Source organism: Paenarthrobacter sp. NPDC090517 (genome assembly GCF_044769165.1).
Taxonomy (GTDB): domain Bacteria; phylum Actinomycetota; class Actinomycetes; order Actinomycetales; family Micrococcaceae; genus Arthrobacter.
This window is the reverse complement of the sequence record NZ_JBIVXN010000001.1, coordinates 864764-919246: the sequence shown is the minus strand read 5'-3', so window position 1 is coordinate 919246 and position 54483 is coordinate 864764. Positions and strand designations below refer to the sequence as shown.

The 54483-nt window shown below is 62.7% G+C and carries 57 protein-coding genes and 1 riboswitch (2 of these 58 only partly in view); of the genes, 34 read left to right on the top strand and 23 right to left on the bottom strand.

Translation table 11 applies throughout. From position 1 onward, the window contains the following. From typA to ACIQTW_RS04200, 5 genes are all read left to right on the top strand, one after another. Positions 1–1893: the 3' portion of a translational GTPase TypA gene (gene typA, locus ACIQTW_RS04220; RefSeq protein ID WP_089595701.1), read on the top strand. It extends 24 nt beyond the left edge of the window; only the last 1893 of its 1917 coding nucleotides appear in the window; its start codon lies beyond the left edge, outside the window; the stop codon is at positions 1891–1893. Positions 1894–1927: 34 nt separating this feature from the next. Beyond that, entirely contained in the window at positions 1928–2359 is a 432-nt protein-coding gene (locus tag ACIQTW_RS04215; RefSeq protein ID WP_402934041.1) for a hypothetical protein, read from the top strand. 319 nt (positions 2360–2678) lie between these two features. After that, positions 2679–3005, top strand: a complete 327-nt coding sequence (fdxA, locus tag ACIQTW_RS04210) for a ferredoxin (protein ID WP_017200392.1) — start codon at positions 2679–2681, stop codon at positions 3003–3005. A 12-nt stretch (positions 3006–3017) separates the two neighbouring features. Next, positions 3018–4166: a succinyldiaminopimelate transaminase gene (dapC, locus tag ACIQTW_RS04205; RefSeq protein WP_402934039.1), complete on the top strand. Its 1149-nt coding sequence runs from the start codon at positions 3018–3020 to the stop codon at positions 4164–4166. Between the two features lie 232 nt (positions 4167–4398). Beyond that, positions 4399–5682: a citrate synthase gene (locus ACIQTW_RS04200; protein WP_026005754.1), complete on the top strand. Its 1284-nt coding sequence runs from the start codon at positions 4399–4401 to the stop codon at positions 5680–5682. Positions 5683–5769: 87 nt separating this feature from the next. On the opposite strand, the gene galE is transcribed toward ACIQTW_RS04200, so the two are convergent. After that, positions 5770–6810 (bottom strand): UDP-glucose 4-epimerase GalE, encoded by a 1041-nt coding sequence (gene galE / locus ACIQTW_RS04195; protein WP_026005471.1) that lies wholly within the window; start codon positions 6808–6810, stop codon positions 5770–5772. Between the two features lie 80 nt (positions 6811–6890). Between galE and ACIQTW_RS04190 the strand changes: the two genes are divergently transcribed. Together ACIQTW_RS04190 and ACIQTW_RS04185 are read left to right on the top strand one after the other, a co-directional pair. Further along, positions 6891–7526, top strand: a complete 636-nt coding sequence (locus ACIQTW_RS04190; RefSeq protein WP_402934034.1) for a TetR/AcrR family transcriptional regulator — start codon at positions 6891–6893, stop codon at positions 7524–7526. A gap of 98 nt (positions 7527–7624) precedes the next feature. After that, entirely contained in the window at positions 7625–8236 is a 612-nt protein-coding gene (locus ACIQTW_RS04185; protein ID WP_402934032.1) for a hypothetical protein, read from the top strand. Between the two features lie 17 nt (positions 8237–8253). Here the strand turns inward: ACIQTW_RS04185 and ACIQTW_RS04180 are convergent, their stop codons facing one another. Together ACIQTW_RS04180 and dapD are read right to left on the bottom strand one after the other, a co-directional pair. After that, positions 8254–9096, bottom strand: a complete 843-nt coding sequence (locus ACIQTW_RS04180; RefSeq protein WP_402934029.1) for a hypothetical protein — start codon at positions 9094–9096, stop codon at positions 8254–8256. A gap of 13 nt (positions 9097–9109) precedes the next feature. Further along, positions 9110–10135 carry a 2,3,4,5-tetrahydropyridine-2,6-dicarboxylate N-succinyltransferase gene (gene dapD / locus ACIQTW_RS04175; RefSeq protein ID WP_402934027.1) on the bottom strand — a complete coding sequence of 342 codons (1026 nt, stop codon included), beginning with the start codon at positions 10133–10135 and terminating at the stop codon, positions 9110–9112. Positions 10136–10220: 85 nt separating this feature from the next. Between dapD and dapE the strand changes: the two genes are divergently transcribed. Then, positions 10221–11345 (top strand): succinyl-diaminopimelate desuccinylase, encoded by a 1125-nt coding sequence (gene dapE / locus ACIQTW_RS04170; RefSeq protein WP_402934024.1) that lies wholly within the window; start codon positions 10221–10223, stop codon positions 11343–11345. 90 nt (positions 11346–11435) lie between these two features. Here dapE and ACIQTW_RS04165 read toward each other — a convergent pair whose 3' ends face one another. From ACIQTW_RS04165 to ACIQTW_RS04150, 4 genes are all read right to left on the bottom strand, one after another. Continuing rightward, complete coding sequence (locus ACIQTW_RS04165; RefSeq protein ID WP_178997006.1) at positions 11436–12302, bottom strand: amino acid ABC transporter permease; 867 nt, start codon at positions 12300–12302, stop codon at positions 11436–11438. After that, on the bottom strand, positions 12299–12949 hold the full coding sequence (locus ACIQTW_RS04160) for an amino acid ABC transporter permease (protein WP_402934019.1): 651 nt from the start codon (positions 12947–12949) through the stop codon (positions 12299–12301). The genes ACIQTW_RS04165 and ACIQTW_RS04160 overlap by 4 nt, the downstream gene beginning before the upstream one ends. Before the next feature lie 92 nt (positions 12950–13041). Continuing rightward, entirely contained in the window at positions 13042–13920 is an 879-nt protein-coding gene (locus ACIQTW_RS04155; RefSeq protein ID WP_402934016.1) for a glutamate ABC transporter substrate-binding protein, read from the bottom strand. A 55-nt stretch (positions 13921–13975) separates the two neighbouring features. Further along, the gene (locus tag ACIQTW_RS04150) at positions 13976–14731 is read right to left on the bottom strand and encodes an amino acid ABC transporter ATP-binding protein (RefSeq protein WP_011775438.1); all 756 of its coding nucleotides are present in this window, start codon (positions 14729–14731) and stop codon (positions 13976–13978) included. Positions 14732–14894: 163 nt separating this feature from the next. Here ACIQTW_RS04150 and ACIQTW_RS04145 point away from each other — a divergent pair, with 163 nt between their 5' ends. From ACIQTW_RS04145 to ACIQTW_RS04130, 4 genes are all read left to right on the top strand, one after another. Then, entirely contained in the window at positions 14895–15734 is an 840-nt protein-coding gene (locus ACIQTW_RS04145) for a TIGR00730 family Rossman fold protein (RefSeq protein WP_402934012.1), read from the top strand. Positions 15735–15752: 18 nt separating this feature from the next. Continuing rightward, positions 15753–16094 (top strand): DivIVA domain-containing protein, encoded by a 342-nt coding sequence (locus ACIQTW_RS04140; protein ID WP_402934009.1) that lies wholly within the window; start codon positions 15753–15755, stop codon positions 16092–16094. Between the two features lie 104 nt (positions 16095–16198). Beyond that, complete coding sequence (locus ACIQTW_RS04135; RefSeq protein ID WP_402936224.1) at positions 16199–17404, top strand: hypothetical protein; 1206 nt, start codon at positions 16199–16201, stop codon at positions 17402–17404. A gap of 226 nt (positions 17405–17630) precedes the next feature. Beyond that, a complete protein-coding gene (locus ACIQTW_RS04130) occupies positions 17631–17798 on the top strand; it encodes a DUF3117 domain-containing protein (protein ID WP_009357720.1) in 168 nt (55 codons plus the stop codon). A 105-nt stretch (positions 17799–17903) separates the two neighbouring features. Here ACIQTW_RS04130 and ACIQTW_RS04125 read toward each other — a convergent pair whose 3' ends face one another. Continuing rightward, the gene (locus ACIQTW_RS04125; protein WP_402934006.1) at positions 17904–18536 is read right to left on the bottom strand and encodes an O-methyltransferase; all 633 of its coding nucleotides are present in this window, start codon (positions 18534–18536) and stop codon (positions 17904–17906) included. Between the two features lie 237 nt (positions 18537–18773). On the opposite strand from ACIQTW_RS04125, the gene sigE reads away from it, so the two are divergent. Genes sigE through ACIQTW_RS04110 form a run of 3 tightly spaced genes read left to right on the top strand, consistent with a single transcriptional unit; the run spans position 18774 to position 20737 of the window. Then, a complete protein-coding gene (sigE, locus tag ACIQTW_RS04120) occupies positions 18774–19397 on the top strand; it encodes an RNA polymerase sigma factor SigE (protein WP_017198611.1) in 624 nt (207 codons plus the stop codon). A gap of 7 nt (positions 19398–19404) precedes the next feature. After that, a complete protein-coding gene (locus tag ACIQTW_RS04115) occupies positions 19405–20319 on the top strand; it encodes a hypothetical protein (RefSeq protein ID WP_402934002.1) in 915 nt (304 codons plus the stop codon). Between the two features lie 31 nt (positions 20320–20350). Further along, the gene (locus ACIQTW_RS04110; protein ID WP_402933999.1) at positions 20351–20737 is read left to right on the top strand and encodes a Sec-independent protein translocase TatB; all 387 of its coding nucleotides are present in this window, start codon (positions 20351–20353) and stop codon (positions 20735–20737) included. 53 nt (positions 20738–20790) lie between these two features. Here the strand turns inward: ACIQTW_RS04110 and ACIQTW_RS04105 are convergent, their stop codons facing one another. From ACIQTW_RS04105 to ACIQTW_RS04095, 3 genes are read right to left on the bottom strand one after another with little or no spacing between them, the layout of a single operon-like run. After that, a complete protein-coding gene (locus tag ACIQTW_RS04105; RefSeq protein ID WP_402933996.1) occupies positions 20791–21918 on the bottom strand; it encodes an Mrp/NBP35 family ATP-binding protein in 1128 nt (375 codons plus the stop codon). A 4-nt stretch (positions 21919–21922) separates the two neighbouring features. Beyond that, on the bottom strand, positions 21923–22654 hold the full coding sequence (locus ACIQTW_RS04100; protein WP_402933993.1) for a DUF1003 domain-containing protein: 732 nt from the start codon (positions 22652–22654) through the stop codon (positions 21923–21925). Beyond that, entirely contained in the window at positions 22635–23918 is a 1284-nt protein-coding gene (locus ACIQTW_RS04095) for a magnesium transporter MgtE N-terminal domain-containing protein (RefSeq protein ID WP_011775428.1), read from the bottom strand. Before ACIQTW_RS04095 ends, ACIQTW_RS04100 begins: the two co-directional genes overlap by 20 nt. Before the next feature lie 76 nt (positions 23919–23994). On the opposite strand from ACIQTW_RS04095, the gene ACIQTW_RS04090 reads away from it, so the two are divergent. Beyond that, positions 23995–24822 (top strand): general stress protein, encoded by an 828-nt coding sequence (locus ACIQTW_RS04090; protein ID WP_402933989.1) that lies wholly within the window; start codon positions 23995–23997, stop codon positions 24820–24822. A gap of 111 nt (positions 24823–24933) precedes the next feature. Here the strand turns inward: ACIQTW_RS04090 and ACIQTW_RS04085 are convergent, their stop codons facing one another. After that, entirely contained in the window at positions 24934–26508 is a 1575-nt protein-coding gene (locus tag ACIQTW_RS04085) for an aminopeptidase P family protein (RefSeq protein WP_402933986.1), read from the bottom strand. Positions 26509–26588: 80 nt separating this feature from the next. On the opposite strand from ACIQTW_RS04085, the gene ACIQTW_RS04080 reads away from it, so the two are divergent. Continuing rightward, the gene (locus ACIQTW_RS04080; protein ID WP_402933983.1) at positions 26589–27434 is read left to right on the top strand and encodes a PHP domain-containing protein; all 846 of its coding nucleotides are present in this window, start codon (positions 26589–26591) and stop codon (positions 27432–27434) included. Continuing rightward, positions 27434–28042 carry a MarC family protein gene (locus ACIQTW_RS04075; protein WP_011775424.1) on the top strand — a complete coding sequence of 203 codons (609 nt, stop codon included), beginning with the start codon at positions 27434–27436 and terminating at the stop codon, positions 28040–28042. The genes ACIQTW_RS04080 and ACIQTW_RS04075 overlap by 1 nt, the downstream gene beginning before the upstream one ends. Here the strand turns inward: ACIQTW_RS04075 and ACIQTW_RS04070 are convergent. The 3 genes from ACIQTW_RS04070 to ACIQTW_RS04060 all read right to left on the bottom strand — a co-directional run bounded on the left by ACIQTW_RS04070 (position 28015) and on the right by ACIQTW_RS04060 (position 32400). Further along, positions 28015–28929, bottom strand: a complete 915-nt coding sequence (locus tag ACIQTW_RS04070) for a DNA-methyltransferase (RefSeq protein WP_402933981.1) — start codon at positions 28927–28929, stop codon at positions 28015–28017. The genes ACIQTW_RS04075 and ACIQTW_RS04070 overlap by 28 nt on opposite strands. Positions 28930–28937: 8 nt before the next feature. Further along, positions 28938–30638 (bottom strand): DEAD/DEAH box helicase, encoded by a 1701-nt coding sequence (locus tag ACIQTW_RS04065; protein WP_402933978.1) that lies wholly within the window; start codon positions 30636–30638, stop codon positions 28938–28940. A gap of 277 nt (positions 30639–30915) precedes the next feature. Continuing rightward, positions 30916–32400: an RNB domain-containing ribonuclease gene (locus ACIQTW_RS04060; protein WP_402933975.1), complete on the bottom strand. Its 1485-nt coding sequence runs from the start codon at positions 32398–32400 to the stop codon at positions 30916–30918. Between the two features lie 41 nt (positions 32401–32441). On the opposite strand from ACIQTW_RS04060, the gene ACIQTW_RS04055 reads away from it, so the two are divergent. Further along, entirely contained in the window at positions 32442–33110 is a 669-nt protein-coding gene (locus ACIQTW_RS04055; protein WP_402933972.1) for a ferritin-like fold-containing protein, read from the top strand. A 30-nt stretch (positions 33111–33140) separates the two neighbouring features. Here ACIQTW_RS04055 and thiE read toward each other — a convergent pair whose 3' ends face one another. Next, positions 33141–33812: a thiamine phosphate synthase gene (gene thiE, locus ACIQTW_RS04050; RefSeq protein WP_402933969.1), complete on the bottom strand. Its 672-nt coding sequence runs from the start codon at positions 33810–33812 to the stop codon at positions 33141–33143. Between the two features lie 27 nt (positions 33813–33839). Continuing rightward, positions 33840–33958, top strand: a riboswitch (TPP riboswitch). On the opposite strand from thiE, the gene thiO reads away from it, so the two are divergent. The 4 genes from thiO (at position 33951) to ACIQTW_RS04030 (ending at position 36604) form a co-directional block, all read left to right on the top strand. Continuing rightward, entirely contained in the window at positions 33951–35222 is a 1272-nt protein-coding gene (gene thiO / locus ACIQTW_RS04045; RefSeq protein WP_402933966.1) for a glycine oxidase ThiO, read from the top strand. Its footprint overlaps the riboswitch before it by 8 nt. Beyond that, positions 35219–35455 carry a sulfur carrier protein ThiS gene (gene thiS / locus ACIQTW_RS04040; RefSeq protein WP_402933963.1) on the top strand — a complete coding sequence of 79 codons (237 nt, stop codon included), beginning with the start codon at positions 35219–35221 and terminating at the stop codon, positions 35453–35455. The genes thiO and thiS overlap by 4 nt, the downstream gene beginning before the upstream one ends. 2 nt (positions 35456–35457) lie before the next feature. After that, on the top strand, positions 35458–36255 hold the full coding sequence (locus ACIQTW_RS04035) for a thiazole synthase (RefSeq protein ID WP_402933960.1): 798 nt from the start codon (positions 35458–35460) through the stop codon (positions 36253–36255). A gap of 13 nt (positions 36256–36268) precedes the next feature. Continuing rightward, positions 36269–36604 carry a 4a-hydroxytetrahydrobiopterin dehydratase gene (locus tag ACIQTW_RS04030; protein ID WP_402933957.1) on the top strand — a complete coding sequence of 112 codons (336 nt, stop codon included), beginning with the start codon at positions 36269–36271 and terminating at the stop codon, positions 36602–36604. Positions 36605–36678: 74 nt separating this feature from the next. Here the strand turns inward: ACIQTW_RS04030 and ACIQTW_RS04025 are convergent, their stop codons facing one another. From ACIQTW_RS04025 to ACIQTW_RS04015, 3 genes are read right to left on the bottom strand one after another with little or no spacing between them, the layout of a single operon-like run. Continuing rightward, complete coding sequence (locus ACIQTW_RS04025; protein ID WP_402933954.1) at positions 36679–36981, bottom strand: hypothetical protein; 303 nt, start codon at positions 36979–36981, stop codon at positions 36679–36681. Positions 36982–37019: 38 nt separating this feature from the next. Then, complete coding sequence (locus tag ACIQTW_RS04020) at positions 37020–37244, bottom strand: DUF3107 domain-containing protein (RefSeq protein ID WP_011775412.1); 225 nt, start codon at positions 37242–37244, stop codon at positions 37020–37022. A 50-nt stretch (positions 37245–37294) separates the two neighbouring features. After that, on the bottom strand, positions 37295–38029 hold the full coding sequence (locus tag ACIQTW_RS04015; protein WP_017198592.1) for a TetR/AcrR family transcriptional regulator: 735 nt from the start codon (positions 38027–38029) through the stop codon (positions 37295–37297). A 6-nt stretch (positions 38030–38035) separates the two neighbouring features. On the opposite strand from ACIQTW_RS04015, the gene moeB reads away from it, so the two are divergent. Continuing rightward, positions 38036–39238 carry a molybdopterin-synthase adenylyltransferase MoeB gene (moeB, locus tag ACIQTW_RS04010; RefSeq protein ID WP_402933951.1) on the top strand — a complete coding sequence of 401 codons (1203 nt, stop codon included), beginning with the start codon at positions 38036–38038 and terminating at the stop codon, positions 39236–39238. A gap of 60 nt (positions 39239–39298) precedes the next feature. Here the strand turns inward: moeB and ACIQTW_RS04005 are convergent, their stop codons facing one another. Then, on the bottom strand, positions 39299–40621 hold the full coding sequence (locus ACIQTW_RS04005; RefSeq protein WP_402933948.1) for a glutamyl-tRNA reductase: 1323 nt from the start codon (positions 40619–40621) through the stop codon (positions 39299–39301). 158 nt (positions 40622–40779) lie between these two features. On the opposite strand from ACIQTW_RS04005, the gene hemE reads away from it, so the two are divergent. The 10 genes from hemE (at position 40780) to ACIQTW_RS03955 (ending at position 52068) form a co-directional block, all read left to right on the top strand. Continuing rightward, a complete protein-coding gene (gene hemE / locus ACIQTW_RS04000) occupies positions 40780–41895 on the top strand; it encodes a uroporphyrinogen decarboxylase (protein ID WP_402933945.1) in 1116 nt (371 codons plus the stop codon). A 5-nt stretch (positions 41896–41900) separates the two neighbouring features. After that, a complete protein-coding gene (gene hemG, locus ACIQTW_RS03995; RefSeq protein WP_402933942.1) occupies positions 41901–43397 on the top strand; it encodes a protoporphyrinogen oxidase in 1497 nt (498 codons plus the stop codon). Positions 43398–43469: 72 nt separating this feature from the next. Then, positions 43470–44171, top strand: a complete 702-nt coding sequence (gene hemQ / locus ACIQTW_RS03990) for a hydrogen peroxide-dependent heme synthase (protein WP_402933939.1) — start codon at positions 43470–43472, stop codon at positions 44169–44171. Then, positions 44168–45391 carry a ferrochelatase gene (locus ACIQTW_RS03985; RefSeq protein WP_402933936.1) on the top strand — a complete coding sequence of 408 codons (1224 nt, stop codon included), beginning with the start codon at positions 44168–44170 and terminating at the stop codon, positions 45389–45391. The genes hemQ and ACIQTW_RS03985 overlap by 4 nt, the downstream gene beginning before the upstream one ends. After that, the gene (hemC, locus tag ACIQTW_RS03980) at positions 45388–46386 is read left to right on the top strand and encodes a hydroxymethylbilane synthase (RefSeq protein ID WP_402933933.1); all 999 of its coding nucleotides are present in this window, start codon (positions 45388–45390) and stop codon (positions 46384–46386) included. Before ACIQTW_RS03985 ends, hemC begins: the two co-directional genes overlap by 4 nt. Positions 46387–46396: 10 nt before the next feature. Then, a complete protein-coding gene (locus tag ACIQTW_RS03975; protein WP_402933930.1) occupies positions 46397–47251 on the top strand; it encodes a uroporphyrinogen-III synthase in 855 nt (284 codons plus the stop codon). Next, positions 47248–48228 carry a porphobilinogen synthase gene (hemB, locus tag ACIQTW_RS03970; protein WP_402933927.1) on the top strand — a complete coding sequence of 327 codons (981 nt, stop codon included), beginning with the start codon at positions 47248–47250 and terminating at the stop codon, positions 48226–48228. The genes ACIQTW_RS03975 and hemB overlap by 4 nt, the downstream gene beginning before the upstream one ends. Then, entirely contained in the window at positions 48228–49307 is a 1080-nt protein-coding gene (locus ACIQTW_RS03965) for an LLM class flavin-dependent oxidoreductase (RefSeq protein WP_402933924.1), read from the top strand. The genes hemB and ACIQTW_RS03965 overlap by 1 nt, the downstream gene beginning before the upstream one ends. Before the next feature lie 43 nt (positions 49308–49350). Continuing rightward, positions 49351–50670 carry a glutamate-1-semialdehyde 2,1-aminomutase gene (gene hemL, locus ACIQTW_RS03960; protein WP_402933921.1) on the top strand — a complete coding sequence of 440 codons (1320 nt, stop codon included), beginning with the start codon at positions 49351–49353 and terminating at the stop codon, positions 50668–50670. A gap of 111 nt (positions 50671–50781) precedes the next feature. Next, the gene (locus ACIQTW_RS03955) at positions 50782–52068 is read left to right on the top strand and encodes a glycoside hydrolase family 3 N-terminal domain-containing protein (protein WP_402933918.1); all 1287 of its coding nucleotides are present in this window, start codon (positions 50782–50784) and stop codon (positions 52066–52068) included. 91 nt (positions 52069–52159) lie between these two features. Here ACIQTW_RS03955 and ACIQTW_RS03950 read toward each other — a convergent pair whose 3' ends face one another. The 3 genes in view from ACIQTW_RS03950 to ACIQTW_RS03940 are tightly spaced (at most 12 nt apart) and all read right to left on the bottom strand, a layout consistent with a single transcriptional unit that may run on beyond the window. Next, complete coding sequence (locus ACIQTW_RS03950) at positions 52160–52897, bottom strand: amino acid ABC transporter ATP-binding protein (RefSeq protein ID WP_017198579.1); 738 nt, start codon at positions 52895–52897, stop codon at positions 52160–52162. Beyond that, complete coding sequence (locus tag ACIQTW_RS03945) at positions 52894–53658, bottom strand: amino acid ABC transporter permease (RefSeq protein ID WP_402933915.1); 765 nt, start codon at positions 53656–53658, stop codon at positions 52894–52896. The genes ACIQTW_RS03950 and ACIQTW_RS03945 overlap by 4 nt, the downstream gene beginning before the upstream one ends. A 12-nt stretch (positions 53659–53670) precedes the next feature. Further along, on the bottom strand, positions 53671–54483 hold the 3' portion of the coding sequence (locus tag ACIQTW_RS03940) for a transporter substrate-binding domain-containing protein (RefSeq protein WP_402933912.1). The gene runs 138 nt beyond the window's last position; only the last 813 of its 951 coding nucleotides appear in the window; the start codon falls outside the window, past its right edge; the stop codon is at positions 53671–53673.

Here is a 54483-nt window from a genome sequence, read left to right as displayed (position 1 = left end):
GCGTCGCGGAGCGATCTGCGCAACGTCGCGATCGTCGCACACGTTGACCACGGTAAGACCACCTTGGTCGACGCCATGCTCAAGCAGACCAACTCCTTCGCTTCCCATGGTGAGGTTGAGGACCGTGTCATGGACTCCGGTGACCTGGAGCGCGAAAAGGGCATCACCATCCTCGCGAAGAACACCACGGTTGCCTACAACGGCCCGTCGTCCAACGGCGAGACCATCACCATCAACGTCATCGACACCCCCGGCCACGCGGACTTCGGTGGCGAGGTAGAGCGCGGCCTGTCCATGGTTGACGGCGTCGTCCTGCTGGTCGACTCCTCAGAGGGCCCCCTGCCCCAGACCCGCTTCGTGCTCCGCAAGGCCCTTGCCGCGCACCTCCCGGTCATCCTCCTGGTCAACAAGACCGACCGTCCTGACGCCCGCATTGACGAGGTTGTCCACGAGTCCATGGACCTGCTCCTGGGCCTCGCTTCGGACCTCGCCGACGAAGTTCCGGACCTGGACCTGGACAAGGTCCTCGAAGTTCCCGTCGTCTACGCAGCCGCCAAGGTCGGCCGTGCTTCCTTGGACCAGCCGGCCAACGGCTCGGCTCCGGAGAACGAGGACCTCGAGCCCCTCTTCAAGACCATCATCGAGCACATCCCCGCTCCGACGTACAACCCGGACGGCGTGCTGCAGGCACACGTTACCAACCTGGACGCATCGCCGTTCCTTGGCCGCCTCGCACTGCTCCGCATCTACAACGGCACGCTCCGCAAGGGCCAGACTGTTGCCTGGGCACGCGCAAACGGTGAACTCAAGAACGTCAAGATCACCGAACTGCTCGCTACCAAGGCGCTCACCCGTGTTCCTGCCGAGTCCGCAGGTCCCGGCGAGATCGTCGCCGTCGCCGGTATCGAGGAAATCACCATTGGTGAGACCCTGACCGACGCCGAGAACCCGCAGCCGCTGCCGCTGATCACCGTGGACGATCCCGCGATCTCCATGACCATCGGTATCAACACGTCGCCGCTGGCCGGCAAGGTCAAGGGTGCCAAGGTCACGGCCCGCCAAGTCAAGGATCGCCTGGACAAGGAACTGATCGGTAACGTCTCCATCAAGGTCCTCCCCACCGAGCGTCCCGACGCCTGGGAAGTCCAGGGCCGTGGCGAGCTCGCGCTGGCCATCCTCGTTGAGCAGATGCGCCGCGAAGGCTTCGAGCTGACCGTGGGCAAGCCGCAGGTTGTCACCAAGACCATCGACGGCAAGCTGCACGAGCCGATGGAACACATGACCATCGATGTGCCCGAGGAATACCTCGGCGCCGTCACACAGCTCATGGCTGCCCGCAAGGGCCGCATGACCAACATGGCCAACCACGGCACTGGCTGGTGCCGCATGGAATTCATCGTCCCTGCGCGTGGCCTGATTGGTTTCCGTACCCGGTTCCTGACGGACACCCGTGGCGCCGGTATCGCTGCCTCCATCTCCGAAGGTTACGAGCCGTGGGCCGGACCGATCGAGTACCGTACCAACGGTTCGATGATCGCCGACCGCGCCGGTGTTGTGACTCCGTTCGCCATGATTAACCTGCAGGAGCGCGGTTCCTTCTTCGTGAAGCCCACCTCCGAGGTTTACGAAGGCATGATTGTTGGCGAGAACTCCCGCGCTGATGACATGGACGTCAACATCACCAAGGAAAAGAAGCTCACCAACATGCGTGCCGCTTCCTCCGATACCTTCGAAAACCTGACGCCGCCGCGCGATCTCACCCTCGAAGAGTCCCTCGAATTCGCCCGTGAAGACGAGTGCGTTGAGGTAACCCCGGATGCCATCCGTATCCGTAAGGTCATCCTGGACTCCAACGAGCGCGCCAAGGCCAACCGCGCCCGCGCCAAGTCCTAGTCCAAACTGGCCTGAACCAGTTCGGAACAGCTGAATGAAGAAGGGAGCCGCCGGTTCGGTTCGTGGCGCTGCCACGGCCGTGCTGGCGGCTCCTTTCGTTGCCCTGGCTGGCACCGTACTGCACAGGCAGACCGTAATCTGGTCCGGAGTCGTGGTCCCATGGGGCGTGGCGGCGGCCTTGCTGCTGCTTGCGTCCGTGCAGTTGTGGCTCGCTGCATGGACCCGCTCGGTGATACCGACCGCGGTGGCAGGCGTGGTGAGCTATGCCGTCGTCGGCGTCCTGTCGTCAGCCGGCTCCGCCAAGCAGTTGATTCTTGGCGACCCCGTGGGCAACGTGTGGGTCTTCGGCATCGGCGTAGTGACGTTAATCATGCTTGTGGTTGTTAACCGGCAGGTTGTCAGTCCGTCGCTACGCGCACGGACTGCCGACGCGGCGGTGGCGGTGGAACCTCTTTCGCCGCGATAACCATTGCCAATGGAATCTCGACGTCGGCCGTACGGGTCCTGACGGTACAGGAGCCCTCCGTAGTTCCCACCAGATAGCCCAAGGCGTCCGTCAATCCGTCCTCGATCCTGTAACGGACCACCACCCGGATGCCTGGTTCTGCGGCAAGGAGGAATTGGCGGGGCGGCAAGTTCGGCGGAGTCACCGTTTCATACTAAGACGCGGGCTAGGTTGGCGTCAGCGCACTGTTGGATAATAGGCTCGGAAGTTGAGTGCCCGGCATGATGCCGGCCGTATTACCCCGGCCATCGCCGGGACAAACCGTGGAGAGGTCTGGGACGTGACGTACGTAATCGCGCAGCCGTGTGTAGATGTCAAGGACAAGGCATGTATTGAAGAATGCCCTGTCGACTGCATTTACGAAGGTGAGCGTTCCCTCTACATCCACCCCGATGAATGCGTCGACTGTGGAGCCTGCGAACCCGTGTGCCCGGTTGAGGCCATTTACTACGAGGATGACACCCCCGAAGAATGGGCCGACTACTACAAGGCCAACGTTGAGTTCTTCGACGACCTCGGATCCCCGGGTGGAGCGGCCAAGATCGGCAACACGGGTAAGGACCACCCGTACATCGCTGCACTGCCCCCGCAGAACCAAGACCACTAGGCGGTAGTTTCTTTGATTTCAGCGGCGCCGGCTTTCGGCCTGAACCTGCCTGACTACCCCTGGGAGGCCATGGCGCCATACGTTGCCACGGCTTCCAAGCACCCCGGTGGCGCAGTGAATCTCTCCATCGGAACTCCGGTGGACCCCACCCCCGGGTTGATCCGCGAGGCTCTGGCCAACGCTGCCGATGCCCACGGCTATCCCACGGTTCACGGCACGGAGGCCTTGCGGGAGGCGGTTGTGCACTGGTTCGCCAGCCGCCGCGGCGTCCCGGGGCTGGACCCCAAGGACGTCATGCCTACCGTGGGTTCGAAGGAGCTCGTGGCGTGGTTGCCGTTCCTGCTGGGCTTGAGCGCAGGCGACGTCGTTGTGCGTCCCACGGTTGCCTACCCCACCTACGACATCGGCGCCTCATTGGCAGGCGCCACGGCAGTTGCCGCTGACGATCTGGATGAACTCGATCCCGCCACCCGCGCGAAGGTCCGGTTGATCTGGATCAACTCACCGGGCAATCCCACAGGCAGCGTCCGGGACATTGAGTCGCTCCAACGGATCGTCGGCCAGGCCCGTGAGCTCGGAGCAGTGGTGGCCTCCGACGAGTGCTACGCAGAGCTGGGCTGGGGCGAATGGGATGTCCAACGTGGCGGCGAAGCTGTCCCCAGTATTCTGGATCCCCGGGTTACGGGGGGTTCCACAGATGGCTTGCTGTGCGTCTACTCGCTCAGCAAGCAGTCCAACCTTGCCGGGTACCGCGCCGCGTTCGTAGCCGGAGATTCAGCGATCATCGCGAACCTGGTCAACAGCCGCAAACATGCGGGCATGATCGTTCCTTACCCTGTGCAGGAAGCCATGCGTGTGGCATTGGGTGACGCCAGCCATGTCCTGGCCCAGAAGGATCTCTACCGCGGCCGCCGCGAGAGGATCGTGCCGGCGCTGGAGAAGTTCGGACTTGAGATCCACCAGTCCAAGGCTGGGCTGTACTTGTGGTCCACAGCCGGCGAAGCCACGTGGGACACGGTAGCGCGCTTCGCGGAACTTGGCATCGTGGTAGGCCCGGGCGTTTTCTATGGCGACGCCGGCAATGGCTTCATCCGTGTGGCGCTTACCGGCAGTGAGGAGCGAATTGACGCCGCTGTTGAACGGCTTGGCGCGTCCGCATAACAATGCTGTGACTTGCACCACTATTAGCGTCATTCCGCCAGTAACCGGGCGGTACGGATTAGTTCCGCAGGGTTACTGGCGGTAGCTTTTTAACTGACTATCAATGGTGGCCTTCTCTAAGAAAGCACTTCGGCCGTTGGAGCCCTGCAACAGTAGGGCCGAAGGCGGCGACACCAGAAGGTTGTTGGACAAGCGTTCGATAGAGGCCCTGAGGCCTCATGAAGGGGACTCCATGACTGAGACCACCAGCGCGACACTGCGCCATGCCGGCGGCGAACTCGAACTGCCGCGCATCAAGGTTGTAGAAGGAAACGAAGGTTATGACGTTTCCAAGCTGCTGAAGCAGACGGGCGCTGTCGCCTATGACCCCGGCTTCATGAACACAGCGGCCACCACCTCGGCCATCACCTACATCGACGGCGACGCAGGCGTACTGCGTTACCGCGGTTACCCCATTGAGCAGCTCGCGCAGCACTCGAGCTTCCTCGAAGTTTCCTACCTGCTGATCTACGGCAACCTCCCCACTCCCACAGAGCTGGAAGAGTTCGATCAGCGAATCCGCCGCCACACGCTCCTGCACGAAGAGCTCAAGGGCTTCTTCGGCGGGTTCCCGCGTGACGCCCACCCCATGCCCGTGCTTTCCTCGGCTGTTTCGGCGCTGTCCACGTTCTACCAGGACTCGCTGGATCCCTTCAACGCGGAGCACGTTGAAGTTTCGACCATCCGCCTCATGGCCAAGCTGCCGGTCATCGCTGCCTATGCGCACAAGAAGTCCATCGGCCAGCCGATGCTGTACCCGGATAACTCCATGAACCTGGTGGAGAACTTCCTGCGCCTTAGCTTCGGCCTCCCCGCCGAGCAGTACGAAATGGATCCCGTGGTCGTGAAGGCCCTGGACCTCCTGCTCATCCTGCACGCGGACCACGAGCAGAACTGTTCCACGTCCACCGTGCGACTGGTGGGCTCGTCCAACGCGAACCTCTTCGCGTCGGTCTCCGCCGGCATCAACGCCCTCTTCGGTCCCGCTCACGGTGGCGCCAACGAGGCCGTGCTGAAGATGCTCCGCCAGATCCAAGCCGACGGCATCAAGCCCGAGGACTACATGGAGAAGGTTAAGAACAAGGAAGACGGCGTCCGCCTCATGGGCTTCGGACACCGCGTCTACAAGAACTACGATCCCCGCGCCAAGATCATCAAGGCAACGGCACACGAAGTTCTGGGCAAGCTCGGCGGCAACGACGAACTGCTGGACATCGCCATGCGCCTGGAAGAGAAGGCACTGGCTGACGATTACTTCATCCAGCGCAAGCTGTACCCGAACGTCGACTTCTATACCGGCCTCATCTATAAGGCCATGGGCTTCCCGGAGAAGATGTTCACTGTCCTGTTCGCTATTGGACGCCTCCCGGGCTGGATTGCCCAGTGGCGCGAAATGATCAACGATCCCCAGACCAAGATCGGCCGCCCGCGGCAGCTCTACACAGGGGAGCCGGAGCGTAACTACCCGGCCAACTGACACGGCAACAGCGTCAATAACGACGACGGCCGCCCACCTCGCGCGAGGTGGGCGGCCGCCGTCGTTGGTTGCCTAAGCGTTGGTTGCCTAAGCGTTGCTCGTCGCGGCGGCCTCAGCTGCGTTGTAGCCGTAGGGGTTGTTCTTCTGCCAGCGCCAGTGGTCCTCGCACATCTGGTCCACGGTCTTCGTGGTGGACCATCCAAGGTCGGCAAGGGCGGAGGAAGCGTCAGCCCAGAAGGCGGGGAGATCGCCGGCGCGGCGGTCTGTGATCTCGTAGGGAATCGGCCGGCCCACGGCCTTCTCGAAGGAACGCAGGACCTCCAGAACGGACGAACCGCGGCCGGAGCCAAGGTTCCAGCGACGAACGCCGGCGCGCTCGGCGATGTAGTTCAGGGCTGCTACGTGGCCATCGGCCAGATCGACCACGTGGATGTAGTCGCGCTGCGCAGTGCCGTCCGGGGTGTCGTAGTCGCCGCCGAAGACCATGAGCTTCTCGCGGCGGCCCACCGCTACCTGTGCAATGAAGGGGACAAGGTTGTTCGGGATGCCCTGGGGGTCCTCGCCGATGCGGCCGGACGGGTGCGCTCCAACCGGGTTGAAATAGCGCAGCAGTGCGATATGCCAGCGGTCATCAGCGTTACCCAGGTCAGAGAGGATGTCCTCGATCTGTTCCTTGGTGCGGCCGTACGGGTTGTTGGCGCCGATTTCCATCTTCTCGATGTAGGGAATCGGGTTGTGCTCCCCGTACACCGTGGCCGAGGAGCTGAAGACAATGGAGCGCACGTTGTGTTTGTCCATGGCGCGGAGCAGGTTCAGGGTGCCCACAATGTTGTTGTAGTAGTAGGCGAGGGGTTCCTGGACGGACTCGCCTACAGCCTTCAGCCCCGCGAAGTGGATGACGGCGTCGATCTGGTGCTGGTCGAAGACCGCCTCAACGGCGGGCTCATCCACCAGGTCCACCTTGTGGAAGGCGGCAGTCTTGCCGGTGAGCTCCGAAACCCGGCGGAGGGATTCCTCGCTGGAATTCACGAGGTTGTCGAGGACAACGACGTCGTGGCCGGCTTCCTGAAGGGACAAAACGGTGTGGGAACCGATGTAGCCGGTGCCACCCGTGACAAGAATTTTCATGGTTCCTACGCTATCGGAAATCCGAGCCACGCCGCTCTGTGTTGAGCGGTGTTGAAGCACGTTCGTGCTAAAAACTACTGGTGCCCAAAATTGTTGATGCCGAAGCCCGGCGCCATGAAGTTGTCCAAGCCGTCTTTCGGATTATCGCCAGCGATGGTTTGGAGCGGGCATCCCTCAGGGAAGTAGCTGACGAAGCAGGGCTGGCTGTTGGTTCGGTACGGCACTACTTCTCCAGCAGTGATGAACTCCTTGTCTTCTCCTTTGCGGCCGTGATCGACCGTATTGCAGGGCGTCTTGAGGCGGCACTCGCGTCCGTCGAGGACGCTGCAGCTGAAAGCCCCGAGCAGCACAACGCTGTGCTGAATCTCCTCGGCCAGTTCCTGCCCTTGGACGAGGAACTCGCAGTAGATGCGTGCGTGTGGATGGCGTTCCGGCACGCTGCCCGGATCAAGCCCGTCCTGGCCGACGAAGCCGAGCGCAGCCACCGCACCGTGGCCGCCGTCGTCGGTCGGCTCATCATGCTCTTGAATCCCGGTGAAGCTGACGCGCAGCAAACCCTTGTAACGGAAGCAGAGAGGCTCCTGGCCACCATGGACGGGCTGTGCATGCATGCGCTGCTGCAGCCCGAGTGGATGACCGCGGAGATGTGCAGCGACGTCCTGACGGCTCACCTGCGCTCCCTGGCGGCAGCGCCTGCCGTAGTTAGGGATGCTTAGCCTGCCCACTCCGTAAGAGGCTATTAACGCCATTACCGTCAGGAGCCATCGGGAATAGACTGGGACATGTCGGGGACCTGCCAAAGGGAGGAATTCGCATGCACGAGTCAGGCGGCCCGGGATGGCGCATCACTATGGATACGTCCGGGCCGATGCTCATCGCCCTGTACTTGCGCGACGTAGCGGGACTGGATGGTGCCGGCAAACCGATGCTGTCCCAGGCAGCTCCGAAAGTCCGTCATGCAGACCACAAGCACCTCACCTCTGATGTGGGTGGCTTCCCGGCGCTGAAGACCGAGTGGGAGGCCTGGTGGGAGAGCTTGGTGAAGTCGTACCCCAACCCGGCACCTGAACTGGCGCCTCCAAGCTTCAAGGCCTTTGGCAATTCACCGGCATTGCAGCGCGTCTTGCAGGCACATTTCGGCTCCGCACTCGGATGGGCTACGGACAGGATTGACGAGTATGCCCATCTTGAAGCCGCCCGTGAAGCGAACGGGGTGACTCACGTACTGAATGAAATGGTGGAGGACAGGCTCCTAGAGGTGGGCCGTAGTTCCCGCGACTTTGAACTCACCATCATTGAGCTGCCCCTTAACGAGCCACGAGCCTGGTACCTGGAACCGGACACCATGATCATGAGTCACCGGCTGCTTTCCGAGCCCGATGTGTTCCGTAGTTACGTCCAGCCGGTCGTGGAGATGCTGGCCTGATAGGGCTGTACAAAAACTCAGGTGGCTGGCGCTGAAACGGTGATGGTGACCGTCTCGGTGGGAGCGGCGGAGGGTTGCCATCCGTCGCGTTTCTCCCGGTTCCACGTCTGGCCTGCCGAATCCACCTGCGTGATGGACAGCGTCTTGGCATTTGCCACAGCCCAGTGTGCCACGGCCCACGCCTGGGTCCCGCCAATTTTCAGCTGAACCGAGCGGCCCTGAACGGTGGCGGCCTGGGGGCCGAACGCCGTCGTGAGTTCATCGACGACGACGGCAGGGTCACCCGCCGCCTCCGGCATGCGCAATTCGCAATTCAATGACGAGGTGGAGTGTCCGGTGAGGGCGGAAGCGAAGGCCCGGCCCATTGCCTCATGCTGGGCGTAAGCACGGGGGAAGGCGGAACGTTGGACCGCTTGGGCGGCTTGGGTAATCTCCATGGTCTCGTAGCCGGGCACCTTGACCAGTCCGTCAAAGAAGGCGTTGCTTGCATAGACAGGATCCATCACCTGTTCCTCGGTTCCCCAGCCTTGCGAGGGCCGCTGCTGGAACAAACCGCGGGAGTCCGGTCCAGCGTCGTCACCGTAGTTGATGTTACGCAGCCTGGATTCCTGCATGGCTGTGGCCAGAGCTATGCTCGCCGCCCTGGGTGGAAGTCCACGCCGGGCGGAGATCGCCGAGATGAGCGATGCGTTGGCAGCCTGGTCCGTTGCAAGCTCATGGCTTTCAGAGCCGACGACGGCGAGGCAGCGCTCCGTAACCAGGGTCTCGGAGCGCTGCAGCACGGCAACTATCGCGTAAATGGCACCTGCTACGAGGGCCAAAGCCAGCACCGCAACAATGGCGCGGCGGAACCGGCGCATTGATTCTCTCCTGCTAGTTGGCGTGGAGAGCCTCGTTCAGCTCCACGGTCTGGCCCTTGCGCGGAAGGACTTCCACGCCGCCCGTGGTGGAGTTACGGCGGAAGAGCAGGTTCGGGACGCCGGAGAGTTCCACTGCCTTGATGATCTTGCTGGTGTCCTCGCCGTTCTCGTCCTTGGGACCCGGAACGCGCACACGGGTGCCGGCGGTGACGTACAGGCCGGCCTCCACAACGGAGTCATCGCCGATGCTGATGCCCACGCCGGAGTTGGCTCCGAGCAGGACACGCTCGCCCAGGGCAATCTTTTCCTTGCCGCCACCGGAGAGCGTGCCCATGATGGATGCTCCGCCTCCAACGTCCGTTCCGTCACCGGCTACGACGCCTGCCGAGATGCGGCCTTCCACCATGGAGGTACCCAGGGTTCCGGCGTTGAAGTTCACGAAGCCTTCGTGCATTACTGTGGTGCCTTCGGCGAGGTGGGCACCCAAACGGACGCGGTCGGCGTCGGCAATGCGCACACCGGTGGGAACCACGTAGTCAACCATCCGCGGGAACTTGTCCACGCCGAAGACCACAACGTTGCCGCGCTTGCGCAGGCGGGCGCGGGTCAGTTCGAAGCCGTCCACGGCTGCCGGCCCAAAGTTGGTCCATACGACGTTGGGCAGCTTGCCGAACACGCCGTCCAGGTTGATGCTGTTGGGCTTGACCAGGCGGTGCGACAGGAGGTGCAGGCGGAGGTAAGCATCGGCAGTGTCTGCAGGGGCGGCGTCGAGGTCGATCTGTGCGAAGACAACTTTCTGCTCGGTGCCGCGGTCGGCGTCCTTGCCTTCCTCGGCAAGTGCAACGAGTGCGGGATCGGCGTTGTTGACGTCGCGCAGGGTCTCGGCGGCGACGCCCAGCGCGGGTGCGGGGTACCAGACGTCCAGCACGGTTGCTTCCCCGGAGGCCGAGGTGGCGATGGTGGCGAGGCCGAAGCCATAGGCCGAACGGTGGTTGTCGGACGCGTTTGCGGGCACAGCAGAGGAAGCAGTTTCAGTCATGCGCCAAGTGTATCCAGCAGGCAGAGGTCGGTTAAAACCCGTCTCATGCCATAGAAGTCGCATTTGCGGGCATTAGGCTGGACGGGTGACCCTGAACCCTGCTCCCGCCCTTCTTGACCTGCGCCAGGACGTTGCCCTGCTGACGGCCGCGATCATTGACTTCAACAGCGTTTCCGGCAACGAGACCGAGCTCGCCGACGCCGTCGAGTCCGCTTTACGCGCCATCCCCGCCTATACGGTGACCCGGGACGGCGACGCCATCATCGCGCGCACCGAACTTGGCCGCTCCGAACGCGTCATCCTCGCGGGACATCTGGACACCGTGCCCCTGCCCACCGTGCCGGGTTCGCTGGGCACCGTCCCGGCAACATGGGAGTCCGGAATCCCCGGCGAAGGCGTGCTGTACGGACGCGGGACTACTGACATGAAGGGCGGCGTTGCGGTGCAGCTGGCGCTGGCTGCGACACTGTTCGACGACGGGCGGCAGCCGGACAAAGACGTCACCTTTGTCTTTTACGACCATGAGGAAGTGGAAGCGGTCAAGAGCGGCCTCGGTCGGTTGGTGCGCAACCACGGGGACCTGTTGCAGGGCGACTTCGCGATCCTGCTGGAGCCGACTCACGGCACGGTGGAAGGTGGTTGCAACGGCACCAGCCGTTTCGAAGCCACCACCATCGGCGAAACAGCCCACTCAGCGCGTGCATGGATGGGCATCAACGCGATCCACGCCGCGGCACCCATCCTGGCGCGGCTCGCGGCCTACAATCCGCAGACCATCACCGTGGACGGCCTCGATTACCGCGAGAGCCTCAACGCGGTGAAGATCAACGGAGGTACAGCGGGCAACGTCATCCCGGACCGCTGCGTGGTGGAGATCAACTACCGATTCGCTCCGGACAAGACCCCGGACCAGGCCGAGGCCGTCGTCAGGGACCTTCTGGAAGGATTCGACGTCGTCCGTACGGACGCTGCTGCCGGCGCGAGGCCTGGACTCAACCACCCGGCCGCGGCTTCCTTCGTTGCCGCAGTGGGTGCCGAGCCCAAGCCCAAATACGGATGGACCGACGTCGCGCGTTTCAGTGAACTGGGCATCCCGGCGGTGAACTTCGGCCCCGGCGATCCTCTGCTGGCTCACAAGGACAACGAACACGTCGACGCCGACGCCGTCCGTGAGTGCCTCCGTGCGTTGAGGACCTGGCTGACGCCGTAGTCCCAGAGCTTCCCGCTCAGCAAATGAAGAAGGTCCGCAGCCTGGTGAACTGGTCACCGTGGCTGCGGACCTTCTTCTTTTGCTACAGGATTACTTCTTATCGGTACCCGGTACGTTGACTTCGAGATCCACCGTCTTGATGGCCGAGGCCACGCCGCCGGCGGCCTTCTTGGAACCGCGGCGTTCAATCATGATCGCAATCCGTGACACCGTCAGGTTGATCAGGATGTAGATCGCAGCACCTACGAAGAACGCAGGGAACAGGAAGTCGGGGCCCAGGAAGTCGGCCATGATCTGGATCTTCCGAAGAAGTTCCTCGTAACCCACGATGTAGCCAAGCGAGGTGTCCTTAAGCAGAACCACCAGCTGGGCCACCAAGGACGGAAGCATCCGGCGAACAGCTTGGGGAAACTCGATGGACATCCGGGACTGGAAGCTTCGGAGGCCGATGGCCAGGCCGGCCTCGCGCTGTCCCTTGGGGAGGGATTGGATGCCTGCACGCAGGATCTCAGCAAAGATGGCGGCGTTGTAGAGAACCAAGCCAACAACCACGGCTTGGAACTGACCCGTGGCGAAAACCAACAGGACAAACAACATCATGAGGACCACGGGCATGCCGCGGAGGAACTCAAGCACTACCTGCGTGGGAATCCGGATCCAAGGAATCAGGGAGATTCGAAGGAGGCAGAGTGCGATGCCCAGGGGGAATGCGATCACGGCTGCCACGGCAGCTGCTGCCAAGGTGGAGAGAATGCCTTGGCCGATCAGGTTCCAGACGTCCGGGGCCATGGGACCGTAGAAGATTTCCCAGCGGTCGGCGTCGAAAATGCCCTGCTGCGCCAGTGTTACCACAGCAATGGCGAGGATGCCGAGGATGATCAGGATTCCGGCGGCGGAGCCCAGGAGCGAATAGAGGCGGGCCTTGGGCCCGGGGACGTCGTACAGGACCGATGTCATCGGGCAATCGCCACCTTTCGTTCAACAAAGTGCGCCAGAAGTCCCAGCGGAACTGTGATCAGGAGGTAGAAGAAAGCCACCCCGAGGAGGATCCAGAGGACTTGGTTGCCGTAGTCGTTGGAGAGCTGGCGGCCGTAGCCGAAAAGCTCCAGGACGAAGAACGCGCCGGCCACCGAGGAGTTCTTGACCAATGCAATCAGGATGTTGATCAACGGAGGTATGACGGTACGCACGGCTTGGGGGAGGACGATGAAGCCCAGCACCTGGGTGAAGGTCATGCCGACGCTGCGGGCAGCTTCTGCTTGACCCACGGGAACGCTGTTGACGCCGGAACGGACGGCTTCGGCGATGAAGGCCGCCGTGTAACTGCTCAACGCGATGATGGCCGCGACTTCGAATTGTTCAAACTTAACGCCCAACCGCGGCAGAACAATGGCGGCGAAAAAGAAAATGATGGTGAGGGGGGTATTACGCGCCACTTCAACATAGAACATGCTGAAACCGCGAAGTGCTGCCACGGGGGAAACCCTCATGGCTGCCAGGAGTGTGCCGACAATGAGGGCAATGATTCCTGAAATTATGGAGAGATAAAGGGTTCGGAGAAATCCGTCCCAATACTCGGGGAGGCTTGCTATGACGGCGTCCATGGCTTCCTTTGGCTGCAGCTAATCAGGGAACAGGGTCCTGGATTCGTCAACTGCCGCCGTCCGGAGGGGCGGCGGCAGTTGACGGGTCCCGACTAGTAGCGGTTGATCGTAGGAAGTTCAGGAGCGGTCTTTATGACCTTGCCTGCAGTGGCTTCCCAAGCCTTCTTGTAGGTGTCGTCCTTGGCGAATTCCTCAAGCTGGTCGTTGATCCAGTTGCGGAAGACGGTGTCGTCCTTCTTCAGGCCGATGCCGTAAGGCTCCTTGGTGAAGGTTTCATCCGAGGCGAGCTTGAAGGCGTCCGGTTCCTTGTCCACGTAGCCGGCGAGGATGACGTTGTCGGTGGTGACGGCGACAACCTGCTTGTTGCGCAGCGGCTCCAGGCAAGCGGTGTAGGTGGCCGCAGGGACGACCTCAGCGCCGTACTTCTCGGCGATGGTCTTGGCCGGGGTGGAACCCGTGACCGAGCAGACCTTCTTGCCGGAGACATCTTCGGGCTTGGTGATGGAGGTGTCGTCCTTGTTCACCAACAGCGCCTGGCCTGCTTCGTAGTACGGTCCGGCGAAGGCGACCTTTTCCTTACGGGCATCGTTGATGGTGTACGTGGCGATCACAAGATCGACGCGGCCCTGCTCGATGAACGACTCACGGTTCTGGGAGACAGTCTCTACCCACTCGATCTTGTCAGCCTGAATTCCAAGCTTGGCGGCGATTGCCTTGCCCATTTCGACGTCGAAACCGACAGGCTTGCCGTCCAGGCCCTTCTGGCCGAACAACGGCTGGTCGAACTTAGTGCCGATCTTGATCGTCCCGGCCTTGTTCAGCTTCTCCATCGTGGTGCCGGCTTCGAAGCTCGCCGAGGCAACAGGGGGAGTGGTGGTGCTGCTGCCGCCGCCGCAAGCGCTCAGGGAGAGAGCAAGCGCAGCCGACGCGGCCACCAGGAGTGACTTCCTCCGGGTAATAAGAGACTTCATGATGTTCCTTTCATTGGGTGGCCGCCTTACGGCCGGGGGTGCTGGCGGTAAGGAGCTAGTGGGTCAAGAGCTTGGACAAGAAGTCCTTGGCACGGGTGCTCTTCGGGTTGGTGAAGAATTCCTCGGGTGTTGCGTCTTCCACGATCTGACCGTCAGCCATGAACACCACTCGGTCAGCAGCCTTGCGGGCGAAGCCCATCTCGTGGGTGACCACGATCATGGTCATGCCTTCTTTGGCCAGCTGGATCATGACGTCCAGAACTTCGTTGATCATCTCGGGGTCCAACGCGGACGTGGGCTCGTCGAACAGCATTACCTTCGGCTTCATGGCGAGAGCGCGGGCAATAGCCACACGTTGCTGCTGGCCGCCGGAGAGCTGGGCGGGAAGCTTCGGGGCTTGGTGCCCGACGCCTACACGCTCAAGGAGGGCCATGGCCTCCTTGTCAGCCGTACCCTTGGCCACCTTCTTAACCTTGATGGGACCCAGCGTGACGTTCTCAAGAATCGTCTTGTGGGCGAACAGGTTGAAGGACTGGAACACCATGCCGACGTCGGCACGCAAGTGAGCGAGGTCCTTGCCTTCTTCGGGAAGCTTCTTCCCGTCGATGGCGATGTCGCCGTCGTCAATCGTTTCCAAACGGTTGATCGCACGGCAGAGAGTGGATTTACCGGAACCGGAAGGTCCGATAACCACCACGACTTCACCCTTCTGAACCTGGAGGTTGATGTCTTTGAGGACGTGCAATTGACCGTAGTGCTTATTGACGCCGTTCAGGGAGACGAGGGCATCGCCGGACGCTTGAGTAGTCATACGACGAATCTAGCGAACAAAGAAGCAAATATGACCACGGTCACGGCAACTTCCTGAAGATCGTGACTGAACAGAAACCTGCCCCACAGCGATATACCAGACTGCAATGCAAGAAGCGGGTCGTAGCGAAGGAGCAGGCCTTCATCCGCGCTAGCCTTGGGCAATGAGCATCAGCCAGCACCCAGTTCCCCACCCCGATGCCAACGGCCGCGTCGAGGGTACCCACGTGCCGCTCCCTTCGGAGATCGCGCCCGCCAAGCACAAGGGTCCATTGGAGCTTCGACGTAAACAGGCGGACACGGGGATGTCGGACCAGCATTTGCTGGATACCAGCGGTGCCGGGCAGTTCATTCATACCGATCCTTGGCGTGTCCTGAGGATCCAGAGCGAGTTCGTGGAGGGCTTCGGAGCCCTTGCGGACCTGGGACCTGCCGTCAGTGTGTTCGGTTCAGCGCGGACTAAGCCCGGAACCGAGTACTACGAGATGGCCGTCGACGTAGGACGCAAACTCGCTGAAGCCGGAGTCGCGGTTATCACCGGTGGCGGACCCGGGTCCATGGAAGCTGCAAACAAGGGCGCTGTGGAAGGCAATGGAGTCTCCGTTGGCCTGGGCATCGAGCTGCCTTTCGAGCAGGGACTCAACCAGTGGGTGGACCTGGGCATCAACTTCCGGTACTTCTTCGCCCGTAAGACCATGTTCGTCAAGTACGCGCAGGGCTTCGTTGTGCTTCCTGGGGGACTCGGCACCCTCGATGAGTTGTTCGAGGCCATGGTGCTTGTCCAAACGCGCAAAGTGACGTCGTTCCCCATTGTGCTGCTCGGTATCCGCTTCTGGGGACCCATGATCGAGTGGATCAAGGACACCCTGGTGGCAGAAGGAATGGTTTCCGAGAAGGACCTTGACCTGATCCAGCTGGTGGATGACCCCGCCGACGCCGTCCATCGTGTGCTGCACGGTGCACCGCTTCCCCCTACCACCAATGGGAACCAGCGCCCGGAATAGTTGGCTGTTTCTGGCACGATGGACCCTGTGAGCTTTTTCCTGGTGTTTCTCGCGATAGTCCTTGTCGGCGCGGCGCTGTACCTCGGCGCCGGGATCGTACGGGGGCGCTCGATCGGATCCGGACTTGACCAACCGGTCCCCAACTTGCCCGCTGTTTTGCTGCCGGAGGATGCCAAGCCCTCCGACGTCGACTCCTTGCGCTTTGCGTTGGGCCTTCGCGGGTACCGGATGGACCAGGTTGACCAGGTCCTGGATGAGCTGAAGGACCAGCTACAGGCAAAGGATCGCGAAATCGAACGGCTTGGCGCCTTGGTCCAGCCGCGTCTCCAGGACGGCGAAACCGGCCGGACCGGGCAGTGAGTTCCCCGGTCCCCGCGCCGAAGGGAACTGCTGCCCCGAAGACCCAGGGGCAGCAAGGACCCACTGCGCGGCTTTCCCTGGGGCTATCGGCCGCGGTCGCCGGAATGGCTGGATGGCCCTGGTGGTTGCAGGTTTCCTTGGTGTTTGTGGCTGCGAGGCTGGTCAGCGCCTTTATCTTCATGGCGGCCGCCATTCATCAGGGAATGAATCCGTGGTTCCCGCCGGCTCCGGACTATTGGAACTTCATCACCATCTGGGATGGACGCTGGTATCAGGAAGCTGCAGACAAGGGATACCCCTCGGTCCTGCCCGTGGACGCGAACGGCGTGGTGCAGCAAAACGCGTGGGCCTTCTATGCGCTCTTTCCCTTCCTGGCCAGAGGTCTCTCGGCGGTTACCGGCATAGGAACCCTGCCTTCGCTCACCATCATCGCGATGCTGGCAGGTGTGGGCGCAGCTTTGGTGATCTATAAACTGTTTCGCGAGTTCTCGGGCAAGCGGGCAGCGTTGTGGGGCGTCATCTTCGTCTCGACGTTCCCGGTGTCACCCATCCTCCAGGTCCCGTATGCCGAGTCGCTAAATCTGTTGCTGTTGTCGGGTTCCTTGCTGCTGGTGGTTCGGCGCCAGTACCTGGCAGCTATTCCCGTAGTGCTCCTGATGTGCCTTTCCAGGCCCACGGGGGTTCCTTTTGCAGCCATGGTGGGGTTGCTGTTGCTGTGGCGTTTATGGCAGCGCTTCGGGCCGTCCAGTACGCTGCCAGCTCCGGCTTCAGCTTCCAACGGCGCAGGACCAACGCCGGTGCGCAGCCTGTTGTCGCTCGCGGCCCTGGTGTTGGCTGCCGGCGCCGGGGCTCTGGCATGGCCGGCGATTGCCTGGGCCACTACTGGTGAATTGACTGCCTACACACGTACCGAAACAGCCTGGCGGGGGCACGATCTTGTGCCTTTCAAGCCGTGGTTCGACACGGGCAGGATGCTGTTTGGTCCTGTGCTGGGTGTGCTGGCCCCCTTCCTTTTCACGGCACTTTTCGTGCTGGTCATGCTGTCAAAGCCCGTCCGGGCGCTCGGAACCGAGTTGCGGCTCTGGTGCGCCTGCTACATGGGCTACCTGCTGGTGTTCCTTCATCCGCAGACCAGTACGTTCCGAATGTTGCTGCCCCTGTTCCCGCTGGCACTGGGGGTGGCGTTGCTGTCCAAGTCCAAGGCGTATCGGGGAACCGTGGTGCTGATGTTCGGCCTCCTCCAGATCGTCTGGGTGGTGTGGCTGTGGGCGTGGGCTCCGCTTCCCGGAGGCGGGGACTACCCGCCCTGACGTGGACCTTTGCCGCACACCGGGAGTATGTACAAAGCCCGGACAAATAGGCGTTTGATTCGCTACGGACGGGTAATTACGGGATAATGGACTAAGAGCAAGGACAAAGCACCGAAAAGTGCCCGGCCAAGGCGGCCTCCCAAGCGGTGCCGCCGGCTGCAATTGCGACGCGGAACCAGCCCGGCCGGGTTGGCGTGACTTGGGACAAATGGAGGGGATTTTCCTAATGGCGGCTATGAAACCACGTACCGGCGACGGCCCTATGGAAGTTACCAAAGAGGGACGCAGCTTGATCATGCGTGTGCCGCTCGAAGGCGGAGGACGACTCGTTGTCGAGCTCAACGCCGCGGAAGCGGCCAACCTCAAGGAATGCCTCGTAGGCGTTACTGAATAGGCGTTTTGACTAGAGTTACAAAGCAGGGCCCGGCAAGCCGGAGCCCTGCTTTTTGTTTAAGCCGCCCCATTACTTCTCAAGGGTGCCCCTGCTTCTGCAGTGCACCTACTTCTTAACGGCCACCAGAAGTCCATCACCCGTGGGCAGCATCGCTGACGCCAGCCGTTCGTCGTCGCGAATCGCCTTGCCGATCTGACGCAAGACAACGGTGGTGGCATCCCGCGCAGCCGGGTTGGAGACGCGGTCTTTGTCCAGGGCATCGTTGATGACCAGAGTGCCGCCGGATTTCAGGAGGCGGATGGCCTGTTCCACATACTTGGGGAAATTCGGCTTGTCGGCGTCGATGAAGACGAGGTCGTAGGCGGAGTCGGTCAGGCGCGGCAAAACGTCGGCTGCGCGGCCCGAGATGGTGCGGGTGCGGTTGGCCGGGCTACCCGATTCCAGGAACGCTTCCCTGGCCGCCTTGAGGTGTTCGACGTCCACATCGATAGTGGTCAGCACCGCATGGGGACTCAATCCACGCAGCAGGCAAACCCCGGAGACCCCGGCACCCGAGCCGACTTCCACCACTGTCTGCGCCTTGGAAGCGGCCGCGAGTACGGTCAGTACGGCACCCACGCCGGGGCTGATGGGGTTGACCCCCAGTTCGAAGGACCGCTCCCGGGCGCGCAACAATACGTCATCCTCAGCCGGCAGATCTTCTGCGTAGGACCAGCTGCTTGACTTGTCGGCACTCATGAAGGGGTTCGCTTTCCGCGGGTAGGGGTGTTTGTACCAAGACTACTGTGTCCGCCCCCGTATACCCGTTGCAGGGAATCCTCCCCGCACCTGTGTCTACGGCCCATTTCAGCCTTGCGGGGAAATCCTCTGCCAGTCAGGAAATTCCCAGACAAACTTGGGATGATAATGCTCCGGTCATCCATGAGGTGGGCGGCGCCGAAGACTCGGTGAACCACAGTTTGAGGGGAGTGGACGATGCCGGCATCGCATGCTGCGCCAGTCCAAACATCAGAAAGCCTTGAGGCCGTTACTGATTGGGTCATGCCCAGCTGGGAGGAAGTGGTTTCGAACCACTCCGCCAAGGTGTATCGCCTCGCCTATCGCCTGACCGGCAACAAGTTCGACGCCGAAGACCTCACCCAGGAGGTTTTCGTCAGAGTTTTCCGTTCCCTTGAAAACTTCAAGCCGGGAACCCTGGATGGCTGGTTGCACCGCATCACCACCAACCTGTTCCTGGACCAGGCCCGGCGCAAGAGCAGGATCCGCTTCGACGCGCTTGCTGAGGATGCCGAATCCCGCTTGCCCGGCCGCGAACCAGGCCCGGAACAGAGCTTCGAACACAACAACCTCGACCTTGATGTCCAAAGGGCTTTGGAAGAACTCCCGCCGGACTTCCGCGCCGCCGTCGTGTTGTGTGACCTTGAGGGCCTTTCCTATGACGAAGTCGCGGAGGCGCTCGGTGTGAAGCTTGGAACCGTTAGATCCCGTATCCACCGCGGACGGACCATGCTGCGCGAGAAGCTCGCCCACCGTGACCCCCGCCCGGCAGAGGCCCGTAAGCCGCGGCTTAAGATGCCCCGCATCGCCAGCATTCTTTAGGTAGTCGATGCCTCGACGTTCACTTCGACCGGGAGCCCTGTCCCGGCGCAAATTGGCTGCGCTTCGCCATACGCGCAACCCCGAACACCTGGAGGACTGCTCGGACTGCCGGATCGCGCTCCGCCGGGAACGGCAGTACCTTGAACGCCTCCGTGGTGCAGCCGTGCCCGAAGCCAGCCAGGATCTTGCGGCGCGATTAATTCATCACACCGAACGGTTGGCCAACGAACCGGCACCAATTTACTCAACACCGCAATATCCACACCGTCGGTGGCGCGGCGTTGGCATTGCGGGTACTGCTGCCGGAGTCCTGGCGGTGAGCGCAGGAGCCTTGGCACTGTCCGCCTATGTGGTCGCCGGTGATGAAAGACCACAGGCCCTCGCGGGAACCAGCGATGTTGGCGCACTTGCCGGTGCTTGGACGGCCAACCCCACAGAAGCGATGGTTGGACCCGCGTTTCGGGCCGGCAGCAAAGTCAGTTTAAGTACTGCCCAGTTGGAGTCACTACGGGAAGACGGGTGGGCGTGTCCCGAGCTATCCGGAATGGGCTTCCACGTCGTGTCCGCCCAAGCCACCATGGATAACGGGAATCCGGCCGTGGAGATCAGGCTCGAAAGCAACGGTCACTACGCCACCATCGTGGAGGAACACCTCCCGGCGGATGAACCCGGCAGTGGACGGTCTACGTCCGCGCAGCTCTCTGTCACGCAGGGAAGCCCTTGGAAGGCTGTCTACACCATGCCGGCCGCAGTCATCAGCTATGCCTCCGACCTCCCGGCGGACAGCGCGGACGACGCCGTCCCTGAAATTGTCCGGGCGGGGGAGTCCATGGCATTCATGTCCGCCGATGATGATCCTGAAGCCTGGTACGAAAGGCTGCTGCGCGGCCTCCGGACCCTGCTCCGTCCTACCGGTTTATGAGCGGCACCACAGACAAGGTAATCTTCGTAGCGTGTTTGGAATCAACGGCCCGGAGTTCATACTCCTTCTGATTATCGGCGTACTCGTCATCGGTCCCAGCCGTTTGCCCGAATACACTCAAAAGCTCGCCAACCTGGTCAAGGAAGTCCGCCGGATGGCTTCCGGCGCCCGGGAGCAGATCAAAGAAGAAGTCGGCATCGACATCGACGAGGTCGACTGGAAGAAGTATGATCCCCGCCAGTATGATCCCCGTCGAATCATCAAGGATGCGCTCCTTGAAGACGACACCAAGCCAGTCAGTGCTGGAGGTCCCGCAGCTGCTGCCACTGCCGTAGATACCAAGCCCAAGGCCCCTCTGCGGGTCATTGAGCGGCTCGCCGAGGGCGAAGCTGCTCCGTTCGATTCCGAAGCGACCTGATTCGAAGCAGCCGACAGCCGTTGAGGGCGTTGGTTCTGTTCCAGGGCCGGGGCTCAGCGCGGCTGAATCCCCAAAGGCATGCCGGACAAACCGCGAGGCCGCGTGGCCAAGGCGGCAGCGATGCCTTCCATCGCTTTGGCGGCAGCTGTTTCAGGTGCTGCCAGAACCACGGGTTTCCCGGCGTCACCGCCCTCCCGCAAAAGGATGTCCAAGGGAATTTGCCCAAGGAGCGGAACGTCGCTGCCCACGGCAGCGCTTAACCGCTCAGCCAGGATGGCACCACCGCCACTTCCAAACAATTCCATGCGTGCGCCGTCGGGCATTTCCAGGTAGGACATGTTTTCGATGACGCCGGCCACTTTCTGCCCCGTCTGGGTAGCGATGGTGCCGGCTCGTTCGGCGACATCCGCAGCAGCTGCCTGCGGCGTGGTGATCACCAGAATTTCTGCGTTGGGCAGGAGCTGAGCCACGGAAATGGCGATGTCGCCCGTGCCCGGGGGCAGGTCCAGGAAGAGGGCATCGAGGTCACCAAAGTAGACATCGGTGAGGAATTGTTCGAGGGCACGGTGCAGCATGGGACCGCGCCAGGCCACCGGCTGGTTGCCTGCAACGAACATGCCGATGGAGATGACCTTCACGCCGTAGGCGACGGGCGGCAGGATCATGTCGTCCACCTGCGTGGGCTTCTGGTTGATCCCCATCAGGGCGGGTACGGAGAAGCCGTGCACATCGGCGTCCACGATGCCAACCCGGAGGCCTTGGGCGGCAAGTGCACACGCCAGATTGACGGTGACGGATGACTTGCCCACACCGCCTTTACCGCTGGCTACGGCGTACACCTTGGTCAGGGAGCCGGGCTTGGTAAACGGTATGCCGCGCTGTCCACCGGGCCCGCGGAGTTGTTCCTTGAGCGCTTCCCGCTGGGCCTGCGTCATGACCTTCAGCTCAACATCCACGCCCGTGACGCCTTCCACCCGGAAAAGGGCGTCGGTGGCATCCTTGGTGATGGTCTCCCGCAGGGGACACCCGGCGATGGTCAGCAGAACTGCGACGTGCACGGCGCCGCCAGCATCGGCGGACACCGATTCCACCATTCCAAGTTCCGTGATGGGGCGCCGGAGCTCAGGATCAATGACGGTGGCCAAGGCAGCATGCAGCGCCTCGGCAGATGCGGTGCTCATGGGGTCAGGCTCGGCTTTCGGGGTTTTCGGGCGATGGCTTGCCGGTGGAATGTTGTGGACCTGCAGCCCGCTGGGGCCGGACCTTCGGAATCTGCTGTGTTCGGGGTCCACGCGATTTGTCGCGCTTCTCCTTCAGCTTCTCCTTGACCTTCTCACCCGGCGATTCCGTGCCATCAGCGGAGGTTTCGTTCTCACGGAGTTCCTCCTGGGCATCGATGATGTCTTCCAGCAGGCTTCTAAGCTCGGTCCGGACATAGTCACGGGTTGCTACTTCGCGCAAGGCGATGCGCAGTGACGCCAGTTCCCGGGTCAAGTATTCGGTGTCGGAGAGATTGCGTTCGGCACGCTGGCGGTCCTGCTGGAGCGAGACACGGTCGCGGTCATCCTGCCGGTTTTGGGCGAGCAGCAGGAGCGGTGCCGCGTAGGAAGCCTGAAGGGACAACATCAGGGTCAGAAGGGTGAAGCCCAGCTCCACGCGGTCGAACTGCCAGTCCGTGGGAGCGAAGGTGTTCCAGGCAAGCCAGAAGACACAGAACACCGTCATGTAGACGAGGAACGTCGGCGTGCCCATAAAGCGGGCGAAGCCCTCCGTTGCGTTTCCGAAAGCGTCCGGGTTCGGGGAGAACTTGGGCAGGATACGTTGCCGACCACTCAGGGGCGTGTCAAGGCTGCTGCTCGAGCGTCCTGCGGACTTGGGGGATCGGGCGGCGTTGTTATCAGCCAATGCGGCCTCCAAGTTTCCTTATAGGGGCGTCGTCCTCATGGGCGCGCCAGTCATCCGGCAACAGGTGATCCAGCACGTCATCAACAGTCACCGCCCCCACAAGGCGGCCGTCGTCGTCAACGACTGGAAGTGAATTCAGGTTGTACGTGGCCAAGGTGCGGGCCACTTCGCTGATGTGGGCTTGGTCCGAAAGTGGCTCAAGGTTCTTGTCCACAAGGTTGCCCAGCGGTTCCGGCGGAGGGAAGCGCAGCAGTTGTTGAATATGCACCACGCCCAGGAAACGGCCTGTGGGAGTCTCCAAGGGAGGGCGGGCGATGAAGATGGACGAGGCCAGTGCAGGCGAGAGCTCCTCGCGGCGAACATGGGCCAGGGCCTCGGCGACGGTAGCTTCCGGCGGCAGGATGACCGGGACCGGAGTCATGAGGCCACCTGCTGTATCTTCGTCGTATTCCAAGAGGCGGCGGACGTCCTCGGCTTCCTGGGGTTCCATGAGTTGAAGTAGCTCTTCCGCCTGGGCGGAAGGCAGCTCGGCCAGGAGGTCGGCGGCGTCGTCCGGATCCATCTCTTCGAGGACGTCGGCCGCGCGTTCCACATCCAGTGCTGAGAGGATCTCCACTTGGTCGTCTTCCGGCAGTTCCTGGAGGACATCGGCCAGGCGCTCATCCTGGAGCTCACTTGCCACTTCAAAACGTCGCTTGTCACTCATTTCCTGCAGGGCTTCAGCGAAGTCGGCAGGTTTGAGGTCTTCATGTGTAGCAACGAACTGCGTGGCGGCCTGGGGCTCGTTGTGGGCGCCGGTCTGGGCATCGGCCCAATCGATGATGAGGGTCTCGTTGCGGCGGAGCCTGCCAAACGGGGACAAGGAGTGTCCCCGGCGGACGAAGAGCTTGCTGACAAACCAGTCCTTGGACCTGTGCTGGTCCATGGCGATGTCTTCGATCGTGGCGTCTCCGCTGCCGTCGGCCAGGGTCACGCGGCGGTCGAACATCTCAGCGACCACCAGTGTCTCGGCACCGCGCTGCTCGAAGCGGCGCAGGTTGACCAAGCCGGTGCAAATGATTTGCGTCTGGTCTATGGACGTAATGCGCGTCATGGGAACAAAAACCCGCTTCTTGCCCGGCACTTCAACCACGATGCCCACCACATGGGGAGCGCCACGGGTGCCGCGGGAGAGCACCACGACGTCACGCAACCGGCCTAGACGATCGCCCAAGGGGTCGAAAACGTCCAAGCCGAGCAAGCGCGCGACAAAGACGCGTGAGGGATGTGTGCTCATGTTTACAGGCTACCGAGTCTGCTCTCTTTTAGCTGAATTCCAGCCGCTACACATGTCCATGAGACACAATGGGGCTATGTCAAACATTTTTGGTGCTCCCAAAGCCGTTGAGGAATCCCGCAGTGTCCCCCAAGGTGACACCGTAGGCTCGTACACCTCGTATTTGGATGCCCAGAAGGCGGTGGACTACCTCGCAGACCAGCAGTTCCCAGTACAGCTGGTGTCGATTGTGGGCAACGACCTCAAAATGGTGGAGCGGGTAACCGGCCGCCTGAGCTACCCGAGGGTGGCATTGTCCGGCGCCCTGAGCGGCATGTGGTTCGGCCTCTTTGTCGGCGTCATGCTGTCCTTCTTTACTCCCGCCGGGGGACCGTTCTCCATCATCACCTCCGTGCTCATGGGCGCTGCCTTCTTCATGCTGTTCGGCATCGTCACCTACGCCATGCAGCGCGGGAAGCGTGACTTCACCTCAACCAGCCAGGTGGTGGCCACCAACTACGACGTCATCGTCGCTGTAGAGGCAGCCCACGAGGCCCGCCGTTTGCTTCACCAGCTGCCCATGAACCCATCGCAGGCAGCCGCGCCGCAGACCAGCTACAACCAGCCGACTGCGCCTTTCCAGCAACCGGGCCAGGCTCCCGAGCGGCCTTCCACTTGGAACGACCCCTATGGCCAGCGTGGCCCGGAAACCAATGGTTCAGCTCCGGAAGGACAGTCCGCAGCTGCTCCGGCGAACCAGCCGGCTCCGGCTCCGACGCCGACCCCGGCAGCTGTGCGTTACCCGGACCTCCCGGACGGTCGCCCGCAGTACGGTGTCCGGGTGACCGACGGCCAGGATCCGGCACGGAACGCGCCTCAGGAAACGGGAGAGCCGTCCAGCGCCGAGGATTCGTCCAAGCAGTAGTCGCTTCCGCAGGCGCCAGCTTCCGCAAAGCACAAAGGAAAGGCCACCGGATCTCCGGTGGCCTTCCCTTTGTTTTGGCTCAACCGCCCGTGCCAGCCCGAAAGCCCGCGCTTACCCCTGGGCTTCCTGGTAGATGCCGGCCATCCAGGACTCGACGTCGTCGGCCTTGCGCGGCAACGCTGCGCTGAGGTTGAGGGGACCGTCCGCTGTCATCAGGATGTCGTCTTCGATTCGAACACCGATCCCGCGGTACTCCTCGGGAATCGCGAGATCTTCATTCTTGAAGTAGAGCCCCGGTTCGATGGTAAAAACCATGCCTTCGGTGAGGACTCCATCGAGGTAGAGCTCCCGCTTTGCCTGCGCACAGTCGTGGACGTCCAGGCCAAGGTGGTGGCTGGTGCCGTGCGGCATCCAGCGGCGGTGCTGCTGGCCCTCCGGGCTGATGGCTTCCTCCACGGACACAGGCAGCAGGCCCCACTCGGCGAGGCGTTCAGCCAGGACCGTGGTTGCAGCGGTGTGGATGTCCCTGAACCTCACGCCCGGCTGGGCAGCAGCAAATCCGGCATCGGCGGCGTCGAGCACGGCCTCGTAGACCTTGCGCTGGACATCGGTGAACGTACCCGTGGCTGGGAGTGTGCGGGTCACGTCAGCTGTGTAAAGGGAGTCTGCCTCCACACCGGCATCGAGGAGCAGGAGCTCGCCGGCGTTGACAGTCCCGGAGTTGCGGTTCCAGTGCAGCACGGTGGCGTTGTTGCCGGACGCGGCAATGGTGTCGTAGCCGAGTTCGTTGCCTTCCTCGCGGGCGCGGGCAAAGAAGGCACCCTCCACTACACGCTCGCCGCGCTTGTGGGTCAATGCGCGGGGGAGGGCCCGGACGACGTCGGCGAAGCCTTCCACGGTTGCCGCCACGGCGATCTTCATCTGCTCGATTTCCCACTCGTCCTTGATGAGGCGCAGCTCGGACAGTGCTTCGCTGAGCTTCTCATCCAGGGCGTCGAGTTCGCCGAGGTCCAGGTTCTCGGGGTCTTTGGCCGTGTTGTAGCGGGCGGTGTCAACCAGCGCGTCAATGTTCTCGTCCACCTTGCGGACCAGCCGAATGGAGATGCCGCCGATTTCCGGGGCGCCCACGTTCTTGGTGATGGCCATCTCGAGCTCGGAGATGTGCGCGGTGGGGAGGCCGAGGCGGGCTTCGAATTCGGCCAGTGTGGGACGCACACCGATCCAGAACTCGCCGGCGCGGGAGTCTGCGTAGAACTGCTCTGTATCCCGGCCGGCCAGCGGACGGAAGTAGAGGGTGGCAGCGTGGTGACCGCCGTCGTCGCCCTTTCCTTCAGCAACAGGCTCCAGGATCAGCACGGCGTCGGGCTCGTGGTCGAGGCCCAGGCCGGTGAGGTGGGCGAACCCGGAGTGCGGGCGGAAACGGTAGTCGCAGTCGTTGGAACGGACCTTCAGCGGACCGGCCGGGATGACGAGCCGTTCGCCCTTGAACAGTTCGGAAATAGTACGACGGCGGCGGGCAGCGTGGTCTGCAACGGCGTCGCGCGCGGGGGTCACCTGCGGGGCGGGCGCCCAGTTGCTGGCCATAAATGCCTTGAAGGCATCTGATGTGGGCCGTTGCGAGCGGTTGTTGACACGCTCTTGCAATGGCTGGGAGGACGAGTTCTGGGTGTTTTCGGCATCGTTCACCGTTACATCGTCCCACCAGTTACGTGAGGAGGCCAACGGCGCAACACTCCAAGCAGGCCGGCATCCCATAGGCTGGGAAAGTGAGGATAGACCTGCATGCGCACTCAAATGTTTCCGACGGAACCGAGACACCGGCCGGCGTGATCATCTCCGCCGTCTCGGCCGGCCTGGACGCCGTGGCGTTAACTGATCACGATTCGACGGACGGTTGGGAAGCTGCCGCCGCGGCTGCACGGGAACATGGCATTGCCTTCGTTCCCGGAATGGAGATTTCCTGCCGGACCGAGCAGGGAATCAGCGTTCATCTGCTCAGTTACCTCCACGACCCCGCCCATGCGGGCTTGCTGGAGGAAATCACCAAGTCCAAGGACGCCCGGCTCACCCGTGCCGAGCACATGGTCACCTTGTTGTCCGAGGATTACCCGTTGACCTGGGATGACGTCATCCACCACGTGGCTCCCGGTGCCACGGTGGGCCGCCCTCACATCGCCGATGCCTTGGTCGCGGCTGGCGTTGTCGCGGATCGAACGGAGGCCTTCACGTCCATCCTCACCTCACATTCGCGGTACTTCGTGCAGCACTATGCGCCCAACCCGGCAGTCGCCGTCGAGCTTGTCCGGGCGGCTGGCGGCGTTCCGGTTTTCGCGCATCCTGTGGCTTCGTCGAGGGGACGCATCGTGGGGGAGCGAACATACCGGGACATGATTGATGCAGGACTGCTGGGACTTGAGGTCGAGCACCGCGACAACCCGGAGGAGGGCCGCACGTTCCTGCGGGGTTTGGCCGCCGAACACGGTTTGCTCATGACAGGGTCATCTGACTATCACGGAGCGGGCAAGCCTAACCTGTTGGGTGAAAACACTACCTCGCCCGAGGTTTTGTCACGCATTGAGGAGTTGGCAACGGGCAGCACGGTAATTCGCTGATGGATCTGCAACTGCTTGCCTCCGTGATCGTCACGCTGTTCGTCATCATGGATCCACCGGGTACCGTCCCGATCTTCATGTCACTGACGGCGCAGATGTCAGCCAAGGACCGGAACCGTTCCGCGTTCCAGGCTCTTTTGGTTGCCACCGGCGTGATCGTAGTGTTCGCGATCTTCGGGCAGTCCATCCTGAACTACATGCACATCTCGCTGGCAGCCTTGCAAGGCGCGGGCGGTCTGCTCCTGGTGCTTATTGCGCTGCAGCTGCTGACGGGATCCACCAGCGGCGAAGAGAATGCTGCCAAATATAAGAACGTGGCGTTTGTGCCGCTGGGAACGCCTCTCATGGCAGGGCCCGGCGCGATCGTCGCCGTGATGGTATTCGTCCAGCAGTCCAGTCAGCTCGCGGAGTACCTGGCAGTTGGCCTCGGCATTGCTGTTGTGCTGGGCTCGCTTTACCTTGCGATGCGCTTCGCAGGCGTCGTACAGCGAGTGCTCGGTGAAAACGGAGTGGAGCTGGTCACCCGGATCGCCGGCCTGCTGCTGTCAGCCATTGCCGTCCAGATGATCGCGGACGCCGTTCAGGCCTTCGTGAAGGGCGCTGCCTGATCCACGCTGGTAGCCGGCAGGAATCCGCTCTGATGGAAATCTGCCTTGCTGCCCAGCCGTTTCCGCATGACCTCGATAGCCTGTTCGTTCTGGTCTACGCACACGAAGTTACGGCCCAGCTTGGCTGCCACGGCACCCAGGGTTCCTGAACCAGCGAAGAAATCAAGGCACCAGTCGCCCTCGCGGCTTGATGCGGAGACAATTCTGCGAACCAGGCCTTCCGGTTTTTGAGTGGGGTATCCGGTCTTTTCGCGGCCCGTGGGCGAGACGATGGTGTGCCACCAAACGTCCGTGGGCAGCTTGCCGAGCTCGCGTTTGGCTGGAGTGACCAAGCCAGGAGCCATATACGGTTCCCGGTCCACTTCGGCGTTGTCGAAGTGATACTTGGTGGGGTTCTTGACGTACACCAGAATGTTGTCGTGCTTGGTGGGCCAGCGGTTCTTCGCACGGGCGCCGTAGTCGTAGGCCCAGATGATCTCGTTCAGGAAGCATTCCCTGCCGAAGATCGAGTCCAGCATCACCTTGGCGTAGTGGACTTCCCGGTAGTCCAAATGCAGGTACAGGGTGCCGTCGTCGGCCAGAAGTCGCCAGGCTTCCACGAGCTTGGGTTCCAGGAAGGACCAGTAGTCACTGAAAGCGTCGTCGTAGCTGTGCAGGGCGCCCTTGATGGTGTCGTAGGAGCGGCCCTTAAAGCCGACGCGGTCGCCGTCGCCGTCCGCGTTGCGGACCATGCGGGTTTCCTGGCGGCGTTGGACCCTGCCCGTGTTGAAGGGCGGGTCCACGTAAATGAGTGTGAAGGCGCCGTCCGGCAGCGTAGGGAGGAATTCCGCGTTGTCCGCGTGCACCACCAAGTTGCCGCCGTCCGGCGCCCAAACAGATTCAGTCATTGAGGTTTTTAGGCCTCGGTGCTGCCGGACTGGGCAGCTGCGGTCTCACCGGACACCACTTCGCCGTTGCGACGACGAGTGCGGGTCCGACGCGTACGTGACGGCTTCTCCGCATTGTCCGCGGTGGCGGTGCGGGTCTCCGAGGCGCCGGCAGCGGGGGCTGCCTCGCCATCAGAAGTACGACGGCGGCGCGTACGGTTGCGGCCGCTCTCACCCTTGGATTCACTGGACTCGGCGTCATTGGACCTGCCGGAGCGGCCACGGCCGCCGTCGCGCTTGCTGTCTCGTCCGCCATCGCGGCCTGAACCGCCGGAGCGGCCGTTCTTCTTACCGGTCTCGCCCAGGTCTTCCAAGACTTCAGCGTCGACGCCGGCGAGGACGCGCTTGTTGCGCGGCAGACGGCCCTTGGTGCCCTCGGGGATGTCGAGATCGGAGTAGAGGTGCGGCGAGGAGGAGTACGTTTCTACGGGCTCGGGAACGCTGAGTCCCAGGGCCTTGTTGATCAGGCCCCAGCGAGGCATGTCGTCCCAGTCAACAAACGTGACGGCCGTGCCCTTGTTTCCTGCGCGGCCTGTGCGGCCAACACGGTGAAGATAGATCTTTTCGTCTTCGACGCACTGGTAGTTGATGACATGGGTGACATCATCGACGTCGATGCCGCGGGCTGCGACGTCGGTGGCCACCAGGACATCAACCTTGTTGTTGCGGAACGCGCGGAGCGCCTGCTCGCGGGCACCCTGGCCAAGGTCGCCGTGAATGGCTGCAGCTGCGAAGCCGCGGTCAACGAGTTCCTCGGCAACCTTCGCCGCGGTCCGCTTGGTCTTGGTGAAGATGATGGTGCGGCCACGTCCGCGGGCCTGCAGGATGCGGGCCACAACCTCGGTCTTGTCCATGCTGTGTGCACGGTAGATGAGCTGGCGGATGTCGCGCTTGGTGAGGCCTTCATCGTTCGGGTCAGCCGCCCGGATGTGGGTGGGCTGGGTCATGTAGCGGCGGGCCATTGCGATGACGGGGCCGGGCATCGTCGCCGAGAAGAGAAGCGTCTGCCGAACGGCGGGGGTGCCGGCGATCAGCGTCTCGACGTCGGGGAGGAAGCCGAGGTCCAGCATTTCGTCGGCTTCGTCAAGGATGACCATCTTGACGTTTTTGAGGCTCAGGTGCTTCTGCTTGTACAGATCGATCAAGCGGCCGGGTGTGCCGACTACGATTTCGACGCCCTTCTGCAGGGCATCAACCTGCGGCTCGTACGCGCGGCCACCATAGATGGTGGCGATGCGGGCATTGCGCTTGCGCGAAGCGGTCTGGAGATCGTTGGCAACCTGCACGGCGAGTTCACGCGTGGGGACGATGACCAGGGCCTGGGGTGCGCCTGGGACAGCAAGCTTTTCGTATCCGGCGTCGTCGCGGCCGGCTACGCGCTGGAGGGCGGGAATGCCGAATCCCAAGGTCTTTCCGGTACCCGTCTTAGCCTGGCCAATGATGTCGTGGCCGCTCAGGGCGACCGGCAGGGTCATTGCCTGGATGGGGAAGGGGTGCGTGATCCCGGCGTCAGCCAAGGACTCAACGATGTCGGGGCGGACGTTGAAGTCTGCGAACGACTTTTCTTCGATCTCGTGGGGCGTCTCATCCGAGATGATCGTTTCCTCGGGTTCGATTGATTCGGTTCCGGTGGAGTCCGTCAGGACTTCGTGGGTATGCAATTCACTCACAGGGAGTTTCCTTATTCATTTGGGCATTGGCGCTGCATGCTCAACGGCGGCGGCGGAGCCGTACCGGAGCACGAACGGGCGCGCAAGCAAGTCCAGTGGAAGCCGATCGCGGGCTATCTAAGTACTGGCACTGGTGACCAGTTGGTACATCTCAAGATCGCGTAGGGGCGGGCTTGTTGAGTTCAAAAATTAACTGAATCAACGACCGGGCATCCATTACTACAAGCCCAGTCTATCCTCTGGGGGCCGGAAAGCCCGGATCGCCGGATGAACGGCTTCAGGGCAGCAACTGGAACCTGATCTCACGGCTGGCGATATCAGCCTTCAGCAGGCGGACCCGAACCTTGGTTCCGGACTCCATCTCTCCGTCGCACCGGGCCGTAACAGCGGGGTCTGCGATTTGCACGACGCCAAAGGGTCCGTTGCCGTTTCCATTGCCATTCCCGTTTCCCCTGGCGGCTCCGTTGGAGGGCTTGGACCCGGAAATGACCACGGCCTCGAATTCCTGGCCGATATGGTTGGCCACGAGCGCCGCTTCCACGGTGTCCAGTGCCGCGCGCTCGAGGCGTCCGGCCAACTGATCCGAGGCTGCCATGATCTCTGGCAACGAGGGGAGGGCTTCACGCGCCCACGCCGGGATCTCGTGGTTATTGCTGAGGGCTTCGCAAATCACCAGGACAAAACGATCGATGAGGCGTCGCAAGGGTGCTGTGGTGTGGGCATAGGGAGCGCCGATGGCTGCTTGGATCACATTGGCGGGAACATCGCCGTCAAAGGGCGTGTAACCTGCACCACGGAACAACGTGCCGGCCGAATGCAGGATGGCCAGCTGTTTGGGATCGGATGCGTCCAGTGTCCGCAGGTATTCGCCGTAGCTGACTTGTCCGTCCCAGGGTTTGGCGAGGGCAGTGGTCTGCCGCTTGAAATGCAGCAGCGACCGGTCATCAGGTGCAGGCATGGTGCGCAGGATGCCCACTTTTCCGTCGAGCATCATCTGAGCGGCGGCCATGCCTGTCATGAGGGAGATCTGCGCGTTCCAGTCCTCAACCGGCAGGGAGGGTGCCGCGGCGATTCTGTACCCGCCGCCGTCGGTCGCTTGGACTATTTCCTGCTCCGGCATGTTGAGGCTTGCGCCGCCCCGCTGCCGCTCGAGTTCGACGCGCTTTAGTCCCACTTCTTTGAGGAGTTGAAGAACGGGAGGGGCGGTACCGTCGTCGATCTGCTGTTGGGCGCCCTTGTAGCTTAGTTTGGCCCTGCTGCGCACTGTCGCACGGGCAACGGTGACGGCCAAAACTTCAGCTTCCGCGTCCAGGTCAAAATCCCAGACGAAAGCACTGCAGTCCTGCTCGGCCAGCAGGCTTCCCGCGTTCTCACTGATGACCTCCGGATGCAGTGGGATCCGGCCGTCAGGAGCGTAGAATGTTTGCCCGCGTTGACGCGTTTCGGCATCAAGTGCGCCGCCTGGCGCCACAAAGGACGGCACATCGGCGATGGCATAGAGGACCTTGTATCCGTCACCGGCCCGTTCAATGAACAGAGCCTGGTCCAGATCGGTGGACGTCGCGGGGTCGATGGTCACAAAAGGAATGTCCCGCAGGTCCTGGGCGGGCAACTCAAGGGCCTTCACCGCTTCCTGTGCCTCTTCCACAGCTTCTGCCGGGTACTCGCCAGGGAGTTCCAGCTCTGTCCTCAGGGCAGCAAGGGCCGCGGCGAGCTGGTCCGACGAGTCGTCGACGTTGGGCGCAATCCGATGATGTGACACGAAAATCAGGTTAGCCCGAAATGGGCCGATAGTCTTGGATCATGGGCACTTCCCCGGACCGCGCAGCCTATGCCGGGCAACTCTCAGCGGAGTTGCTCGGAGCCATGGCGTATGGCGAACTGTCCGCCTTTGGGCGGCTCGCGCTGGATTCCCGCCACGCACCCACGCTTCACGACAGGTCTGTGCTCGCGAAGATCGCAGTCGGGGCCTACGGAAACTTTGCCCTCCTCAATGACCGCCTGTCGGAGATGGGCCTGGACCCCGAACATGCGATGCTGCCGTTTCAGCGCTCCTTCGATCACTTCCACGAGCGCACCAAGCCGGGGGACTGGTTCGAATCCGTGATGAAGGCCTATGTCATCGATACCGTGTCATCAGATTTCTATAGGGCTGTCTCGATGTTCCTCGACCCGACAACGCAGCACTTCGTTGAGCGCGTCGCTTCCCCCGATCAGGCAACGGACGTCCTCCGCGTCCTGCTCAGGCGGGCCTTGGCAGATGACCCGCGCCTCGCTTCCCGATTGGCGCTGTGGGGCCGCCGCCTGGTGGGGGAAGCGTTGACGCAGGCGCAGCGCGTGGGCATGGAACATCCCTTGCTGGGGCCAATGCTGAAAAGCGGCGGGGACGCGCGTGCTGCGGTGAAAAGGCTTACGACGGAGCTCGCTGATAAGCATGCCCGCCGGATGATTGGCCTCGGCCTGACCGCCTAGCCCGCGGATCGCGCGGTACCTCCGACTTCCCTAGACGGTATCCAAAGCTTCCAGCAGCGACTTGGCCGCCGCCGTCGGGTCCGTTGCCGCTGTGATGGCCCGGACCACCACGATCCGGCTGGCACCCGCTTTCACAACCTGTTCAACGTTGCTGAGGTCGATGCCGCCAATGGCGAACCACGGGAGGGTCACACCGTCGGCTGAACGCTTGACCGCTTCTGCGGCATATGTGACCAGATCCAAACCGACAGCAGCGCGGCCGGGTTTGGTGGGTGTTGCCCACACTGGGCCCACGCAAAAATAGTCCAGTCCCAAGGGCCCTCGGGAAGTGGCCACAGCTGCATCGATTTGTTCTGTTGTGTGGGTGGAGAGTCCTATGCCGGTGGCGTTCGGCAGGAGTGTCCGGGCGGCCGTCAGGGGCAGGTCCTTTTGCCCGATGTGGAACACGGGAGCCCCGGAAATGCTGGCAACATCGGCCCGGTCGTTGACCGCCCAAAGCCGTCCGTGACGTTGTGCGACGCTCCGCAGGACGGCCAACATCTCCAGTTCCTCGGCAGCTTCCAGGGTCTTGTCGCGGAGTTGGATGATGTCCACGCCGCCTTCGAAAGCGGCGTCCACAAAGTCCTCAAAATCGCCCTGCTCCTTGCGGGCATCTGTGCACAGGTAGAGGCGGGCGGAGGCAAGAGCGTCAGGCTGAGTCATGGGAACCAGAGTAGTTCCTCTAAACTGGGCTCGTACTGCGGGAGCCGCGACATTCGTCATATGACTGTCCGGCTGAGAGGGCTTCAGCGCCGACCGCTTGACCTGATCCGGCTAGTACCGGCGTAGGGAAGGAAACAAATGGCAGATCCCCGCCATACCCCTCTTCATGCAGACGTTGCCGTCATTGGTGCCGGCGTCATAGGCCTCGGCATCGCTCACGAAGCCCGACGATTGGGCCGTTCAGTTGCGCTGATCGACCCCACGCCCGCTTCCGGCGCGTCCTTCGCAGCGGCCGGCATGCTTGCACCCGTCAGCGAACTCCATTACCAGGAAGAAGATCTTCTTGACCTAATGCTTGAGTCTTCCCAGCTGTGGCCCTCTTTTGTGGACGGACTGCATCGAGGCTCAGAGGACAGCGGATACCGCACGACGCCGACCCTCGCCGTGGGTGCCGACGCAGCCGACCGCCGGGCGCTTGCTGACCTAAGGTCGGTCCAGCTTGCCGCCGGCTTGGGAGTCGAACCTCTCGCTCTGCGGGACGCGAGGCAACGGGAGCCGCTCCTCAGTCCGCAGATCTCCTGCGCTTTTGACATTCCTGCCGACCACCAAGTCGATCCGAGAAGACTCGCGGCATGCCTCTTGGCAGGACTCGCAGCCCATTCGCCAGATGACAGTTCCTGGGTATCGGGAGCCGAGGACGGATTCGCCGTTGCTTCCAGGGCGCACGGTTTGCTGTGGGAAGGCGGGCGGGTCGCAGGAGTGGAGCTTGAATCAGGAGTCTATGTGCTCGCCGGAGAGACCGTGGTGGCCAACGGGCTGGGCGCGTCCAGGTTGTCCGGTCTCCCTGATGGTCTGAGCCTTCCGGTAAGGCCGGTCTATGGTGACATCCTCCGGCTCCGCGTCCCCGATCACCTGCGCCCCTTGGTCACATCAACGATTCGCGGAATGGTTCGTGGAGTACCTGTCTACATCGTGCCCCGGGACGACGGAACTGTGGTGATAGGAGCGACGCAACGCGAAGACGGGTTGTCAGCCTCTTCCAACGCGGTCTCGGCGGGTGGCGTTTACCAATTGCTGAGGGACGCCCAAGTATTGGTCCCCGCAGTGGCTGAACTGGAACTCCTTGAAGCAACCGCCCGCGCCCGGCCCGGAACTCCGGACAACGCCCCGCTGCTCGGGCGGGTCGGTGCTTCCAACGCCGACATCGAGGGCCTGGTGATCGCCACGGGATTCTTCCGCCACGGAGTCCTCCTGACTCCCGTGGCCGCCAAGATCGTGGGGGAACTCATGGTTAGTGGCTCAGCGGACCCCCGATGGGTCCCCTTTATGCCCCATCGTTTCGAGAGCAACGCCCCTGTTGCCCGAGCACTCACACCAGCAGGACGAACCACCACCAAGGAAACAGCATGAACATTAAAGTGAACGGAACCGACCACGCAGTCTCTGACGAAGCATCCGTCAGTACCCTCGTCACAGCCGTCACCGGTCGCGCCTTGGACGCCCGCGGACAAGCGGCCGACGGCGGCAAGCTGGGAGTCGCTGTCGCACGCAATTCCGAGGTAGTGCCACGCAGCCAATGGTCCGTGACAGCGCTCGCCGACGGAGACGAACTCGAACTCGTAACAGCAGTCCAGGGAGGCTAATCATGACAACAGCAAACGTTGACGTCCGCACCGACGCTCTGGTGATCGACGGCGTCGAATTTGGTTCCCGCCTCATCATGGGTACTGGAGGCGCGCCGAGCCTCGATGGCTTGGGATCAGCGCTCCTGGCTTCGGGAACCGAACTCACCACAGTGGCGATGCGCCGCTATTCGCCCGCCGAAACGGGCTCCCTGTTCCAACTGCTGGTGGACCATAACATCCGCGTGCTGCCCAATACTGCTGGTTGTTTCACGGCCAAGGACGCCGTGATGACTGCCGAGCTTGCTCGGGAAGCACTTGAGACCGATTGGGTGAAGCTGGAAGTCATCGCGGACGAACACACACTCCTTCCCGACGCCGTGGAACTGGTGGATGCAACGGAGCAGTTGGTGAACCGCGGCTTCAAGGTATTCGCCTACACCAATGACGATCCCGTACTGGCGCTCAGGCTCGAGAATCTGGGTGCAACAGCCGTCATGCCCTTGGGTTCGCCCATCGGGACCGGCCTTGGCATCCTCAATCCGCACAACATTGAGCTCATTGTGTCCCGGGCCTCCGTGCCCGTGGTGCTCGATGCGGGGATCGGCACAGCCTCCGATGCTGCCCTCGCCATGGAATTGGGTTGCGACGCCGTTCTGCTTGCCACCGCCGTAACGCGCGCGCAAAACCCGGTGCAGATGGGCGAGGCCTTCAAACACGCCGTGATCGCCGGTAGGCTGGCCAAGCAGGCGGGCCGGATTCCGCGGCGGGAGCACGCACTCGCATCCTCGGCGATGGAGGGCCGGGCAGAGTTCCTCTGATGAAGGAGCAGTCATGGCAGGTACGGACGAGCAACTGACCGAGGCAGCCGTCAACGATGCCCTCGGGGACCTTCCGGACTGGAAGTACCAGGGTGGCTTGGTGACTGTTTATAAAACCTCGACGGCGGCGGACGCGCTTGCGCTCATTGCCGCGGTTGGAGGGATCGCGGAGGATCAAAATCACCACCCGGATCTGGAGTGGCGCTACAACAGGGTTTTTCTCCGCTACGTAACCCACGATGCGGGCGGCCAAGTGACGAAACGTGACGTTGCCGCTGCCACCGCTGTGAGCGAAGCGGCCGCAAGGATAGGTGCAGCCGCGCAGCCTGAGCGGTATCCGCCAACCTGAAGCGCCGAGATGGCAGTTAACACCAATCCAAAGCTCGACCATTGGTGTTAACTGCCGTCTCGGGGGCTTAAGGCCTAAAGCCGCAGCGCCTTGGTGAGCGCCGCAGTGTCGTGCTTCGTTCGGGTCCGGCCCAGGAAGAGCACCACGGCAACCGCTGCGGCAGTCCCGAGCGCAATTGGCAGGACCCACGGAATCCATGTCGCGCCCGGCTGGTAGCCCAATCCGGCGCTGATGAATGCGATCCAGCTCAACGTGCCGACAGTTGCTGAGACGCCGGCCGGCAGAGCGATCCCGTATTTTCCGTGCCGCTTGTCGTTGGCCCACACGATGAATCCGGTGGCAATGGTGGCCAGAACCACCACGACGAGAGAAAGCATAAAAACTCCTTAGCGGACGACGAAACGTGGAGATTAAGCTAGAGGGCGCCGAAGCCTACACGGCGGACTTCCTCGGCGCCGATCTCCACGTAGCCCAGGACGTTGCCCGGAACGATGATCTGGCGGCCCTTTTCGTCCGTCAGGCGGAGTTCGGAGCCCTTGGTTACGGCCTCGGCCACGATCTTGGCAACCGCGTCGGCATCCAAAGCGGATTCGAGCACGATCTCACGGCCAACGTTCTGAATGCCGATCTTTACTTCCACAGCAAGGCCTCCAAGCCAATCAAGGGTTAAGTCAGTCCTCTATTTGTAGCCTAGGACTCTTTGGGGAAACGACTGATTCCGCGCCAAGCTAAACGATAGATCAGATCGCTGGCCACATCGAGGTCCAGATTTCCATCCGTTTCAAGCCAATAACGGGCGCTGACCTGCGCCATTCCGGCCAACCCACGCCCAAGGAGCTGCGCTTCAAGCGGGGGCAGCTTGGTGTCCTCCGCAATCACGTGCGCCACGGCGTCCGCGAACGTTTTGTTGAAAGTCTCCAAACGCGAGCTGACGTCGGGGTCGTTGATGAGGTCCGACTCGAAGACCAGGCGGTGGGCTTGGTCGTCGTCGGCGATGAACCTGTAATAGGCGCGCATGACGGCCTTGACGCGTTCCTTGTTGTCCGTGGTGGAGTTCAAGGCGTCGAGCATCAGCTGCGTCAAAGTTGCCAAGTGGCTGTCCAAGAGAGCCATATAAAGCTCGCGCTTGGAAGGGAAGTGCTGGTAAAGCACTGGTTTGCTCACATGGGCGGCTTCCGCGATTTCGTCCATGGCCGCCCCGTGGAAGCCGTTGGAGACGAAAACTTCCAACGCCGCGTTCAGCAACTGCGCGCGGCGCTCGTCCCGCGGCAACCTTGGTGAACGCGTTGTACCTGCCCGTTCCAGCTTGGCCGGTGCTCCATCGTTTGCCCGTGTGCCGTCAGCCACAGTCTGCCGCCTTTCCTTTGCAGTTATGACTACTCTACCGGGGGGTAATATGACCGGGCGGCATCTGCAGGCATACATTGGGGTATGGCCTCAATTGTTGCTGCCCACACTGCTGCGCCCGCTGTCCTGCCGCCCCTCGTCGAACCCGCCGCGCAACTCACGCCGGCCGAGGTGGAACGGTACTCCCGGCATCTCATCATTCCCGAAATTGGCGCCCTGGGCCAACGCAGGCTGAAGAACGCCAAGGTCCTCGTCATCGGCGCCGGAGGCCTTGGGTCACCGGCATTGCTCTACTTGGCCGCCGCCGGCGTGGGCACCCTTGGCATTGTGGACGACGATGTGGTGGACCTCAGCAACCTGCAGCGACAGGTCATCCATGGTGTGAAGGACGTGGGTACGCCCAAGATCGAATCCGCGCGTAATGCCATTGCAGAGCTCAACCCCTTGGTCAACGTGGTCCTGCATGACATGCGGCTCGACTCTTCCAACGCCTTGGAGCTGTTTGCGCAATATGACCTCATCCTGGACGGTGCCGACAACTTTGCCACGCGGTACCTTGTGAACGACGCCGCTGCCATCCTCGGCAAGCCTTATGTCTGGGGCTCCATCTTCCGTTTTGACGGCCAGGTGAGCGTCTTCTGGGCTGAACACGGGCCCACCTACAGGGATCTTTACCCGGAGGCGCCTCCCGCCGGGTCTGTGCCGTCCTGCGGTGAGGGCGGTGTGTTCGGCATGCTGTGCGCAGCGGTTGGATCGCTCATGGTGACTGAAGCCGTGAAGTTGATCACCGGCGTCGGGCGTTCTTTGCTCGGCCGCGTGGCGCTCTTTGACGCCCTTGGCGGAAGCTGGCGGGAGATTAGGGTCTCCAAGGATCCGGAAGCGGAACCCATCACGGAACTGACCGACTACGAAGCCTTCTGCGGCGTGACGCCACCGGCGGCCACGGATCAGGCTCACACTGTTACGGCCAAGGAACTCGCCGGGATGCTGGCCGAACGGGAGCTGGGGGAGCGGGACTTCGAACTCGTGGATGTCCGTGAGTCCGGAGAGCACAGCATCGTGAGCATCGATGGCTCGCGCCTCATTCCGCAGGGCCGCATTCTCTCCGGCGAGGCGTGGGTAGAGCTGCCGCAGGACAAGGACATAGTGTTCCACTGCAAGGCCGGGACGCGCTCGGCTGCAGTCTTGGAAGCGGCACGGAAGGCGGGCTATACCCGCGTCAGCCATCTCGACGGCGGTATCCTCGCCTGGGTGCGGGATGTGGAACCGGAGAAGCCCGTCTACTAGGCGGAGTAGTGGGTGCCCAGCCAACGCGACCCGACTGACCGGTGGGCGGCAATCTGGCGGCTAGGCGCTTTCGGAGCGGAGTTGCTCGTGATCCACCGGGCACTCGGCGGCCGGGGCTACAGCCTGGGGCTGTTCCACCTGGATGCCGTAGAGGGCCTCAAGCGCGGCAACGTAGTCGTCCTGCTGGCCGTTTGCTGCCAGTTCACGCGCCCGGACGGTGGGGATGTGCAGGAGTTGCTTGACCATTCGGCGCAGGGCGAACTCCACCTCTTCGGCAGCGGCAGTACAGCCGTGACGGGCGCGAACTTTTTCCATCTCCGCGTCCAGGACGTTCATGGTGTGGCGGCGGAGCGCCACGATGGCGGTATCCACGGAGCGGGCTTCGCGTTCGGACTCGAATGACGTCGCGGCACCGTTGACGATTGCGCTGGCCTGCGAGAGTGACTCCGCTTGTTCCTGGGGCGCCGCGAGCCGAACGGATTCGAGCGTCAGGAGTTCTACGCCGTCGAGTTCGCCCACTGCGGGATCGAAATCATGGGTGAGGGCGAGGTCGATCGCAATCAAAGGCTTGCCCGAATTTTCCCGGACACGGGCGAGGTCTGCGGCCTCCACCCGGTTGTCGGAGCCGCTGCAGCCGATCATGACGTCAGCTGCGGCAACAGCAGCGGGAAGAGTGTCGGCGTCGAGTGCTGTTCCACCGCGGGTCGCGACGAAGCCTTCGGCGCGGCCGGATGAAGAATAAACGGAAACATCCGTGCAGCCGCGCTCACGGAGAAGTGACATGGTAGCGCCGGCGTAGGCCCCGGTTCCGAAGACGACCACTTTCTTCGTGGACCAATCGTCGTTCTCGGCGAGGTCTGTGGCCAGGTCCAACGCGACAGACACGATCGAAAGCCCACGGGAGCCGAGGGCGGTTTGCGCACCAACATCCTTGGCGGTTTTGGAGGCCGCTTGGAAGAGACGTACGAGTCCGGAGCTGGCGGTGCCTTCCTGCTGGGCGGTGATCAGTGCCCGGCGAACCTGGCCTGCAATTTCACGCTCACCCACGACGGCTGAATCCAGTCCGGCGCTCACAGCGAAGAGGTGCCGGGTAACGTCAGGGCCGGTGTGGGTGGCAAACGAGCGGGAGACGAGTTGCTCATTGAGCCCGCTGAGTTCACTGATCTGTGAAACGAGGGCGGAGCGGGCTGCCTCAAGGTCAGCGCCGTTAGCGGTCTCGCCGTAAACCTCGTAGCGGTTGCACGTTGCGAGGACCACGGCTCCGGAGACCACAGAAGAGTCGGTCAGGGCTGCCGAGGCAAGCTCAGAGGAACCGTTGCTCAACTGAGCGACAGTTTCGAGGTCGATGTCGGCGTGTGTAGCCACCAATGAGAAAAGAACCACAGCACCCCAATCATAGCTTTTTCGTAGCCCGGTAGAACAATGTGGCGCCGTGGTGATCCACACGCAGGCGAGTGATCCCGGCCACAACGGCCCGGGCGGGGCGCGACGTGACAGCTTGTCGTTATCTTTTGCCCCGGATTTTCGGCACAATCGAAAGCATGACTTCTAGCGCGGCAGCATCCAACAGTACGGCCTCCAACGCCCCGGCGGGAACCCTCGACGCCAACCACCCGCTGAAGGACGGTCGGACCTCGGACTCGCCGCTGATTACGGCATACCGCGGCGGCACGCCCTCCCGCAGGCCGGTGTGGTTCATGCGCCAGGCTGGCCGTTCCCTTCCGGAGTACTTGAAGGTGCGCGAGGGCGTAGCCATGCTGGACTCCTGCCTTCGCCCGGAACTCGCCGCCGAGATTACCCTCCAACCTGTCCGCCGCCACGATGTGGACGCCGCCATCTTCTTCTCGGACATCGTCATTCCGCTGAAGCTCGCCGGTGTCGGTGTGGACATCGTCCCCGGCGTGGGACCCGTCCTGGATAAGCCAGTCCGGACAGCAGCCGACGTTGCTGCCCTGCCCACGCTGACGTGGGAAGCGCTGGAGCCCATCCGTGAAGCCGTCCGCCTGACGGCTGCCGAGCTGGGAAAGACCCCGCTCATCGGCTTTGCCGGTGCGCCCTTCACGCTCGCTGCCTACATGGTTGAAGGGAAGCCCTCGCGTGACCACCTCGGCCCGCGGACCATGATGCATGCGGATCCCGAGACCTGGGCCGCGTTGGCCAACTGGGCTGCCGATACCTCCGGCATGTTCCTCCAGGCCCAACTTGAGGCAGGCGCTTCGGCAGCGCAGCTCTTCGACTCCTGGGCCGGATCGCTGGGCCTGGCCGACTACACCAAGTACGTGGCGCCGGCATCCACCCGCGCGCTTGACCACGTTCGTGGACTTGGGGCGCCGCTGATCCACTTTGGCACCGGCACCTCCGAACTGCTGGTTGCCATGCGCGACGTCGGAGTGGACGTCGTGGGCGTGGACTACCGGCTGCCCTTGGACGAGGCAAACCGTCGGCTCGGTGGCACTGTGCCGCTTCAGGGCAACATCGACCCCGCTCTTCTGTCTGCTCCGTGGGAGGTCCTTGAAGCCCACGTCCGCGAAGTCATCGCCGCCGGTTCCCATGCCCCGGGCCACGTACTGAACCTTGGCCACGGAGTTCCTCCCGAAACGGACCCAACAGTGCTGACCCGCGTCGTGGAGCTCATTCACTCCATCCCCACGGAGTAGGAACAATGCGCGGGGGGCACACAACGCCCAAAGCAGCAGCAGGACCAACCGCCGTCGTAGTGGGCGGTGGGATCTCGGGCCTGATCGCCGCACGGGAACTGGCCGCGGCCGGTTCTGCGGTTACTGTCCTTGAGGCAAGCCAGGCCTGGGGCGGCTGCGTGGGCAGCCACGTTGTTGCCGGGCTGCGCTTGGACAGCGGAGCGGAATCGTTCGCCACGCGGTCCACAGCCGTAGCCGACCTTGCACGTGAACTTGGACTGGCGGATAGGATCGTGGCTCCGCACCCGGGCGGCGCTTGGGTGCAGCTGCCGGACGGGCCGCAAGAGCTCCCCAAAACTGGAGTGCTTGGGATTCCAGCGAACCCTTGGGACCCCGAGGTGCGGCGTTCTTTGGGCCTCGCCGGAGCCATCAGGGCCTCCATGGATCGGTGGCTCCCGGCCTCCGTTGGAACGTCCTCAGACGTCACCAGCGTTTCCTCTTTGGTCCGTGCCCGCATGGGCAAAAAAGTTCTTGAACGGCTTGTTTCCCCCGTAGTGGGTGGCGTTCACTCGGCCGACCCTGCCCTGTTGGATGTTGACATGGTGGCCCCCGGGCTGCGCGCGGGCATCCGCGCCCAAGGCTCATTGGCTGCAGCTGTTGCGGCTCAACGAAAAGCTGCCAAGGGATCCCCGGCCGGTTCCGGAAGCGCGTCCGGAGGTGCCTCCGGACCGGCTAAGGCGGGTTCCGCCGTCGCGGGCTTGAAGGGTGGAATGAACACCCTTGTGGACGCGCTCGTGGCGGACCTTCGGGAACGTGGGGTCGAGTTGCTCACGGGTCAACACGCCGACGACGTCGTGAAGACGCAGGATGGCTGGCGGGTCACCGCGGGCGATGCCACGTACGACGCCGGCAGGCTGGTGGTTGCGCTTGACGGTCCGGCCGCTGTTGCGCTGCTGGAGAAGTCCGTGCCTGAGCTGTCCGGCCTCCGCCCGGCTCCCGGGCCGCTGGTGAGTCTTGTGACGATGGTGGTGGACTTGCCCCAGCTCGACGGCAGGCCGCGGGGGACAGGAATCCTGGTGGCACCTGAAACGCCGGGGATCAAGGCTAAGGCACTAACGCATGCAACGGCCAAGTGGGACTGGCTGGCTGATGAGGCCGGTCCTGGCACGCACGTTTTGCGTCTTTCCTACGGTCGGCGCGAAGAAGCCGGCAGAGGCAGGGATGTTGTCCTCGATGATGAATCGCTGCTGGCCGCAGCTTTGGAGGATGCTTCCGCGCTGCTGACCGTTCCCATATCGCAGACGGACATCGTTGATTGGGATGTGGTGCGGTGGGCGGGTGCCTTGCCGTTCGCCGCCGTCGGTCATAAACAGCGTGTGGCGCAAGTCCGCCAGGTGTGCGCCACGGCCGACGGACTCACCCTGGTGGGTGGCTGGTTGGCCGGAAACGGCCTTGCCGCGGTAGTGGCTGATACGCGGGCGCAACTCGCCGCCGTACGAGCCGACGGACCGCCTGGTTTGTGATTTACATCACTTCTACGGCTTGTAGAACTGATCCGTTTCGACTTAGGGGCTGGCGCGGGGCAAACTTGAACCATGAGCCACACTTTTGCCGAATCTGTCACTAAAACTGCTGAAACCGAAGAACAGTTCTACACGCTGTGGACGGTCTTCAAGCGCTCGGCCGACGTCCTGCGCAGCGGCGATGCTGCACAGGAATTCGAAGCCCTCGCGGAGAAGCTCGCGGAGGGCGGCGTGATCCTCCGGGGCAGCTACGACGTCTCGGCCATGCGCTCGGATGCTGACATCATGGTGTGGCTCCATGGGCCCAAGCCGGAGGACCTGCAATCCGCCGTCCGCGCCATCCGCCGCAGCAAGCTCTTCGCAGGTACAGACATCGTCTGGTCCGCCATGGGCGTGCACCGCGAAGCCGAGTTCTCCAAGAGCCACGTGCCGGCCTATGCCCGCGGCGTCGAGCCCAGCACCTGGCTTTGCGTCTACCCATTTGTGCGTTCCTACGAGTGGTACCTGCTGCCCACGGACGAGCGCGGCAAGATGCTCCGCGACCATGGCCTTCTTGGGCGCGAATTCCCGCAGGTCATTTCCAACACTGTCTCCTCGTTTGCCCTGGGCGACTGGGAATGGATCCTCGGGCTCGAAGCACCTGAACTGGTGGACCTCGTAGACCTGATGCGTCACCTGCGGTCCACCGAAGCGCGCCACCACGTTCGCGAAGAAATCCCCTTCTACACCGGTCGCCGCGTCACGGCTGCCGAGATTGCAGAGGTCCTGGCATGACCCAGCCCGTTGTCTCCACAGCACCGAACGCCATCACTGAGCGTGGGCGGCAGGAACCCAAGCGGTACGACGCCGTGCTGCTCGCATCCTTTGGTGGTCCTGAAGGCCAGGAAGACGTCATTCCCTTCCTGCGCAATGTCACCCGGGGTCGCGGCATCCCGGATGAGCGCCTCGAAGAGGTCTCGCACCACTACCGGGCGTTTGGTGGAATCAGCCCCATTAACCAACAGAACCGCGAGCTGAAGGCCGCGATCGAGGCCGAACTCGCACAGCGCGGCATCGAATTGCCGGTCCTCTGGGGAAACCGGAACTGGGACCCGTACATCGCGCCGGTCCTGCAGGACGCTTACGACGCCGGACACCGCCGGCTCCTGATGCTCACCACCAGCATCTACTCCTGTTACTCCAGCTGCCGCCAGTACCGCGAGGACATTGGTATTGCGCTGACCGAAACTGGTTTGGACGGCAAGCTTGAAGTGGACAAGATCCGCCAGTACTTTGACCACCCCGGAGTAGTCCAGCCCTTCCTCGAGGGAACTGCCGCCGGCTTGGAGGAGATCCGTGGGAAGCTCGCCGCAGCAGGCGAAGCCGACCCGGATTCGAAAATTCGAGTGCTGTTCGCCACCCACTCCATTCCTACCCGGGATGCAGAGGCCGCAGGCAAGTCCGAGGACGAACCGCGCGAATTTGCTGAAGGTTCCGCCTACGCTGCACAGCACCTTGCCAACGCCAAAGCCATCATGGACGCTGTAGCACCTAACGTGGCTTGGGACCTCGTGTACCAGTCCCGCTCGGGCGCACCGCACATTCCCTGGCTGGAACCTGATATCAATGACCACCTCGAGGAGATCGCTCCGGAAGGCGTCCGCGGTGTGGTCATTGTTCCCCTTGGTTTTGTCAGCGACCACATGGAAGTTGCCTGGGACCTCGACACCGAGGCTCTGGAGACTTGCAAGAACCTGAACATCGAGGCCACGCGTGTGCCCACCCCGGGTACGCACGCGGCTTTCGTGTCCGGCTTGGTGGACCTGATCTGCGAACGCACGGTGGAAAACAACATCGCCGAGCGTCCCCACGTTACGGACCTTGGCCCCTGGTACGACGTGTGCCGTCCCAACTGCTGCGAGAACTTCCGCGGGGCAAAACCCGTCATCTCCGAAGTTGGCGCCGGTATCGGTATCGGCCACGACGCTTACCCCGCTCCGGAGGCCGCCAAGTGACTGTTCGCATCGGCACCAGGGCGAGCAAACTTGCCCTGACGCAGACGCAGCAAACTGCGGACCAGTTGGCCGCCGTCGGCGGCTTCCCGGTGGAGCTCGTGCACATCAAGACCGAGGGCGACGTAAAAACCGGATCCCTTTCCCAGATGGGCGGTACGGGTGTGTTCGTTGCTGCCCTGCGGGATGCCTTGCTCGCTGAGACCTGTGATGTCGCCGTGCACTCCCTGAAGGACCTGCCGACGGGGGCCGCACTTGGCCTGAGCATCGCCGCAACACCCAAGCGGGTGGATGTCCGTGACGTTCTCTGTGCACGCGGCGGTATGACTCTTGCCGAGCTGCCAGGCGGCGCCAAAGTAGGCACAGGCTCGCCACGGCGGGCCGCTCAACTACGGGCTGCACGTCCGGACATTGAGGTACTCGATATCCGCGGAAACGTGGACACGCGCCTTGGCCGTGTCCCGGGACTGCCGGGAAACACCACCGATGAAGTTGTTCCGGGCAAGTCCTGCGACCTCGACGCCGTGGTGCTGGCCGCTGCGGGCTTGGAGCGCATGGACCGCCTGGACACTGTCAGCGAGTTCTTCGAATCCGATGTCATGCTGCCCGCTCCCGGACAGGGCGCCTTGGCCATCGAATGCCGGACCAACGATGCCCCGCGTTTGGCGGGTTCCAGCGAAGGGTCAAACGGGGTGCTCGCTCAGGCCCTTGCGGCGCTTAACGACGACGACACCCGCCTCGCCGTCACGGCCGAGCGTGCAGTCCTGGCCAGGCTTGAAGCCGGATGTGCAGCTCCTGTGGGTGCCTACGCCTTCCGCAAGGGCAGCATGCTGCACCTTGAAGCAGTGGTCTGTGCCGTGGATGGCACCAAGACTGTGCGCGAGAAGAAAGCCACCGACGGTCTCACGGAAGTCGGAGCCACGTTGCTCGGCATCGAAGTGGCGGAGCTCCTGCTCGCTGCCGGCGCCGCGGAGATCGCGGACCTTGCGGCGTCCTGAGACGCATGAATTGAGCGGGCTGACCGGTCGGCGCGTCCTGATTACCAGGACCGCCGACCGTGCGCGTCCTCTGGCGTCGCTTTTGAGCGGTTTGGGAGCGGAGCCACTGGTGCTGCCGCTCATCGATTTTGAGAAGGCGGGGGACCAAGTTTCCCTTGACGCCGCCTTGGAACGTTTAGTGGCTGGCGACTTCGACTGGATGGTGATCAGCAGCATCACCACTGTGCGGGTTTTGTTGGACAAAGCTGCTCAGCGGGGCATTGCCCTGGCGGATCTTGTCCCAGCCGGCACGAAGGTGGCCGCCATCGGTCCCTCCTCCCGTCAGGTCATTGAATCCGTTGGCCTCCCTGTCGCCTTGGCGCCTGCGGACGTCCAGTCGGCCGAGGGTTTGCTTGCTGTGTGGGACGCGTCCAGCGGACGGGTTTTCCTGCCTCAGGCTGACATAGCCTCGCCGCGCCTGCGGGAAGGCCTGGCCGCTGCCGGGGCGGACGTGACCGCCGTTGTCGCCTATCACACGGTCGATTACCCGGCCCGTGCCGAACTTCGCCTTTCAGCGGAACTTCCCTCCGGCGTCGTGCTTTCCGCCTTTGACGTTCCGCCGACGCTCAGCACGGAACAGGCACGGACCGCACTCGATGCCGGAACCGTGGACGCCGTAGTGGCTGCTTCTCCCAGCGCTGCACGCCGCATCGCCCAGCTATTTCCGGCATTGGGCACCTGCCGCTTCGTCGCCATTGGACGTCCGACGGCGGCAGAGGCCTCGCGGATCGGCCTCACCGTTGCAGTCACAGCCAAAGAACCAACCCCGGACGGCATTGTGGCCGCCTTGGAATCTATTTTCGCCAACGAAGGGAACCCGCAATGAGCTTTCCGAACCATCGTCCCCGCCGCTTGCGCACAACTCCCGCCATGCGCAGGCTCACCGCCGAGACCCGCCTGGCGCCCGCGGACCTGATCCTTCCGGCGTTCATCCGGGAGGGACTCACTGAACCGAGCCCCATCAGTTCCATGCCGGGGGTCGTCCAGCACACCACCGAGTCCCTGAAGCGGGCCGCCGCCGAAGCCGTGGAGTTGGGCGTCGGAGGCATCATGCTTTTCGGCGTGCCTGCGGTACGTGATGCGCAAGGCACCGCCTCGTTGGATCCTGAAGGCGTCCTTAACAAGGCCATTCGTGACGTCAAGGCCGAGGTGGGCGATGACCTGGTGATCATGGGCGACGTTTGCCTCGATGAATTCACGGACCACGGCCACTGCGGCGTCCTTGATTCCGATGGCTATGTGGACAACGACGCCACGCTGGAGATCTACGGCCGGATGGCTGTAGCGCAGGCCGACGCCGGAGCCCATGTGCTGGGCCCCTCGGGAATGATGGACGGCCAGATCGCGGTGATCCGTCAAGCACTGGAAGAATCCGGACACCGGAACACCGCCGTTCTTGCCTATGCGGCTAAGTACGCGTCAGCGTTCTATGGCCCGTTCCGTGAGGCCGTGGATTCGCAACTCAAGGGCGATCGCCGGACCTACCAGATGGACGCGGCCAACCGTCGGGAGGCCATCTTGGAAGTTGAGCTGGACCTCGAAGAAGGCGCCGACATGGTGATGGTCAAGCCGGCCATGAGTTACCTGGACATCCTGGCCGACGTCGCTGCCATGAGCCCGGTGCCGGTCTCGGCCTACCAAATCTCGGGCGAGTACGCCATGATCGAAGCGGCCGCAGCCAACGGCTGGATCGACAGGCGCGGTGCCATCACCGAGTCCGTCCTCGGCATCAAGCGTGCCGGAGCCGACACCGTCCTGACCTACTGGGCCTCCGAACTGGCAGGCTGGCTGAAGGAGTCCTAATGACATCCGTTTCCTCCGACCCCACCGCTCCTGTGGGGGCCCACGAGATCCTGCTCGGCCTGAACACTTTCGGCGACGCCGGTGTGGATGCCGATGGGAACCCCAAGGAGCATGCCCGCGTCCTGCGCGAGTTGCTCCAGGAAGCGAAACTGGCTGACGCCGTCGGAATCCATGCCTTTGGTGTGGGCGAACATCACCGCCGCGATTTCGCCGTGTCCGCGCCCGAGGTCTTCCTTGCAGCGGCAGCCACAGTGACCTCGCGGATTCGCTTGGGCTCGGCCGTTACCGTGCTCAGCTCCGATGATCCGATCCGGGTTTTCCAGCGCTTCGCCACCGTGGATGCGTTGTCCAACGGCAGGGCTGAGGTGATGCTCGGCAGGGGCTCGTTCGTGGAGTCGTTCCCGCTGTTTGGTTTGGACCTGGCGGACTACGAAGTCCTGTTCGAGGAAAAACTGGAGTTGTTCGATAAGGTCCGCGCGCAGAAACCGGTTCATTGGGAGGGGCGCACACGGCCCAACGTGAATGGGCTGCAGGTATACCCCAAACTGCAGCATCACTTGCTGCCGGCCTGGATTGGCGTGGGAGGTACACCTGAGTCCGTGCTGCGCTGTGCCGAATATGGTTACCCCATCATCTTCGCCATCATTGGAGGAGAGCCGCGCCGCTTCGCGCCATTGGTTAACCTTTACCGTGAAGCGATGGCCAAGTACGGCCATCCGATGCGGCAGATAGCAACTCACTCGCCCGGATTCATAGCCGACACGGACGAGGCCGCCCGCGAGGAACTCTTTCCGCATTGGCTGGAGCAGCGCAACAGGATCGGCGCCGAGCGTGGCTGGGGCCCAGGCAACCGTGGCGAGTTTGATGCCATGTGCGGCCCTGAGGGTGCCCTCTACGTTGGTTCCCCCGAAACTGTGGCGCAGAAAATCGCCCTTCTCAAGCGGAACCTTGGTGTGGACCGCTTCGACCTCAAATACAGCAATGGAACGTTGCCGCATCAATCCATGATGCGCTGCATCGAGCTTTACGGCACCGAGGTGGCCCCGCGGGTTGCTGAGCTGCTGGCCGCAGCATCCTAGATGGCGGCCATGCCGCTCCTGAATCACTGAAAGAATAGGAACCATGACTTCAAACACCCCTGTGTCCGACCAGCTTTTCGACCGTGCCCGGTCCCTGATGCCCGGCGGCGTGAACTCGCCGGTGCGGGCCTTCGGATCAGTGGGCGGCACTCCGAAGTTCATGGTGTCCGCCAAGGGCGCCTACCTGACGGACGCCGACGGTAAGGAATACGTAGACCTCGTCTGCTCCTGGGGGCCGGCGCTGTTGGGCCACGCCCACCCTGCCGTGCTTGACGCCGTTCACGCAGCTGTGGACCGGGGCCTTTCCTTCGGAGCCTCGACACCGGATGAAGCCAACCTTGCCGCGATCGTCAAGGACCGGGTGTCCGCCGTCGAACGCCTGCGGATGGTGTCCACCGGAACTGAAGCCACCATGACGGCCGTTCGCCTGGCCCGCGGTTTTACTGGCCGCAACCTGATCATCAAGTTCGCCGGTTGCTACCACGGGCACTTGGACGGACTGCTGGCGGCTGCAGGATCCGGTGTCGCCACGTTGGCACTGCCCGGCTCTGCCGGTGTCACAGAGGCCACCGCAGCTGAGACCCTGGTTCTGCCTTACAACGATCTCGCTGCCGTCGAGGCTGCCTTCGCTGCCCACGGCCAAAACATCGCTGCCGTCATCACGGAAGCGGCTCCGGCGAACATGGGCGTCGTCACCCCGGGCGAAGGCTTCAACGCGGGCCTATCCCGTATCACCAAGGAAAACGGTGCGCTCCTTATCCTCGACGAAGTCCTTACCGGCTTCCGCACCGGCTACGCCGGCTACTGGGGATTGACCGGTCGTCAGGAAGGCTGGGCTCCGGACCTGCTCACCTTCGGCAAAGTCATCGGCGGCGGAATGCCGACGGCTGCACTCGGCGGCCGTGCCGACGTCATGGACTACCTCGCTCCCGTAGGCCCGGTCTACCAGGCCGGTACGCTGTCCGGAAACCCAGTGGCCATGGCGGCCGGTGTGGCAACGTTGACCAACGCAACTCCTGAGGTCTACGCCTACGTGGATGCCCGTTCGCTGGAGTTGTCTGCCGCCCTGTCCTCGGCGCTGGATGCCGCTGGTGTGGATCACTCCATCCAGCGCGCGGGCAATCTGTTCTCGCTTGCATTTGGTACCTCTGCCCACGGCGTGCACAACTACGACGACGCCCAGCGGCAGGAAAGCTTCCGATACGCGCCGTTCTTCCACTCCATGCTGGACTCCGGCGTTTACCTTCCGCCGTCGGTCTTCGAAGCCTGGTTCCTATCCGCTGCGCATGACGACGCCGCGATGAACCGTATTATCGACGCCCTTCCGGCAGCAGCGAAAGCTGCAGCGGGCGCTACGGCCTAGTCTTTGAGGATGCCCCGGGCCATTGCTTGAAGCAGTTGTCCGGGGCATCGTCGCTTGTCCCGGGGTAGGCTCGTAGATGGAAACCCACCCCCAACGAATTCACGGTTTACCATGCGCAAGTCCCCGTCCATTGCATCACTGAGTGTCAGCATCGCCACCGCCGGAGTCCTTATGGTGACTGCCGCCGGCTGTGCCGGTGGCACACCGAACTCCGGCCAAAGTTCCGCGGAGGGGACGCCGTCAGTGGCTCCCTCTGCGCCTTCAGGAACGCCCGCTCCCACAACCCCGCCGGCGTTAGCTACCCAGTCCGCGGTTCCTTCCACGCCTCCTTCTGCTGCGCCAGCGCCTCCGCCAAGCCAGCCGTCAACTACGGAGCAGCAACTCGCCGCCCTCAGCCTGGAGCAGCGCGTGGGACAACTTTTCATGGTGGCGGCCAAGGCTACCGGCGCGGAACCTGGAACCATGCAAGCACTGACGAAATATCATGCCGGCAATGTTTACCTGAGCGGACGAAGTAAGGCCGGAACTGCCCCGACGGCGTCCCTTGTGTCTTCGCTGACGGGCACGGTCTCTACTGCCACCACTGGCGGAGTACCCCTTTTTGTGGCGACCGACCAAGAAGGCGGATATGTCCAGGTTCTCTCCGGTCCGGGGTTCTCCAGCATTCCCACGGCTCTGATCCAGGCGTCGTCGGGGGCGGAAAAACTCCGCGCGGACGCTGCAACGTGGGGGAAGGAACTTAGCAGCGTAGGCGTCAACGTGAACCTCGCGCCGGTCTTGGATACAGTGACCAGCCCACAGTTCGCACCCTCCAATGCGCCCATCGGCCAGTTTCAGCGGGAGTACGGCTACGACCCAGCCAACGTCTCGTTGCTGGGCAATGCTTTTGCCGAGGGCATGAAGGACGCTGGCGTGGAGCCGGTGGTGAAGCACTTCCCGGGGCTCGGCAGGGTTGTTCCCAACACGGACGTCACAAGCGATGTCCGTGACACGGCCACCACACGGAACGATCCCGCACTGGAGCCGTTCCACGCGGCCATCAAGTCGGGCGCCCAGTGGGTCATGGTTTCAAATGCCTACTACGACAAGATCGACGCCGCCAACATTGCACCGTTCTCGTCGATCGTGATGGACTCGATGCTCCGTGCTGACGCCGGCTTCAAGGGAATTGTCCTTTCGGATGATCTCTGCAGTGCAGCCCAATTGGAAGCATGGTCCGATGCCGAGCGTGCCCTGAACTTCTTTGGCGCAGGCGGAACCATGCTGGTGTGTGCCGATCCCACAAGTATTCCGGCGATGCACCAGGCGGTGGTACAGAAGGCCACGGCAGATCCTGACTTCCGGGCTAAGGTGGACGCCGCCGCGCTTACGGTGCTGCGGGTCAAGGCCGGTCAATAGCGGCCCCAAGGCAGTGAGAACAGCAAAGAACCCCGCCTTCGCTGAAGGGCGGGGTTCTTTGTAGCGGGTGTAGTCCTGCTGAGAGGGGTCCTTAGAGGACGTCCGAAAGGAAACCCTGAAGGCGTTCCGTTTGCGGATTGGTGAATAGTTGCTCCGGAGGCCCGGATTCAACCACCACTCCAGCGTCCATGAACGTCACGATGTCCGAGACGTTGCGGGAGAATCCCATTTCGTGGGTTACCACCACCATGGTCATGCCTCCCTGGGCCAGATCCGTCATGAGCGCGAGGACACCCTTGACGAGTTCCGGGTCCAGCGCGGAGGTGGCTTCGTCAAAGAACATGACCTCAGGCTTCATGGCTAGAGCGCGGGCGATCGCCACACGCTGCTGCTGTCCCCCTGAAAGATTGGCCGGACGCGAGTCGGCTTTGTGCTTCAACCCGACCAGGTCAAGCTGGGCCAAGGCCTCGTCGCGGGCCTGTTCCTTGGACATGCCACGGAGTTTGCGCAGTGCCAGCGAGATATTCTCAGCAACCGTCTTATGTGGAAAAAGGTTGAACTGCTGGAAGACCATGCCGATGCGGCGACGCAGTTCGTCCGGGTTGTCCTTGAGGACCGAACGTCCATCCAGCAGGATGTCGCCCTGATCCGGCTCGATGAGGCGGTTCATCACACGGAGCAGCGTTGACTTGCCCGAACCTGACGGGCCGATCACGGAGGCCGTGGTGCCCTTCTCGACGTGCAGGTCGATGCCCCGCAACACGTGGTTGCTGCCGAACGACAAGTGGATGTTTTTCGCCGTCAACGTCCCTGATGCGAATTCACTCATGCCTGCGCTCCTTTTCCTACGACGGCCGCTGCCTCGTCCGGTTCCTTCTTCTCGGGGCGTCCAGCGCGCATGCGGGCGTCAATGAAGTTGACGAAGTGCGTGAGCGGGATGGTCAACGCCAGGTAGAAGATGGCTGCTGCCACGTAGGGGGACAGGTTGCCGCTGTTGGCAGCTGCATCCTTACCGATCTGAAAGATTTCACGCTCTGTTGCCAGGAGGCCAAGCATGAAGACCAGCGACGATTCCTTGATCAATGCGATGAACTGGTTGACCAAGGCCGGAAGTACTCGGCGGATGCCTTGGGGTACCACCACAAGGCGCATGGACGAGCCGTAGCTGAAGCCCAACGCACGCGTGGCCTCCAACTGGCCCTTGTCGACGCTCTGAATGCCGGAACGGAAGATCTCGCCGATGTACGCGCCGGACATCAAGGACAGCGCCGCGATGGCCATGGGGTAGGGGCTGGTGGAGCCCGTCAGTTCGCGAATAATCGGGCCAAAGCCGAAACCGATCACCAGGATGGTCAGCACCGGAGGGAGCCCGCGGAGAATGTCTGTGTAAATGCGGGCTACCCACCGTGCTGCTGCGTTCCGGGAAATCCCCATCAGGGCAAGCAGCATCCCGAGGGCGGTCCCGATGATGCCTGAGACGACAGCCAGAACGATGGTGTTGGGCAGGCCCACGGCGAACATCTTGGGGATGACTTCGCCCATTGCCTCCCAGTCAAAGAAGGTCTGGGCTAGTTGATTGAGGATATCCATGGAACGCCTTGGTTACTTGGCGGGCAGCTGGACGGCCTTGCTGCCCGGCTTCCAGCCCTGGGGAGTCTGCTCAGCGGCAGTCGGACGGTCCTTGTACCACTCGGCCGTGAGCTTGGCCCAGGTGCCGTCGGCAATGACCGCGTCCAAGCCGGAGTTCAGGGCGTCGATCAGCGGCTGGTTGTCCTTGTTCACGGCGTAAGCGGTGAAGTTCTGGGTGTTGACAACCTTCTCGGCGATTTTGGTGTTGTCGCCGTCTTTGACCTGGCCTTCGGCCTGCTGCGAAGGAGCAACCCACGCGTCGATCTGGCCGTTCTTTACGTTGCCGTAGACCGTGTTGTAGTCAGGGAAACGGACAGGTTCGATCTTGAGGGTGTTCGTCATGTAGTCATCCTGGACGGTGCCCTGGACAACGCCGATGCGGAGGCCTTCCTTGACGTCGGCGAAGCCGGTGACTTTGGAGTCGCTCTTGGTCACGATGGCCATGTAGCCAAAGTCGTAGCCATTGGTGAAGCCGACCGTCTTGCGGCGGGCGTCCGTGGTGGAGATCGAGGAGGATCCGACGTCGAACTGCTTGTTGCCCACCTGGGACAGGAGCGCTGAGAAGTCAGTGGACGCAAACTCGACCTTGAGCCCAAGCTTGTCACCAATGGCGCGCAGGAGTTCGTTGTCATAGCCGGTGAATTTACCGGAAGGATCAATAAAGATATTCGGCGGGGCGTCGGAAAGGGTGCCCACGCGCAGGGTGCCGTCGGTGATGAGGCCCAGCTTGGACTTGTCGATCTTGTCCAGCGCCGTAACGTCAGCGGTGGTAAAAGTGTCCAGCGA

What these genes read in the sequence shown, in the direction of transcription:
- ACIQTW_RS04215 (WP_402934041.1), top strand. Translation starts at nt 1,928, where the DNA reads ATGAAGAAGGGAGCCGCCGGTTCGGTTCGTGGCGCTGCCACGGCCGTG.
- ACIQTW_RS04200 (WP_026005754.1), top strand. Translation starts at nt 4,399, where the DNA reads ATGACTGAGACCACCAGCGCGACACTGCGCCATGCCGGCGGCGAACTC.
- galE (WP_026005471.1), bottom strand. Translation starts at nt 6,810, where the DNA reads ATGAAAATTCTTGTCACGGGTGGCACCGGCTACATCGGTTCCCACACC.
- ACIQTW_RS04185 (WP_402934032.1), top strand. Translation starts at nt 7,625, where the DNA reads ATGCACGAGTCAGGCGGCCCGGGATGGCGCATCACTATGGATACGTCC.
- ACIQTW_RS04180 (WP_402934029.1), bottom strand. Translation starts at nt 9,096, where the DNA reads ATGCGCCGGTTCCGCCGCGCCATTGTTGCGGTGCTGGCTTTGGCCCTC.
- dapD (WP_402934027.1), bottom strand. Translation starts at nt 10,135, where the DNA reads ATGACTGAAACTGCTTCCTCTGCTGTGCCCGCAAACGCGTCCGACAAC.
- ACIQTW_RS04165 (WP_178997006.1), bottom strand. Translation starts at nt 12,302, where the DNA reads ATGACATCGGTCCTGTACGACGTCCCCGGGCCCAAGGCCCGCCTCTAT.
- ACIQTW_RS04160 (WP_402934019.1), bottom strand. Translation starts at nt 12,949, where the DNA reads ATGGACGCCGTCATAGCAAGCCTCCCCGAGTATTGGGACGGATTTCTC.
- ACIQTW_RS04155 (WP_402934016.1), bottom strand. Translation starts at nt 13,920, where the DNA reads ATGAAGTCTCTTATTACCCGGAGGAAGTCACTCCTGGTGGCCGCGTCG.
- ACIQTW_RS04150 (WP_011775438.1), bottom strand. Translation starts at nt 14,731, where the DNA reads ATGACTACTCAAGCGTCCGGCGATGCCCTCGTCTCCCTGAACGGCGTC.
- ACIQTW_RS04145 (WP_402934012.1), top strand. Translation starts at nt 14,895, where the DNA reads ATGAGCATCAGCCAGCACCCAGTTCCCCACCCCGATGCCAACGGCCGC.
- ACIQTW_RS04140 (WP_402934009.1), top strand. Translation starts at nt 15,753, where the DNA reads ATGGACCCTGTGAGCTTTTTCCTGGTGTTTCTCGCGATAGTCCTTGTC.
- ACIQTW_RS04135 (WP_402936224.1), top strand. Translation starts at nt 16,199, where the DNA reads ATGGCTGGATGGCCCTGGTGGTTGCAGGTTTCCTTGGTGTTTGTGGCT.
- ACIQTW_RS04130 (WP_009357720.1), top strand. Translation starts at nt 17,631, where the DNA reads ATGGCGGCTATGAAACCACGTACCGGCGACGGCCCTATGGAAGTTACC.
- ACIQTW_RS04125 (WP_402934006.1), bottom strand. Translation starts at nt 18,536, where the DNA reads ATGAGTGCCGACAAGTCAAGCAGCTGGTCCTACGCAGAAGATCTGCCG.
- sigE (WP_017198611.1), top strand. Translation starts at nt 18,774, where the DNA reads ATGCCGGCATCGCATGCTGCGCCAGTCCAAACATCAGAAAGCCTTGAG.
- ACIQTW_RS04115 (WP_402934002.1), top strand. Translation starts at nt 19,405, where the DNA reads ATGCCTCGACGTTCACTTCGACCGGGAGCCCTGTCCCGGCGCAAATTG.
- ACIQTW_RS04105 (WP_402933996.1), bottom strand. Translation starts at nt 21,918, where the DNA reads ATGAGCACCGCATCTGCCGAGGCGCTGCATGCTGCCTTGGCCACCGTC.
- ACIQTW_RS04095 (WP_011775428.1), bottom strand. Translation starts at nt 23,918, where the DNA reads ATGAGCACACATCCCTCACGCGTCTTTGTCGCGCGCTTGCTCGGCTTG.
- ACIQTW_RS04090 (WP_402933989.1), top strand. Translation starts at nt 23,995, where the DNA reads ATGTCAAACATTTTTGGTGCTCCCAAAGCCGTTGAGGAATCCCGCAGT.
- ACIQTW_RS04075 (WP_011775424.1), top strand. Translation starts at nt 27,434, where the DNA reads ATGGATCTGCAACTGCTTGCCTCCGTGATCGTCACGCTGTTCGTCATC.
- ACIQTW_RS04070 (WP_402933981.1), bottom strand. Translation starts at nt 28,929, where the DNA reads ATGACTGAATCTGTTTGGGCGCCGGACGGCGGCAACTTGGTGGTGCAC.
- ACIQTW_RS04055 (WP_402933972.1), top strand. Translation starts at nt 32,442, where the DNA reads ATGGGCACTTCCCCGGACCGCGCAGCCTATGCCGGGCAACTCTCAGCG.
- thiE (WP_402933969.1), bottom strand. Translation starts at nt 33,812, where the DNA reads ATGACTCAGCCTGACGCTCTTGCCTCCGCCCGCCTCTACCTGTGCACA.
- thiO (WP_402933966.1), top strand. Translation starts at nt 33,951, where the DNA reads ATGGCAGATCCCCGCCATACCCCTCTTCATGCAGACGTTGCCGTCATT.
- thiS (WP_402933963.1), top strand. Translation starts at nt 35,219, where the DNA reads ATGAACATTAAAGTGAACGGAACCGACCACGCAGTCTCTGACGAAGCA.
- ACIQTW_RS04035 (WP_402933960.1), top strand. Translation starts at nt 35,458, where the DNA reads ATGACAACAGCAAACGTTGACGTCCGCACCGACGCTCTGGTGATCGAC.
- ACIQTW_RS04030 (WP_402933957.1), top strand. Translation starts at nt 36,269, where the DNA reads ATGGCAGGTACGGACGAGCAACTGACCGAGGCAGCCGTCAACGATGCC.
- ACIQTW_RS04025 (WP_402933954.1), bottom strand. Translation starts at nt 36,981, where the DNA reads ATGCTTTCTCTCGTCGTGGTGGTTCTGGCCACCATTGCCACCGGATTC.
- ACIQTW_RS04015 (WP_017198592.1), bottom strand. Translation starts at nt 38,029, where the DNA reads ATGTATGCCTGCAGATGCCGCCCGGTCATATTACCCCCCGGTAGAGTA.
- moeB (WP_402933951.1), top strand. Translation starts at nt 38,036, where the DNA reads ATGGCCTCAATTGTTGCTGCCCACACTGCTGCGCCCGCTGTCCTGCCG.
- hemE (WP_402933945.1), top strand. Translation starts at nt 40,780, where the DNA reads ATGACTTCTAGCGCGGCAGCATCCAACAGTACGGCCTCCAACGCCCCG.
- hemG (WP_402933942.1), top strand. Translation starts at nt 41,901, where the DNA reads ATGCGCGGGGGGCACACAACGCCCAAAGCAGCAGCAGGACCAACCGCC.
- hemQ (WP_402933939.1), top strand. Translation starts at nt 43,470, where the DNA reads ATGAGCCACACTTTTGCCGAATCTGTCACTAAAACTGCTGAAACCGAA.
- ACIQTW_RS03985 (WP_402933936.1), top strand. Translation starts at nt 44,168, where the DNA reads ATGACCCAGCCCGTTGTCTCCACAGCACCGAACGCCATCACTGAGCGT.
- hemB (WP_402933927.1), top strand. Translation starts at nt 47,248, where the DNA reads ATGAGCTTTCCGAACCATCGTCCCCGCCGCTTGCGCACAACTCCCGCC.
- ACIQTW_RS03965 (WP_402933924.1), top strand. Translation starts at nt 48,228, where the DNA reads ATGACATCCGTTTCCTCCGACCCCACCGCTCCTGTGGGGGCCCACGAG.
- hemL (WP_402933921.1), top strand. Translation starts at nt 49,351, where the DNA reads ATGACTTCAAACACCCCTGTGTCCGACCAGCTTTTCGACCGTGCCCGG.
- ACIQTW_RS03955 (WP_402933918.1), top strand. Translation starts at nt 50,782, where the DNA reads ATGCGCAAGTCCCCGTCCATTGCATCACTGAGTGTCAGCATCGCCACC.
- ACIQTW_RS03950 (WP_017198579.1), bottom strand. Translation starts at nt 52,897, where the DNA reads ATGAGTGAATTCGCATCAGGGACGTTGACGGCGAAAAACATCCACTTG.
- ACIQTW_RS03945 (WP_402933915.1), bottom strand. Translation starts at nt 53,658, where the DNA reads ATGGATATCCTCAATCAACTAGCCCAGACCTTCTTTGACTGGGAGGCA.